Source organism: Nocardiopsis sp. NPDC006139 (assembly GCF_040614155.1).
Lineage (GTDB): Bacteria > Actinomycetota > Actinomycetes > Streptosporangiales > Streptosporangiaceae > Nocardiopsis > Nocardiopsis changdeensis.
Genome location: NZ_JBEXTT010000001.1, coordinates 246949 through 303078 on the forward strand (window position 1 = coordinate 246949; position 56130 = coordinate 303078).

48 protein-coding genes, 1 pseudogene and 1 CRISPR repeat array (2 of these 50 cut by a window edge) are annotated in these 56130 nt (G+C 74.5%); of the genes and pseudogenes, 20 read left to right on the forward strand and 29 right to left on the reverse strand.

Features of this window, described 5'->3' with window-relative positions; all coding sequences use genetic code 11:
- Positions 1-11 carry the 5' portion of a dodecin gene (locus ABZ249_RS00975; RefSeq protein ID WP_355255410.1) on the reverse strand. Its footprint begins 208 nt before the window's first position, so 11 of the gene's 219 nt are visible here — the first part of the coding sequence; it begins with the start codon at positions 9-11; the stop codon falls past the left edge of the window.
- A gap of 539 nt (positions 12-550) precedes the next feature.
- Here ABZ249_RS00975 and ABZ249_RS00980 point away from each other — a divergent pair.
- Positions 551-778 (forward strand): hypothetical protein, encoded by a 228-nt coding sequence (locus ABZ249_RS00980; protein ID WP_355255413.1) that lies wholly within the window; start codon positions 551-553, stop codon positions 776-778.
- Positions 779-818: 40 nt separating this feature from the next.
- On the opposite strand, the gene ABZ249_RS00985 is transcribed toward ABZ249_RS00980, so the two are convergent.
- From ABZ249_RS00985 to ABZ249_RS00995, 3 genes are all read right to left on the reverse strand, one after another.
- Entirely contained in the window at positions 819-4190 is a 3372-nt protein-coding gene (locus tag ABZ249_RS00985; RefSeq protein ID WP_355255416.1) for a HEAT repeat domain-containing protein, read from the reverse strand.
- A 116-nt stretch (positions 4191-4306) separates the two neighbouring features.
- Positions 4307-4855: a molybdenum cofactor guanylyltransferase gene (locus ABZ249_RS00990; protein ID WP_355255419.1), complete on the reverse strand. Its 549-nt coding sequence runs from the start codon at positions 4853-4855 to the stop codon at positions 4307-4309.
- Between the two features lie 190 nt (positions 4856-5045).
- Positions 5046-5399, reverse strand: a complete 354-nt coding sequence (locus tag ABZ249_RS00995) for a nuclear transport factor 2 family protein (protein WP_355255422.1) — start codon at positions 5397-5399, stop codon at positions 5046-5048.
- Positions 5400-5460: 61 nt separating this feature from the next.
- Here ABZ249_RS00995 and ABZ249_RS01000 point away from each other — a divergent pair, with 61 nt between their 5' ends.
- Positions 5461-6438 carry a WYL domain-containing protein gene (locus ABZ249_RS01000; RefSeq protein WP_355255425.1) on the forward strand — a complete coding sequence of 326 codons (978 nt, stop codon included), beginning with the start codon at positions 5461-5463 and terminating at the stop codon, positions 6436-6438.
- Positions 6439-6659: 221 nt separating this feature from the next.
- Here ABZ249_RS01000 and ABZ249_RS01005 read toward each other — a convergent pair whose 3' ends face one another.
- Both ABZ249_RS01005 and moaA read right to left on the reverse strand, forming a co-directional pair.
- The gene (locus tag ABZ249_RS01005; protein ID WP_355255428.1) at positions 6660-7847 is read right to left on the reverse strand and encodes an RtcB family protein; all 1188 of its coding nucleotides are present in this window, start codon (positions 7845-7847) and stop codon (positions 6660-6662) included.
- Positions 7848-7973: 126 nt separating this feature from the next.
- Positions 7974-8981 carry a GTP 3',8-cyclase MoaA gene (gene moaA, locus ABZ249_RS01010; RefSeq protein WP_355256024.1) on the reverse strand — a complete coding sequence of 336 codons (1008 nt, stop codon included), beginning with the start codon at positions 8979-8981 and terminating at the stop codon, positions 7974-7976.
- Between the two features lie 365 nt (positions 8982-9346).
- On the opposite strand from moaA, the gene ABZ249_RS01015 reads away from it, so the two are divergent.
- Entirely contained in the window at positions 9347-10168 is an 822-nt protein-coding gene (locus ABZ249_RS01015) for a lysophospholipase (protein ID WP_355255431.1), read from the forward strand.
- Between the two features lie 64 nt (positions 10169-10232).
- Here ABZ249_RS01015 and ABZ249_RS01020 read toward each other — a convergent pair whose 3' ends face one another.
- Positions 10233-11720, reverse strand: a complete 1488-nt coding sequence (locus tag ABZ249_RS01020) for a PLP-dependent aminotransferase family protein (RefSeq protein ID WP_220562210.1) — start codon at positions 11718-11720, stop codon at positions 10233-10235.
- A 299-nt stretch (positions 11721-12019) separates the two neighbouring features.
- Here ABZ249_RS01020 and ABZ249_RS01025 point away from each other — a divergent pair, with 299 nt between their 5' ends.
- Both ABZ249_RS01025 and ABZ249_RS01030 read left to right on the forward strand, forming a co-directional pair.
- Positions 12020-12655: a hypothetical protein gene (locus tag ABZ249_RS01025; protein ID WP_220565913.1), complete on the forward strand. Its 636-nt coding sequence runs from the start codon at positions 12020-12022 to the stop codon at positions 12653-12655.
- Positions 12656-13095: 440 nt separating this feature from the next.
- Entirely contained in the window at positions 13096-14901 is a 1806-nt protein-coding gene (locus ABZ249_RS01030) for a glycoside hydrolase family 15 protein (RefSeq protein WP_355256027.1), read from the forward strand.
- Positions 14902-14965: 64 nt separating this feature from the next.
- Here ABZ249_RS01030 and ABZ249_RS01035 read toward each other — a convergent pair whose 3' ends face one another.
- Complete coding sequence (locus tag ABZ249_RS01035) at positions 14966-17695, reverse strand: protein kinase (RefSeq protein ID WP_355255434.1); 2730 nt, start codon at positions 17693-17695, stop codon at positions 14966-14968.
- Between the two features lie 175 nt (positions 17696-17870).
- On the opposite strand from ABZ249_RS01035, the gene ABZ249_RS01040 reads away from it, so the two are divergent.
- From ABZ249_RS01040 to ABZ249_RS01055, 4 genes are all read left to right on the forward strand, one after another.
- The gene (locus ABZ249_RS01040) at positions 17871-19538 is read left to right on the forward strand and encodes a serine/threonine-protein kinase (protein ID WP_355255437.1); all 1668 of its coding nucleotides are present in this window, start codon (positions 17871-17873) and stop codon (positions 19536-19538) included.
- Between the two features lie 106 nt (positions 19539-19644).
- Positions 19645-20319, forward strand: a complete 675-nt coding sequence (locus ABZ249_RS01045) for a uracil-DNA glycosylase (protein ID WP_220562214.1) — start codon at positions 19645-19647, stop codon at positions 20317-20319.
- A gap of 110 nt (positions 20320-20429) precedes the next feature.
- Positions 20430-23696, forward strand: a complete 3267-nt coding sequence (locus ABZ249_RS01050) for a hypothetical protein (protein WP_355255440.1) — start codon at positions 20430-20432, stop codon at positions 23694-23696.
- A gap of 59 nt (positions 23697-23755) precedes the next feature.
- The gene (locus tag ABZ249_RS01055) at positions 23756-27007 is read left to right on the forward strand and encodes a hypothetical protein (protein ID WP_355255443.1); all 3252 of its coding nucleotides are present in this window, start codon (positions 23756-23758) and stop codon (positions 27005-27007) included.
- A 68-nt stretch (positions 27008-27075) separates the two neighbouring features.
- Here ABZ249_RS01055 and ABZ249_RS01060 read toward each other — a convergent pair whose 3' ends face one another.
- Complete coding sequence (locus tag ABZ249_RS01060) at positions 27076-27873, reverse strand: Sir2 family NAD-dependent protein deacetylase (protein WP_355255446.1); 798 nt, start codon at positions 27871-27873, stop codon at positions 27076-27078.
- A 176-nt stretch (positions 27874-28049) separates the two neighbouring features.
- Here ABZ249_RS01060 and ABZ249_RS01065 point away from each other — a divergent pair, with 176 nt between their 5' ends.
- Complete coding sequence (locus tag ABZ249_RS01065) at positions 28050-28934, forward strand: sulfotransferase (protein ID WP_355255449.1); 885 nt, start codon at positions 28050-28052, stop codon at positions 28932-28934.
- A 37-nt stretch (positions 28935-28971) separates the two neighbouring features.
- Here ABZ249_RS01065 and ABZ249_RS01070 read toward each other — a convergent pair whose 3' ends face one another.
- Entirely contained in the window at positions 28972-29580 is a 609-nt protein-coding gene (locus ABZ249_RS01070) for a helix-turn-helix domain-containing protein (RefSeq protein ID WP_355255452.1), read from the reverse strand.
- A gap of 128 nt (positions 29581-29708) precedes the next feature.
- Here ABZ249_RS01070 and ABZ249_RS01075 point away from each other — a divergent pair, with 128 nt between their 5' ends.
- Entirely contained in the window at positions 29709-30743 is a 1035-nt protein-coding gene (locus tag ABZ249_RS01075; protein ID WP_355255455.1) for a DMT family transporter, read from the forward strand.
- Here the strand turns inward: ABZ249_RS01075 and ABZ249_RS01080 are convergent.
- On the reverse strand, positions 30685-31233 hold the full coding sequence (locus ABZ249_RS01080; RefSeq protein WP_355255458.1) for a RidA family protein: 549 nt from the start codon (positions 31231-31233) through the stop codon (positions 30685-30687). The two genes, ABZ249_RS01075 and ABZ249_RS01080, sit on opposite strands and share 59 nt — an antisense overlap.
- A 93-nt stretch (positions 31234-31326) precedes the next feature.
- Here ABZ249_RS01080 and ABZ249_RS01085 point away from each other — a divergent pair, with 93 nt between their 5' ends.
- Entirely contained in the window at positions 31327-31491 is a 165-nt protein-coding gene (locus ABZ249_RS01085) for a hypothetical protein (RefSeq protein WP_220562222.1), read from the forward strand.
- 71 nt (positions 31492-31562) lie between these two features.
- Here the strand turns inward: ABZ249_RS01085 and ABZ249_RS01090 are convergent, their stop codons facing one another.
- A complete protein-coding gene (locus ABZ249_RS01090; protein WP_355255462.1) occupies positions 31563-32390 on the reverse strand; it encodes an aldo/keto reductase in 828 nt (275 codons plus the stop codon).
- Positions 32391-32880: 490 nt separating this feature from the next.
- Between ABZ249_RS01090 and ABZ249_RS01095 the strand changes: the two genes are divergently transcribed.
- On the forward strand, positions 32881-34047 hold the full coding sequence (locus tag ABZ249_RS01095; protein ID WP_355255465.1) for a helix-turn-helix domain-containing protein: 1167 nt from the start codon (positions 32881-32883) through the stop codon (positions 34045-34047).
- 16 nt (positions 34048-34063) lie between these two features.
- Here ABZ249_RS01095 and ABZ249_RS01100 read toward each other — a convergent pair whose 3' ends face one another.
- Both ABZ249_RS01100 and ABZ249_RS01105 read right to left on the reverse strand, forming a co-directional pair.
- Positions 34064-34477 (reverse strand): hypothetical protein, encoded by a 414-nt coding sequence (locus tag ABZ249_RS01100; RefSeq protein ID WP_355255468.1) that lies wholly within the window; start codon positions 34475-34477, stop codon positions 34064-34066.
- Between the two features lie 81 nt (positions 34478-34558).
- Positions 34559-35011: a hypothetical protein gene (locus ABZ249_RS01105; RefSeq protein ID WP_355255471.1), complete on the reverse strand. Its 453-nt coding sequence runs from the start codon at positions 35009-35011 to the stop codon at positions 34559-34561.
- A gap of 167 nt (positions 35012-35178) precedes the next feature.
- Here ABZ249_RS01105 and ABZ249_RS01110 point away from each other — a divergent pair, with 167 nt between their 5' ends.
- The 4 genes from ABZ249_RS01110 (at position 35179) to ABZ249_RS01125 (ending at position 38930) form a co-directional block, all read left to right on the forward strand.
- Positions 35179-36393 (forward strand): cytochrome P450, encoded by a 1215-nt coding sequence (locus tag ABZ249_RS01110; protein WP_355255474.1) that lies wholly within the window; start codon positions 35179-35181, stop codon positions 36391-36393.
- Between the two features lie 233 nt (positions 36394-36626).
- The gene (locus ABZ249_RS01115) at positions 36627-37223 is read left to right on the forward strand and encodes a DNA starvation/stationary phase protection protein (protein ID WP_355255477.1); all 597 of its coding nucleotides are present in this window, start codon (positions 36627-36629) and stop codon (positions 37221-37223) included.
- 168 nt (positions 37224-37391) lie between these two features.
- Positions 37392-37877 carry a hypothetical protein gene (locus ABZ249_RS01120; RefSeq protein WP_220562229.1) on the forward strand — a complete coding sequence of 162 codons (486 nt, stop codon included), beginning with the start codon at positions 37392-37394 and terminating at the stop codon, positions 37875-37877.
- A 129-nt stretch (positions 37878-38006) separates the two neighbouring features.
- Positions 38007-38930: an intradiol ring-cleavage dioxygenase gene (locus ABZ249_RS01125; RefSeq protein ID WP_355255481.1), complete on the forward strand. Its 924-nt coding sequence runs from the start codon at positions 38007-38009 to the stop codon at positions 38928-38930.
- A 67-nt stretch (positions 38931-38997) separates the two neighbouring features.
- Here the strand turns inward: ABZ249_RS01125 and ABZ249_RS01130 are convergent.
- Positions 38998-39105 (reverse strand): annotated as a pseudogene (locus ABZ249_RS01130) (hypothetical protein); the annotation flags it as partial.
- A gap of 140 nt (positions 39106-39245) precedes the next feature.
- A CRISPR array of direct repeats spans positions 39246-39823; the repeat unit is 29 nt; unit sequence CGGTCCATCCCCGCGTGCGCGGGGCTGAC.
- Positions 39824-40008: 185 nt separating this feature from the next.
- On the reverse strand, positions 40009-40494 hold the full coding sequence (locus ABZ249_RS01135; RefSeq protein WP_355255484.1) for a MarR family transcriptional regulator: 486 nt from the start codon (positions 40492-40494) through the stop codon (positions 40009-40011).
- A 125-nt stretch (positions 40495-40619) separates the two neighbouring features.
- Between ABZ249_RS01135 and ABZ249_RS01140 the strand changes: the two genes are divergently transcribed.
- Entirely contained in the window at positions 40620-41045 is a 426-nt protein-coding gene (locus ABZ249_RS01140; protein WP_355255487.1) for a Rid family hydrolase, read from the forward strand.
- A gap of 591 nt (positions 41046-41636) precedes the next feature.
- Here the strand turns inward: ABZ249_RS01140 and ABZ249_RS01145 are convergent.
- Positions 41637-42089, reverse strand: coding sequence for a helix-turn-helix domain-containing protein (locus tag ABZ249_RS01145; RefSeq protein WP_355255490.1), 453 nt, complete (start codon positions 42087-42089; stop codon positions 41637-41639).
- 92 nt (positions 42090-42181) lie between these two features.
- Here ABZ249_RS01145 and ABZ249_RS01150 point away from each other — a divergent pair, with 92 nt between their 5' ends.
- Complete coding sequence (locus ABZ249_RS01150) at positions 42182-43384, forward strand: MFS transporter (protein ID WP_355255493.1); 1203 nt, start codon at positions 42182-42184, stop codon at positions 43382-43384.
- 38 nt (positions 43385-43422) lie between these two features.
- On the opposite strand, the gene ABZ249_RS01155 is transcribed toward ABZ249_RS01150, so the two are convergent.
- The 8 genes from ABZ249_RS01155 to ABZ249_RS01190 form a co-directional block, all read right to left on the reverse strand.
- On the reverse strand, positions 43423-44562 hold the full coding sequence (locus tag ABZ249_RS01155) for an LLM class flavin-dependent oxidoreductase (protein ID WP_355255496.1): 1140 nt from the start codon (positions 44560-44562) through the stop codon (positions 43423-43425).
- Positions 44563-44687: 125 nt separating this feature from the next.
- Positions 44688-45647: an LLM class flavin-dependent oxidoreductase gene (locus ABZ249_RS01160; protein ID WP_355255499.1), complete on the reverse strand. Its 960-nt coding sequence runs from the start codon at positions 45645-45647 to the stop codon at positions 44688-44690.
- Positions 45644-46582 (reverse strand): ABC transporter substrate-binding protein, encoded by a 939-nt coding sequence (locus ABZ249_RS01165; RefSeq protein ID WP_355255502.1) that lies wholly within the window; start codon positions 46580-46582, stop codon positions 45644-45646. Before ABZ249_RS01165 ends, ABZ249_RS01160 begins: the two co-directional genes overlap by 4 nt.
- A gap of 29 nt (positions 46583-46611) precedes the next feature.
- Complete coding sequence (locus tag ABZ249_RS01170) at positions 46612-47700, reverse strand: ABC transporter substrate-binding protein (RefSeq protein WP_355255505.1); 1089 nt, start codon at positions 47698-47700, stop codon at positions 46612-46614.
- 136 nt (positions 47701-47836) lie between these two features.
- Complete coding sequence (locus ABZ249_RS01175) at positions 47837-48541, reverse strand: ABC transporter ATP-binding protein (protein ID WP_355255508.1); 705 nt, start codon at positions 48539-48541, stop codon at positions 47837-47839.
- A gap of 19 nt (positions 48542-48560) precedes the next feature.
- The gene (locus ABZ249_RS01180) at positions 48561-49415 is read right to left on the reverse strand and encodes an ABC transporter permease (protein WP_355255511.1); all 855 of its coding nucleotides are present in this window, start codon (positions 49413-49415) and stop codon (positions 48561-48563) included.
- 29 nt (positions 49416-49444) lie between these two features.
- Complete coding sequence (locus ABZ249_RS01185; RefSeq protein WP_355255514.1) at positions 49445-50452, reverse strand: NrtA/SsuA/CpmA family ABC transporter substrate-binding protein; 1008 nt, start codon at positions 50450-50452, stop codon at positions 49445-49447.
- A 148-nt stretch (positions 50453-50600) separates the two neighbouring features.
- Entirely contained in the window at positions 50601-51353 is a 753-nt protein-coding gene (locus ABZ249_RS01190; RefSeq protein WP_355255517.1) for an IclR family transcriptional regulator, read from the reverse strand.
- 131 nt (positions 51354-51484) lie between these two features.
- On the opposite strand from ABZ249_RS01190, the gene ABZ249_RS01195 reads away from it, so the two are divergent.
- Entirely contained in the window at positions 51485-52270 is a 786-nt protein-coding gene (locus ABZ249_RS01195; RefSeq protein ID WP_355255520.1) for a sulfite exporter TauE/SafE family protein, read from the forward strand.
- A gap of 59 nt (positions 52271-52329) precedes the next feature.
- On the opposite strand, the gene ABZ249_RS01200 is transcribed toward ABZ249_RS01195, so the two are convergent.
- The 4 genes from ABZ249_RS01200 to ABZ249_RS01215 all read right to left on the reverse strand — a co-directional run.
- Entirely contained in the window at positions 52330-53208 is an 879-nt protein-coding gene (locus ABZ249_RS01200; protein ID WP_355255523.1) for an ABC transporter permease, read from the reverse strand.
- Positions 53201-53971 (reverse strand): ABC transporter ATP-binding protein, encoded by a 771-nt coding sequence (locus ABZ249_RS01205; RefSeq protein ID WP_355255526.1) that lies wholly within the window; start codon positions 53969-53971, stop codon positions 53201-53203. The genes ABZ249_RS01200 and ABZ249_RS01205 overlap by 8 nt, the downstream gene beginning before the upstream one ends.
- Complete coding sequence (locus ABZ249_RS01210) at positions 53971-55020, reverse strand: ABC transporter substrate-binding protein (RefSeq protein ID WP_355255528.1); 1050 nt, start codon at positions 55018-55020, stop codon at positions 53971-53973. The genes ABZ249_RS01205 and ABZ249_RS01210 overlap by 1 nt, the downstream gene beginning before the upstream one ends.
- A 271-nt stretch (positions 55021-55291) precedes the next feature.
- A protein-coding gene (locus tag ABZ249_RS01215; RefSeq protein ID WP_355255531.1) for an ABC transporter substrate-binding protein crosses the window boundary here: on the reverse strand, positions 55292-56130 show its 3' portion. The gene runs 223 nt beyond the window's last position; only the last 839 of its 1062 coding nucleotides appear in the window; the start codon falls outside the window, past its right edge; it ends in the stop codon at positions 55292-55294.

A 56130-nucleotide genomic window follows, 5' to 3' on the forward strand; every position in this document is an offset into this window, starting at 1 on the left:
TGTCCGGACATGTGTGGACCCCCTGACTGATCGGTTGCGCGCGGCCCCGCGGGCCGGCCCCGACCACCTGCCTGCCCACATTCCCCGCCCGTCACACCGGCCCCGTTCGTGCACGCCGCGCGGGGGAAGGGAACGGACGCGGCGCTTGACCCGGTACGGATAAGGACTTTGGACCCTGTTGGGATTTCTGTTACCAAGAGGGCACGGACGTCTCCTCCGTCACGCTCCCAGAGGCCCCACAGAATAGGCATATAAGCCCTGACCTGGGACTTAAGTCCTTCGAGCGCCGGGACTCTCCCGAGACAACGTCGTAACTGACTCTTGACGTACCCCCGGGGGTGGCGGTGTACATTGGGTCTTGGCGCTCCGGTCCCCCGTCGGAGCGCGGGACGATGTTTCGAGCCCCCGTCGGAACATCGCATGCGACGCCGGGTGGTTTGCCCCCGTAGCCACCCGGCGTCGCCTTTTGTCTTTTCCGGCCCGCTTCCCCTAGCCTGCCGTTGCCGCCCGTGGACCGGGCGTCCGTTTTCTTTCTTCCCCGGGGGTGGCGTTGAGTGATTCCGAGCGGGCCGAGGCCGTGATCTGCTCACGGCGCGGCTGCCGTGAAGCGGCGGTGTGGGCCCTGGTCTGGAACAACCCCAAGCTGCACACCCCGGACCGGCGCAAGGTGTGGACCGCCTGCGACGAGCACCGCGCCTACCTGGAGGACTTCCTCCGGCTGCGCGGCTTCCTCCGTGAGACGCTGCCCCTCGACGAGCTGGACGGCTCCGAGGGCTGAGCCCCGGGCCCGGGGCTCGGCGCCCCGGGCCCTGCCCGGATCAGTCGGCGGCCAGCCGCCAGGCGGCGGCGCGCAGGGCGGGGTCGCCCAGCTCCGCGACACGGGTGAGCAGCGCGGGCCAGGGGTCCGCCCAGCCCCGCTCGCGCACGACCCGGCCGACCATTCCCAGAACGGCCCGCCCCACCCGGTCCCGGGCCCGGGGCTCCTCCCGCTCCCCCGCGTCCAGGAGCCGTGCGCAGACCTCGGCGGCGACCCCGTCCGGGACCTCGGTGCCGGTGCGGCCGTCGCGCAGCATCCCCTCGAACACGTTCACCCCGTCTCCCTCCCCTCGCACGCTCAGGCCGCCCGCCCGGAGGTACCGCAGCATCAGCCCGGCGAGCTCCTCCGCGGAGGCCCCTCCATCGGCCCGGACCAGCTCCCGGATCCACCGTACGATCAGCCGCCCCGCCTCCACCCGGTACTCCTCACGGGATTCCAGGGCCTCCAGGACGCCGTGCGGCGGCCTCGTGGCGGGCCGGCCCGCGAGCACCCCGAGCAGGGCGACGAGCCTGCGGTGCGGGGTGTCCTCCCCCCTCGGGACCGCTACGGGCGGAGCGCCCCGCGGGACGAGGGCGAGCAGGCGGCGGACCACCTCGTCCCCGCGGTCGAGGGCGATCCCCCGCCTCCACAGGGCCGCGATCCGCGCGTGGGACCGCTCGAAGGGCCGGTCCATGTCGCAGAGGGCGTCGACGAGCGCGTCGGTGTCCGCGGCCGGCGCCCAGGGCGTCCAGCGGGCGGCCCAGCCGTTGAGCCGCCAGTGGCGCGTGTCCGGGACGGGCAGCGCGTCCACCAGGGACGCCACGGCCTTCCGGTGTTCCGGCGGGCAGGACCGGGGCCCCGGGGCCAGGAGGGCCAGGTGCAGCTCGGTCTCGGTGAAGGACGGGGCGTGCCGGGCCAGCGCCGGGAGCGCCGCCGGGTCGTCCAGGCAGCGGACCAGGGCGCCCACCACCGCGGCGCGCACGTCGCGGTGCAGCCCTTCGGTGTCCAGCGCGCGGACCAGGTACCCGACCGCGCCCGGGGGACGGTGGTGCCCGAGCAGGCGCGCCGCCGTCTTGCGGACGGTGACCTTGGCGGAGCCCGAGAGGGCGCCGGCCAGGGCCGGGCCGAGTTCCGCGGGCGGGGTGGCCTGCGCCTGGCGCGACAGCGCCGGACCGGCGGCCCGCGACTGCGGGCCGTCCGCGCTCCGCAGGATCAGGCCCAGCGTCCGGTCGCCGCTGCGGCCCAGCGCGGACAGCGCGGCCTCGCGCAGGACGATGTCGTCCCCCTCCAGGAAGGGCCGCAGCCGGTGGACCGTGCGGGGCAGGTCGCCCAGGCTCAGCAGCGCCCGCTCCCGGTCGTCGGTCCCGAAGGCCGGATCGGCCGCGACGGCCGCCAGGCGGTCGGCCAGGGCCGAGGTCAGCCGCACGGGCCACCGCGAAGCCGCCCTCCGGTCGGCGTCCGGGATCCAGGAGGGGGAGGCGGCCAGGGCCGCCAGGACGTCGGCGGTGGGCCGCGTGCGGACGAGGAGGTGCCGGACGCGCGGCAGCCGGACGGTGTCCGGGGCGGCCTCGACGAGGTCCCAGGCCCGGTCCGCCGCGTCCGGCCCGGACAGGTACAGGAATGCCGCCCGCTCCGCCACGGCCGGATCCTCCGCCTCCAGGACCGCCGAGCGCAGGTGCGCGCCCAGCTCCGGCAGGTTCCGGATACGGCCGCCCAGTTCGTAGGCCGCTTGGACGGTGGGGGCGTGGTCGCCGCGGCCGCGGGCGGCGTCCAGCACCGGGGCCGCCCGCCGGTACAGGCCGGTCTCCAGTCCGGCGGGAAGCACCTGGTCCAGGTGGGGTTCGAGTTCGGGCGCGCCCCCCTTCCGGCGCCCCGCCCACCAGGGCGGGTTGGCGCGGGGGCGCCCCCACGGGCCCAGCCCGTCCGCGCCGAACCGCTCGATCAGGCGGACGTACACGTCCAGGGCCCAGGAGGCGGCGTCCGCGCCGCTGTCCGGGTGGCGCAGCAGGCGGGTCGCGATGTCCCGCAGCGCCCGCCGGCTGTCCGCGCTCGCGTCACGGCTCTGAACGGTGTCGGCGAGCAACCGCCCCAGGGCCGGGAGCGCCTCCCCGAGCAGGGGCGCCGGGAGGCCGGCCACCGAGCGCAGCAGGACCCGGCGCACCGGATCGCGTTCGGCGCGCGCCCGCTCCGCCCGGGTGAGCAGGACGCCCGCGACCAGTCCCGGGTCCCCCGTGCGGCCCGCGGCGGCGACCAGGGCGGCCAGGCCGCGGGCCCGGCGCCCGGCGTCGCCGGAGGCCGCGGCCCGGTCGAGCTCGTCCGCGACCTCGGCGTAGGGCAGGAAGGCCAGGGCGTCCAGGTCCTGGTACGGGTCGCTGTACCGGAGCTGCCACCGCTGGGTCCGGCGGATCTGTTCCAGGACGGTCCGGGCCTCGCGTTCGGCCAGGTCCGCGGGGGCGAGATCGAGGTGGGCCAGGACCGCCGCGTGGGAGAGGTGGTCGCGGCGGGCGAGGAAGCGCTCCAGGTAGGGAGTGCGCACGGCGGGTTCCATGGCGCTCAGGACGACCCGGGCCTGGCCGGACCACTGGCGCATGAGGCGCAGCAGGGACCGGACCCTGCGGTCGCCGTAGGGCGTCACCGGGTAGCGGGACGGGTAGGAGTGCTCGTCGCCCCCGCTCCGGAGGCGGGCGGCGTGCGGGTAGAGGTTCGGCCGCCACCGTGCGTCCCCGTCGGCGAGTTCGGCGACCGCGGCGGGGCGGACCGGGTCGAGGGCGCTCAGCGCCCTCCGGTCCGGTTCTTCGTCCAGGGCGCGCAGGTACGCGACCAGGGTGTCGGGGTGGCGGCGGGCGAGCCTGCTCCAGGACCGGACCGCGTGGGCGAGGCCGGGCAGGTGGTCGGCGACGGCCCGGGGGGAGCAGGCCGGGAGGAGGGCGGCGGCCTCGGGGGCGCCGTGGTCGCGGCGGACGACGGGCAGCAGCCGGTCGGCCAGGGCCGTGCGGCGGGCGTGGAACAGGGTGCGGTAGAGGGCGCGCCGCAGCCCGGTGGGCGCGTCGCGCAGGACGGGGAGCACCGCCTCGTCCGGGACCGGGAGCGTGCGCACGGCGCGCAGGGCGGCGCGGCGCAGGTCCGGGTGGGGCGAGGCGAGGTGGCGGGCGACCGCGTTCAGGTCGCGGGACACCAGCGCCAGGTGGGAGGCGAACGCCCGTCGGGCGTGCGGGGCGAACCCCGTCACCGGGCCGTCGGCCTCCAGGTCGCGGACGACCGCGGAGAGTTCCGGGGTTCCCGCGTGCCGGCGGGCGAAGTCCGCCAGGGCGCGCATCCGCGCGGCGCAGGAGAGGGGTTCGACGGTGGACAGAAGCTCGTGGGCCGACGCCTGCGCCGGCTCGGTGGGGCTCAAAGGCCCGGGCGGAGACCGCCCTTCCTGATCGTCATGGCGCTCATGATGGGGGACGGGGACCGCATCGCGCAAGTCGCCCGTGTGCGGGGCGCCGTCGGCGGCGGGGCCGTCCCCGGTCAGCCGTCCAGGCGGCGGGCGGCGCGTTCCAGGTCCTCGGGGGTGTCGCAGTCGGCGACGGCGTCCGGGTCCGGAGCCGGGACGAGCCGGGGGCCCAGCGGGCCGAGCAGGCCGTACAGGGAGCGGCCCCCGTAGGCGGCCAGGGCGGCGCGGACGTCGTCGGTGCGCCACACGCCGGTGAGCCACTGCTCGCGCCCGTCCGCGTCGACGAACACGGCGTTCGGTTCGAGCAGGGCCAGGTGCCGCCCGGCCAGGTGGGGCAGGTCGGCGGCGAGCAGCGCGAACCGGTCCGCCCGCACGTGCGGCAGCCCCGCGCGCAGGGCCGGGACCGGGCCCGACCCGGGCGGGTCCTCACGGACGTACAGCGCCCGCGGCGAGTCCCGTTCGGGGCCCACGACGATGGTCCGCCCCTCGGGCGCGTGGTCGCGGACCGCCGCCGCGACGCGTTCCAGGAGGGTGAGCCCGCCGACGGCCAGGCCGGGCTTGTCGACGCCGCCCATGCGGGTACCCGCCCCGCCGGCGAGGATCACCGCGTCCAGAGTGCTCATCCCCCCAGCATGCCCCGCCGCGGTCCCTTCCGCCTCCCCTGTCGTCGGCCCTCTCCTTCGGGCGGGGCTTTGGAACGCACCATCACACGGACACGACCGGACCGGGAGCCCGCCCCCGGTCCACCGGCCTCGCGGAGCGGGCCCGCCGTCCGGCACGTCACCGGACGGCGGGCCCGCCGCGTCCTTCCTGCTAGAACCGGAGGGCGGGCTGGTCCACGACCCACAGCCACGTCCCGTCCGGCTGGCGCCGGGCGATCTCGACGCTCACGTCGCCGTTGGCCTGCGTGGCCACCGTCAGCGCCAGGTCGCCGCCCACCAGCGCGGGCTGCTGCTTCCCCGGTTCGAGCACCGGCGCCGCGGCGGCGAACTGCTCGAACACCGCGCGGATCTGCTCGTGGCCGGTGGCCAGGCTGCCCGGGGGGAACGCCAGCACGGCGTCCGGCTCGTACAACGCCACCAATCCGTCGACGTCGCCCGCGTTGCCGCGCTCGATGAAGTACCTGCCCAGGTCGTTCGGCTCGGTGGCCGCTCTCTTGTTCGTCATACCGACCAGCCTTCCGGGAAAACACGACATCCTCTGTCAGGTATTTCTGTAGAGTTCTCGGATGCGCGCGGATCGGCTGGTGTCACTGGTACTGCTGCTGCGTCGGCACGAGCGCCTGACGGCGCCCGAGATCGCCCGCGAGCTGGAGGTCTCCACCCGCACCGTGCTGCGCGACATCGAGGCCCTGTCCGCGGCCGGCGTCCCGGTCTACGCCGAACGCGGCCGGCACGGCGGCTTCTCGCTGCTGCCCGGCTTCCGGACCGAGCTCACCGGCCTGAACCACGACGAGGCGCTCGCCCTGCTGGTCGCCGGGTCGCGGCGCGGGGCACAGGCGTTCGGCCTGGGCTCGGCGCTGGCCTCGGCCATGCGCAAGGTGGTCGACGCGCTGCCGGAGGGCGACCGGGCCACGGCGGCCGGGGCGGCCCGGCGGCTGCTGGTCGACCCGGAGACCGACCTGCTGGAGCGCCGGCTCGCCGCCGAGGAGGTACCCGACGCCGTGGTGGCCCAGATCCGGCGCGCGGTGTTCGCCGGGTACCGGCTGCGCATCCGTTACGCGGCCGCGGGCCGGGACGCCCGGTGGCGCACGGTCGACCCGGTCGGCCTGGTCACCGTGCGCGACCAGGGCTACCTGCTGGCCACGAGGTCCGGGGAGGACCGCACCTACCGGCTGTCCCGGGTCCTGGCCGCCGAGGCGCTGGACGAACCGGCGCGGCGGCCGGACCGGGTGGACCTGGACCGGGTCTGGCGGGAGCGCGGTGCGCGGTTCCGCACCGGAGGCGACCGGGTGTCCGTGCTCGCCCGGGTGGCCCCGCAGCGGCGGGAGGAACTGGCGGACACCGCGCTGGAGGTCCGCGAGGTGCGGGAGGAGGACGAGGGCGGCCGGCCGGCGCTGGAGGTGGACTTCCAGGACCGCCGGCACGCCGAGTGGGCGCTGTGGCAGCTGGCCGCGGACGCGGAGGTCCTGTCCCCCGAGTGGCTGCGCACCGCCCTGCACGACCGCGCCGCCGCGATGGCCGAGCGCTACGGGAGCCCGTCCTGAGGGACGGCACCGGACCCGCCGCGGACCGCTGCCGGGCCCCATGCCGGGCGCGGGCCCCCGTCGGGGCACCGGGCCGGCCCGCCGGGGCGGCGATCACCGCGGAGAGCCCGCCGGGGCAGCGGGCGGGCCCACCGGGGCGGCGACCACCGCGGAGAGCCCGCCGGGGGTACCGCAGGCCGTTTGCGTCCGCCCCGGGGCGGGCGCGGACGGCCCGCGGCCGGTCAGCCCTTGACGCAGACCACCTGGCGCAGGTGCGCGACCACGCGCACCAGGTCGGTCTGGGCCGCGATCACCGACTCCAGGTCCTTGTACGCGGCCGGGATCTCGTCCACGACCCCCGCGTCCTTGCGGCACTCCACGCCCTCGGTCTGGGCGGCCAGGTCGGCGGCGGTGAAGGTCTTGCGCGCCTTGGTCCGGCTCATCCGGCGCCCGGCCCCGTGCGAGGCGGAGTTGAACGAGTCCTCGTTCCCCAGCCCCCGGACGATGTACGTCCCCGTCGCCATGCTGCCCGGGATGATCCCGTACTCCCCCGACCCGGCGCGGATCGCGCCCTTGCGGGTGACCAGCACGTCCACCCCGTCGTAGGTCTCCTCCGCGACGTAGTTGTGGTGGCAGGAGATCCACTGCCCGAACCCGGTGCCCGGCACCTGCTCGGCCAGGACCTTGCAGGCCAGCCCCATCATGACGTCGCGGTTGCGGCGGGCGTAGTCCTGGGCCCAGAACAGGTCGCGGCGGTAGGCGTCCATCTCCGGGGTCCCGGTGAGGAAGACCGCCAGGTCCCGGTCGGGCAGGTCCTGGTTGTGCGGCAGGGCGCGGGCCTGCCCGATGTGGTGCTCGGCCAGCTCCTTGCCGATGTTGCGCGAACCCGAGTGCAGCACCAGCCACACGGTGTCCTCGTCGTCCAGGCACACTTCCAGGAAGTGGTTGCCGCCGCCGAGGGTCCCCATCTGGCGCAGCGCCCGCTCGCGGCGCGGGTGGACGGCATCGGCGAGGCCGTCGAACCCCCGCCAGAACGCGTCCCAGTCCTTGCTGCGCAGCCCCGGGACGGCGGCCGGGTCGACGGCCTCGTCGTGGAAGTGGAACCCGACGGGGATCGCGGCCTCCAGGGCCGACCGCAGCTTCCCGAGGTCGTCGGGCAGGCGGGAGGCGGTCAGGTCGGTGCGCACCGCGGTCATGCCGCAGCCGATGTCCACGCCGACGGCGGCCGGGCTGACGGCGTCGCGCATGGCGATCACGGATCCGACGGTGGCGCCCTTGCCGTAGTGCACGTCGGGCATCACGGCCAGGCCGTGCACCCAGGGCATGCCGCTGACGTTGCGCAGCTGTTCCAGGGCGGCGCCCTCGACCTCCTCCGGGCGGGCCCACATGCGGATGGGAACCCGGGTGCCGGGGATCTCGGTATAGGTCATGACAGGCCACCTCCCTTTCGCGAACGGCCTGTTCTCACGGTTCGGGCGCGGTCGCGCCCCGGAACATTGAGCCGCAAAAGGGGCCGCCCGTCCACCGGTTTTCCCGCGGTGTCCGGGCCCGGCCGGTCAGCCGCCGATCGCGGACATGGGCCGGGCGGGCTGGAGGAACCCCGGGTCGTCGATGCCGTGCCCGGGGAACTTGCGGGCGACCGCCGCCGTCCAGCGCTCGGCGATCTCGGCGTCGGTGGCCCCCTCGCGCAACGGGGTGCGCAGGTCGGACTCCTCCCGGGCGAACAGGCAGTTGCGGATCTGGCCGTCGGCGGTGAGCCGCACCCGGTCGCAGGTCCCGCAGAAGGGGCGGGTGACCGAGCCGATCACCCCGACGGTGGCCTCGCGGCCGTCGGGGAAGGTGTGCCCGAGGACCCGGAACAGCTCGGCCGGGGCGCTGCCGCGCGTTCCCGGGTCGGCCTCGGCGAGGTCGAACGCGGTCTCCAGCCGGGCGAGGATCTCGTCGGCGGTGACCATGTCGTCGCGCCGCCAGCCGTGCTGGGCGTCCAGCGGCATCTGCTCGATGAAGCGCAGCTCGTAGCCGTGCTCGATGCAGTAGCGCAGCAGGTCGGCGGCCTCGCCGTCGTTGACGCCGCGCATGAGCACCGCGTTCACCTTGACCGGGGTGAGCCCGGCCTCGGCGGCCGCGGCCATGCCCTCGACGACGTCGTCGAACCGGCGGCGGCGGGCGAGGGTCTCGAAGACGTCCGGGCGCAGGGTGTCCAGGGAGACGTTGACGCGGTCCAGGCCCGCCTCGGCCAGGGCGGGGGCCATCCGGGCCAGGCCGATGCCGTTGGTGGTGAGGGCGGTGTGGGGGCGGGGGCGCAGGGCGGCGGTCCCGGCGACGATGGCGGGCAGGCCGCGGCGGAGCAGGGGTTCCCCGCCGGTGAAGCGGACCTCGGTGATGCCCAGGCGGGTGACGCCGATCTCGATGAGGCGGAGGAGTTCGTCGTCGGTGAGGAGTTCGGGTTTGGGCAGCCACTCCAGGCCTTCGGGGGGCATGCAGTAGGTGCAGCGGAGGTTGCACCGGTCGGTGAGCGAGACCCGCAGGTCCGTCGCCACTCGCCCATAGGAGTCGGCCAGCACGGGCGTCACCCTCTCAGTCGAAGTCGTCGAGCAGAACGCCACCGGCACCACTCGGGGGTCATCCGAAGGGATACCCATCTGTCCAGCGTAGAAGATCGCCTTTCGGGGCGAGTAGTCCCTATCACACGCTTTGAGATATTTCGTCGGCGCGCACGAGACGACACCGCCGTTTCCGGAGCATCCTCCGGACCCGGGCGCGTCGAGGCCGGGGCGCTCCGGCCGGGGCCCGGCCGGAGCCCGCCGCCGCGGCGGACCCGACCGGGTCGCGCGGACGCGCGCGGGCGATGTTCTAGGGTGTCCAACGCCACAGGCGACCATCACCGCGATCGTCGCAGACGCGCAGGCCGATGAGGAGGCAGGACACGGTGATCACCACACGGGAATGGGGACTGGCGGGCGGGCCGAACGGTTCGGGGAGGCTGGCGGCCCGGGCCTGGGCTCCCGCGGAGGGAGAGCCCTCCTGGCTGGCCGTCCTGGTCCACGGGTACGGCGAGCACCTGGGGCGGTACGAGCAGGTCGCCGCCGACCTGGTGGCCGCCGGGGCGGTGGTCTACGGGGCCGACCACCGGGGGCACGGCGGCTCCTCCGGCGAGCGGGTCCTCATCGACGACTACGCGGAGGTGGTCCAGGACGTGCACCGGGTCGTCACCCAGGCCCGGACCGCCTACCGGTCGCTGCCCCTGGTCCTCATCGGCCACTCCATGGGCGGCCTCATCGCCTCACGCTACGCCCAGACCCATTCGGGGGAGCCGACCGCGCTGGTGCTGTCCGGCCCCGTCCTGGGCCGCTGGGAGGTGCTGGAGGCGCTGTCCGCCGCCGAGGAGATCCCCGACGTCCCCATCGACCCCGCCACCCTCTCCCGCGACCCCGCCGTCGGCGAGGCCTACGTGGCCGACGAACTGGTCTGGCACGGGCCGTTCAAGCGGGCCACGGTGGACGCGATGCTCACCGAGATCGACCGGGGGCTGGCGGCGGGATCGCTGGGGGACATGCCCCTGCTGTGGGTGCACGGCTCCGACGACCGCCTGGTGCCGCTCTCCGGCACCCTCACGGGCATCGAGGCGATCCTCGGCTCGGACTTCACCGCCCGGATCTTCCCCGGGGCCCGCCACGAGGTGTTCAACGAGACCAACCGCGACGAGGTGATCGGCGAGGTCGTGCGGTTCGCCCGCCGGTTCGCCGGCTGAGGGCCCGGCCGGGCGGGGCGCGCCCTCCGGCCCGGGCCCGCGGCCGGGCCGCGGGGCGCGGCCGTCAGACGTACAGCCGGCCGTGGGGCTGGACCGGGTGGGCCAGGGTCTCGGCGTAGGCGGCGGCCAGCCGGTCCACGGCGTCGGCGAGCACGTCCGGCGGCCGCGTGTAGGACAGCCGCAGGTAGCGTTCCAGGGTTCCGTCCGACCCGAACACCGGCCCCGCCGCCGGGTGGACCCCGTGCCGGACCGCCGCCGCCGACAGCGCGCTCGCCACCGGCTGGGGCAGCGCCGCCCACAGCACCAGGCCGCCGCCGGGCACGTTGGGCCGCCAGTCGGGCAGCCGGTCGCGCAGCGCCGCCAGCAGGGCGTCGCGGTTGCGGCGCAGCCAGCGGCTGCGCTCGGCGCGGATGCGCATCACGTCGGCGAGCAGGTGGGTGGTGGTGAGCTGGTCCAGCACCGCCCCCGCCAGGTCGAAGCGCTGGCGCACCGCCATCAGCCGCGCCACCATCGGCGGGGTGGTGCGTATCCAGCCCACCCGCAGCCCGCCCCACAGCAGCTTGCCCACGGACCCGACCGTGATGACGCGGCCGTCGGTGTCGTGGGCGGCCACGGGGGCCGGCAGGTCGCCGGAGTCGATGGCCAGCTCGGCCACCGACTCGTCGACCACCAGGTGGGCCCCGGCCCGGCGCGCCTCGCGCACCAGCACCCGCCGCTCGTCGTCGTCCATGAGGGCGCCGGTGGGGTTGTGGAAGTCGGGGATGAGGTAGGCCAGCGAGGGCCGCCACTGGCGGAACGCGTCCACCAGGTACTCCATGTCCCAGCCCTGCGGCGTCACCCCCACCGTGCGCACCCGTGCCCCGCTGCGGCGGACCGCGTCCAGGGCGTGCGGGTAGGTGGGCGACTCCACCAGGACCTCGTCGCCCGGCTGGACCAGCAGGTCCAGGAGCAGGGCCACCCCCTGCTGGGCGCCGTTGGTGACGAAGATCTGCTCGGGGGTGGTGGGCAGGCCGCGTTCGACGTAGCGGCGGGCGATGGCGTGGCGCAGCTCGGGCAGGCCGTGGGGGTAGTAGCCGAGGCCGCCCACGTGCGCGGCCAGCTGCTCGGCGGCCCGGAACGCGGCGTCGCGCAGGCCCTCCACCGCCGGGGGCCCGGCCACGCCCAGGTCGATGTGCTCGGCGGCCCCGGACAGGAACGGGGACGGGGAGGGGTCCCCCGTGCCGGAGTCGGGCAGCACGGTCCAGCTGCCCGCGCCCTGCCGGCTGTCCAGGAACCGGTTGTCGCGCAGCCAGGAGTAGGCGGCGGTGACGGTGTTGCGGCTGACGCCCAGGGCGGTGGCGAGGTCGCGTTCGGCGGGCAGGCGGGTGTTGGTGGGCACCCGGCCGTCCAGCACCAGGCCGCTGACGGCCCGGCCGATGGAGAGGTAGTAGGGGCGCTCCACCGGCGCCTCGCCGATGAGGCGGGCCAGCAGGCGGCCGTTGATCCGGCGGGTGCCGCCGCCGGACGTGGAGCGCTCCGCGGTCCGGACCGCGCCGCCCTGTCGTGACGCCATGGCGCCGCCTCCTCGTACCCGTTCCCGCTGCGTCCGCGCCCTCGTGGGGCCACTTTCTGGAATTGGCACTTTGAGTACGGTGCCATGTGGGCCAGGATACCGAAGTGGCACCACCGTGGCACGGGGGATGACGGTGGCGCCGGGAGGGGTCCGCACCGCCCGATCCGATGATCCCCCCTTTTTCTTGAAAGGACGGGTCCGTGGACGAACGGAGCGAGCCCCGCCCCGACGAGTTCCGCCCCGACGGACCGGAGGCCCGCGGCGCGGCGGCGCCCCGCCCCTCGCTGCTGAGCCGGGTGATGATCACCCCGGTCCTGCCCCGGCCGCGGCTGCGCCGCCTGGTGCGGCTGTACGTCGGCCTGACCCTGTACGGGCTCAGCGTCGCCCTGCTGATCGAGTCCGACCTGGGGGCCATGCCCTGGGCCGTGCTGGACCAGGGGCTGGCCCTGCGCACCGGGCTGTCCATCGGCACCTGGACGATCATCGTCGGCGCGCTGCTGATGCTGCTGTGGATCCCGCTGCGGCAGAAGCCCGGGCTGGGCACCCTGAGCAACGTGGTCATGATCGGCGCGACCGCGGACCTGTTCCTGTGGCTGCTGCCCGAGACCGGCGTGCTGTGGATCCGCGTCGCCGGGCTGCTGCTGGGGATCCTGGCGTGCGCGCTGGCCACCGGCTACTACATCGGCGCGGAGCTGGGCCCGGGCCCGCGCGACGGGCTCATGACCGGCCTGGCCGCCCGGGGGCTGTCGGTGCGCCTGGCCCGCACCGTGATCGAGGTGGCGGTGGTGATCACCGGGTTCCTGCTGGGCGGCACGGTGGGCGTGGGGACGCTGGTGTTCGCGGTGGCGATCGGCCCCCTCACCCAGATCTTCCTCCCCCTGTTCCGGATGTCCGAGAACCTCCCGGAAACACCGATCCGATCGGCGAATCAGTGACCCCGTCGCCATTAGTTGATCACCACGACATAACTTCTGGTCCGGCAAACTCCCCCAATTGACCACATACCGCCCTGCACTCTCCGATGCACGTGCAATTGCGGGTGGCGCGCCCTCCGGAGAGAGGGGAAGATGGGGAACCGCGGTGAACGGAAAGGACCGTTTCGGAGCGGCTCTCCCGAGCCGACCTTTGTGTCGTCCCCCACCTGGGCACATACCCGGGTACAGGGGCGGGCGGCGCGTGGTCGCGAGGGGAGGGGCCGTGACCCGAACGGCGCCCCTGCCCGCGGTGGGCACCGCCCCATCGGAACGGGCCGGGAGAAGCACCCCGACGGGGCGTGCACACGGGCGTGCGCGCAGCGGGCCGACCCGGAGCACCGCACCACCCCCGTCCGGAGGCGAGAGTGCCCGCGCCGACCGCAAGACTCAGGACGAACGTGTTGGGGGTGAGCCGCGTGCCCGGCTGGATTGAAGACTACGCAATGATCGGCGACATGCAGACCGCCGCGCTGGTCGGGCGCGACGGTTCCATCGACTGGGCGTGTCTGCCCGACTTCGACTCCTCCGCATGCTTCGCCGCCCTGCTGGGCGACGAGCAGAACGGCAACTGGACCCTGCGCCCCGCCGACGGCGAGCCCCGGGCCACCCGGCGGCGCTACCGGGGCGACACGCTCATCCTGGAATCGGAGTGGGACACCGAGACCGGGACGGTCCGGGTCATCGACTTCATGCCGCCCCGCGGCGGCGCGCCGCACATCGTGCGCATCGTGGAGGGCATCAGCGGCCGGGTCACCATGTGCACCGAGCTGCGCCTGCGGTTCGACTACGGGCACGTGGTCCCGTGGGTGCACCGGACCGGCAGCGAACTGGTCGCGATCGCCGGACCCGACGCCGTCTGGCTCAGCACCCCCGTCAGCCTCCAGGGCCACAACTTCACCCACGACACGACCTTCACCGTCAGCGCCGGCCAGCGCGTCCCCTTCGTCCTCACCTGGCACCCCTCCCAGGTGGAGGAGTCCGACCACCTCGACGCCGAGAAGGCGCTGTCGCGGACCGAGCGGTTCTGGGAGAAGTGGGTGAGCCAGTGCACCTACGACGGCCCCTACCGCGAGGCCGTCATCCGGTCCCTCATCGTGCTCAAGGCGCTCACCTACCGGCCCACCGGCGGGATCGTCGCCGCCCCCACCACCTCCCTGCCCGAGGAGATCGGCGGCGTCCGCAACTGGGACTACCGGTACTGCTGGCTGCGCGACGCCACCATCACCCTGGAGGCGCTCATCCGCTCGGGGTACACGGACGAGGCGCTGGCCTGGCGCGAATGGCTGGTCCGGGCGGTCGCCGGAGAGCCCCAGCTGATGCAGATCATGTACGGGATCCGGGGCGAGCGGCGGCTCACCGAGTGGGAGGCCGACTGGCTCCCCGGGTACGAGGGGTCGCGGCCGGTGCGCATCGGCAACGCCGCCGTCGGCCAGTACCAGCTGGACGTGTACGGCGAGGTCATGGACGTGCTGCACCTGGCGCGGCGCACCGGCATCCGGGGCGGCGACTACCTGTGGGGGCTGCAGCGGTCCCTGGTCAACTACCTGGAGTGGTGCTGGGACGAACCCGACGAGGGGCTGTGGGAGGTGCGCGGGCCGCGCCAGCACTTCGTGCACTCCAAGGTGATGGCGTGGGTGGCGGCCGACCGGGCGGTGCGCAGCATCGAGGAGTTCGGCAAGGAGGGGCCGATCGAGCGGTGGAAGGCCCTGCGGGACACCATCCACGCGGAGGTGTGCGAGTACGGGTACGACCCGCAGCGCAACACGTTCACGCAGTACTACGGCAGCAAGGAGCTGGACGCGGCGCTGCTGCTGATCCCCGAGGTGGGGTTCCTGCCCTACGACGACCCGCGGGTGATCGGGACGATCGAGGCGGTGCGCAAGGACCTGATGGTGGACGGGTTCGTGCTGCGGTACCGGACGGACCTGGAGAACTCGGCCGACCAGCTGCCGGGTGACGAGGGCGCGTTCCTGGCGTGCAGCTTCTGGATGGCGAACGCGCTGCTGTCGATCGGGCGCCAGGACGAGGCGCGGGACCTGTTCGAGCGGCTGCTGGCGCTGCGCAACGACGTGGGGCTGCTCGCCGAGGAGTGGGACCCCAGGGTCGGGCGGCAGGTGGGGAACTTCCCTCAGGCGTTCAGCCACGTGCCGCTGGTGACGACGGCGCTGAACCTGGCCGACCGGCAGGGCGGCTGGCGCGCCGAGTGAACACGGCGGGTGCCCCGCGGCCGTCCGGGAACGGCCGCGGGGCACCGGCGCGCGCGGGGCCGGGTCAGGCGGTGAGGGCGGGGTCGGCCCAGACCGGGTAGACGCCCCCGGCGTCGCTCTCCACCTCGATGCGCAGGCGCAGGGCGTCGCGCACGTCGACCTCGATGTCCAGCGTCTCGCCCAGCGCGAGCGTCTCGGTGACCTCGGGGCTGCCGTCCACGTGGACGATGAAGGTGGTGGTCGCCGAGGAGCTGGAGGTGTCGGTCACGCCGAGCCGGGCGGTGAAGGTCGTCCAGCCGCGGCCCAGGTTGTACTCGGCCCAGCCGGTGCAGGGGTTGAAGTCGGAGCAGCGGTCGCCGGGGACGAGGGCCCGGCTGTAGGCCTGCCCGTCGATCTCGGCACGGCCCGACCCGGGCTCCCAGCGGCCGTCCTGGTCGACGATCTCCATCTGGGTGAGCAGGGTGGTGTCCCCGGTCGGGTCGGTGCCGGGCGGGGAGGCGTCCTCCTTGGGCGCGCCGGTGGGCTGCGCGGCCAGCGGCGGGGCCTCCTCCTCTGGCTCGGAGGGGGCGGCCGGGTCGCTGGGGGCGTCGGCGGCGACCTGCTGGGAGTCGTCCGCCAGGAAGGGCAGGCCGCGGTCCATCACCACGTAGGTGACGGCGGAGCCGCCGATCATGCAGACCACGGCGAAGACGGCCAGGCCGATGAGGGCGGGCTTGCGCGACCTCTTGCGGGGCTCGGGGTGCTCGGGGGCGGGCCGGTGGCCGTAGGCGGGGAAGGCGCCGGTGGCCGCGGGAGGAGGCGGCGGGCCCCAGGAGGGCTGGGAGTGCGCGGGCGGCGGGCCGCCGTAGGCGGGGCCGGAGGGCATCGGGCCCGAGGGGACGCGCCCCGGCCCGGGCGGCGGCATCGGCGGGCGCGCCGTGCCGCCGGGAGGGGTGGGACGGCCGGGACGGCCGGGACGGCCGGGCGGCGGCCCGGCGGGGGCGGAGGCGGCGGGCGGGGCGCTCGGCTGCGGGGATCCGGCGGCGGGGCGCTGCTGGACGGGGCGTCCGCGCATCCCGCCGACCGGCCGGTGCGGCATGTCCTCGACACCCGGCGCGGTGCCGGGCAGGACCACGGTCGACTCCGTGTCCGCGGACGCCGCGGGCGTCCCGGCCGCGGGGGTCGGCGCACCCGCCGCGGGCGTCCCGAACGCCGGGGTCGGCGACAGCACCGCGGTCACGTCCGTCCCCTGCCCACCGGAGGCGGGAACGCCGCCCGGGACCTGCGGGGCACCGGGCACCGGAGCGCCGCTGGAAGCGGACGGGGACACAGCGCCACCGGGGGCGCCCGGGACCTGCGGGACACCAGAGGCAGGAGCGCCCGGGGCCGATGAGGCCCCAGGGCCCTGGGCGCCGCCAGAGGCGGTCGAGCCCTGCGGAGCACCAGAGGCCTGAGCGGCGCCGGAGGCGGACCGCGGCGAAGCGTCTGCAGAGCCACCCGAGACCTGCGGGATACCGGAGCCCTGAGCAGCGCCGGAAGCAGAAGTCCCCCCTGGGACCGGTGGGGCACCGTGGTCAGATAGGGCGCCCGCGCCCTGCGGGGCCCCGGAGCCCTGAGCAACACCGGGAGCGGACGGGGCACTGGGATCGGAGGGGGCGGCCGTAGCCTGCGGGGCGCCGGGGGCGGACCGTGCCGGAGCGCCGGCAGAGCCCCCTGGGACCTGCGGGGCACCGGAGGGCGGCGGGAGGACGACCGTCTCGTCCGTGCCGCGCTCCTGCTCGGCCGGGGCGGCCTGGGCCTGCGGGAGGACCGAGGGGTCGAGCCTGGCGGTGGAGTCGGTGTCCTCCGCGGCAGCACTGAACAGGGAGGCGGCGAAGACCGCGGAGGTGCCGGGGTCGCCCGCCGGGTCGCTTCCCGGCCCCGTCCAGGGAACGGAGGTGGCCAGGGTCCGCAGCGCGCCCACCCAGGCGGAGGCCTCGGGCCGGTCGGCCGGCTCGGCCGAGAACATCGACGCCACCAGGGCGCGGGTGTGCTCCTCGGCGTCGGCGAGCAGCGGCAGCGACGCGAAGCGCTCGCGCAGCTGCTCCGGCGCCGTCGGCGGGTCCTCGCCCGTCAGGGCGTAGAACGCGACCGCGCCGAACGCGTAGCGGTCGGTGGCCGGGCTGTACTCCCCGCTGAAGATCTCCGGCGCCGCGTACCCCGGCGTGAACCACGGCCGGGCCGTCATGTGCCGGGCCGCGATCCGGCTCAGCCCGAAGTCCACCAGCGTCGCCTGGCCGTCGGTGTCGATCATGATGTTGCCCGGCGACAGGTCGCCGTGCACCACCGGCCGCCGGGACGGCGTGGCCCGCCCCGCGTGCAGCATGTCCAGCACCTGGGCGACCTGCTCCAGGTAGCGCAGCACCTCCCGCTGCCCGCGCACGCCCTCCTGGGCGTGCTCGGCGCGCCAGTCGCGCAGGTCCAGCCCGTCGATGTGGTTCATCACCAGGTACAGGCAGCGGTCCGCCTGCTCCCCCGCGCCGCCCGCGGGGTGCTCCGGCGCGCCCTCGAAGTGCTCGCGGACCCCCACGACGCCGAGCCGGTTGATGAAGCGCAGCAGCTCCGCCTGCTCGGCCCAGCGGGCGCTCAGCTCGGCGAACTCCGCGGAGTCCGCGGTGATGTCGGCGTTCAGCGCCTTGACCACGACCGGCTCCGTCTGCCCCGCCAGGGTGACCTCCGCCAGGTAGAGGGTCGCCTCGCCGCCGCGCCCCACGGAGCGCACCAGGCGGTACTTGTCCGGCTGGGAGTCCGGACCGACGTAGAGACTCAGGCTCACGGCTGTGGTACTCGATTCCACGTGGGGGCTGCGGCATCGCCCTCGGCGGGGGTTCGGCCTGCGGGCACAGGGGACCACATTAACGCGGACAACTGTACTCTTACGCCCTGTACGGCCCATTGGCCGTGAACGGTCGCAGGAGCGGCGGACGGGCTCGGGACGGTGAGGAACGGGAATGGCCGACGAACGGGTGCTGGGCGGCCGCTACCGTCTGCTCTCCCTCCTGGGCCGGGGCGGCATGGGCGAGGTGTGGCGGGGGGTCGACGAGCTCCTGGACCGCCCGGTCGCGGTCAAGCTGGTGCGCGCCGAGCGGGGCGGCTCCGACGAGGCCGCCGCCCGGTTCCGCCGCGAGGCGCGGGTGACCGCGCGCCTGGCCGGCCACCCGAACATCGTCATCCTGCACGACTTCGGCCAGGAGTCCGACGGCTCGGTGTACACGGTCATGGAGCTGGTCGCCGGGCGGCCGCTGGCGGACGTGCTGCGCGAGTCCTCCCCTCTGCCGGTCGAACGCGCCGCCGACCTGATGTCCCAGGCCGCCTCCGGGCTGGGCGCGGCGCACGCGGCCGGGATCGTGCACCGCGACGTCAAGCCCGGCAACCTGATGGTGATCGGTGAGCGGACCGGGCTGTACGGCGGCACCCTGAAGGTCCTGGACTTCGGCATCGCGGGGCTCACCGCGTCGGAGCAGAGCCGCCGCCTCACCCAGACCGGCCGGGTGCTGGGCACCCCCCTGTACATGGCCCCCGAGCAGGTGCGGGGCGAGCGGGTGGGCCAGGCGGGCGACCTGTACTCGCTGGGCGCGATCCTGTACCAGATGCTCACCGGCGAGCCCCCGTTCCCCGGCGACGACCCGCTGACGGTGCTCCGCGGCCACCTGCGCAAGAGGCCGCGGCCGGTGGCGTCCCTGCGGCCCGGGCTGCCCGGGCCGCTGGCGGAGCTGGTGGACGCCCTGCTCGCCAAGCGTGCCGAGGAGCGCCCCGCCTCCGCCGAGGAGGTGCGCGAGCGCCTGGCGCCCTTCGCGGTGCCCCGCCCCTCGCGCCCGACGGTCGGCCCCGACACCGGGGGGTCGCTGCCGGTGCCCAGGACCCTGCCCTACACGGAGGCCGCGCCCCCGCCGCCCGCCGCCCGCGACGGGGACCGGACCGAGCTGCGGCTCCTGGTGGAGCGGGCCCAGGAGACCGCGGGCGAGGGCCGGTTCGCGGAGGCGGCCGCGCAGCTGCGCCCGCTGCTGCCCCGGCTGCGCGCGGCGTTCGGCCCCGACGATCCCGAGACGCTGCGGGCCCGGCGCCGGGAGGCGTACCTGACGGGCAAGGGCGGCGCGCACGCGCGGGCGGCGGAGTCGATGGAGGCGCTGCTGCCGGACATCCTGCGGGTGCACGGCCCCCGGCACCCGGAGACGCTGACGGTGCGCTACTACCTGGCGACCAACGCGGGCCGGGCGGGCGACCACGCCAGGGCGGCGCGGGTGCACGCCGAGCTGCTGCCGGACCTGGCGGCCGTGTACGGGCCGGACTCCGAGCGGGTGCTCACCACCCGGCTGTACCTGGCGTTCGAGACCGGTGAGGCGGGTGAGCCGGAGCGGGCGGTGGAGGTGCTCGACGGGCTGATCCCGGAACTGGAGCGGGTGCTGGGCGCCGACCACCCCACGACGCTGCGGGCCCACCACTACCAGGCGGCCTACCTGGGGCACGCGGGCGACCCGGCGGAGGCCGCCCGCCGGTACCGGAAGCTGGTGGCGCGGCACGTGCGGGTGTTCGGCGAGGAGTCCCCGGAGACCGTGCGCGTGGCGGCCCACCTGCGCCGCTGGCACGGCCTGGCCAAACGGGACCGACCCACGGCCTGAGCGGCGGGCTACCGGGCGGCGGCCTCGGGCGGCCCGGGGTGTCCGTTCGGGGGCCGATCGACCGGAAGGGACGTGGATGTCGCCGCCGGGCGCTAGTGTTCTGGCCATGGCCACCAAGGACCTCAACGAAATCATGGAAGCCGGGTGGGCGAAGGCCCTGGAGCCGGTCGCGCCGCAGATCACCGCGATGGGTGACTTCCTCCGACAGGAGGTCGCCGAGGGGCGCACCTACCTGCCCGCCGGCGAACACGTCCTGCGCGCTTTCCAGCAGCCGTTCAAGGACGTCCGCGTGCTCATCGTGGGCCAGGACCCCTACCCCACGCCCGGCAACCCGGTGGGGCTGAGCTTCTCCGTCGCCCCCGGTGTGCGGCCGCCCGCGAGCCTGAAGAACATCTACAAGGAGATGCAGGACGACCTGGGCCTGCCGATCCCGAACACCGGCGACCTCACCCCGTGGACGAAGCAGGGCGTGCTGCTGCTCAACCGGGTCCTGACCGTGCAGCCCGGTTCGCCCGCCTCCCACAAGGGCAAGGGCTGGGAGGCCATCACCGACCAGGCCATCCGGGCGCTGGCCGAGCGCGGCGGGCCGCTGGTGGCGATCCTGTGGGGCCGCCAGGCGCGCGACCTGCGGCCGCTGATGCCGGGGGTCCCGTGCGTGGAGTCGGCGCACCCGAGCCCGATGTCGGCGCGCAACGGGTTCTTCGGGTCCAAGCCGTTCAGCCGGACGAACGAGATGCTCAAGGAGCAGGGCGCGGAGCCGGTGGACTGGAGCCTGACCTAGCCCGCCCCGTACGCACATCCCCCATACCCCTGTCGACCTGCGGACTCGGCACCGTCCCCCGGTGCCGGGTCCGACCCGTGTCCCGCCCCCCGACGACGGAAGGTCCCCCCGTGGCCAAGCAGCTGTCCTACGCGGACGCCCTGAAGCTCCTGGGAAAGAACGACTCCGAGGTCCTGGCCGTGGCCGAGAAACTGGCCGACGGGGGGCTGGGGGCGCTGGGGGTGCCGGACCTGTTCGGTATCAGGGGCATGGTGGTCGGGAAGGGCCGCAAGGCGCTGGAGGGGATGCGGGACAAGCTCAGGGGCGAGAGCCGGATGTCCCGGACGGAGAAGATCCTGGCGGCGGAGCGGATCCTGGTCGTCGTCTCCTTCTTCGAGGCGGTGGAGGAGGCCTGGGAGCAGGCCGGGATGCCCTTCCCCTTCAGGGACCTGGAGATCACCGCCGAAGAGCAGACCGCCTTCTCCGAACGCGCCCTGAGCGGACCGTCCGCGCCGATCGTGCTGCGGACCTCTCCCGAGCCGGAGGCCGGGGCGGAGGCCGACTACTCCGGGTACAGGTCCCTGAAGGACCTCATCCGCTTCGAGGCGTTGCAGGACGACTTCCTGTCGATGGTCGTCGGCCTGGCCGTGTCCGAGGCCCACGGGATCACCGACGTGCACCACGGCCGGATCCTTCTCCTGAAGCGGCGCCTGGCCGGGGCGGCCGAGCTCCGCTACCGCGAACACCGGCGGGCGCTCATGGCCGACGTCCCCGAATTCGCGATGTGGGCGCAGGAACGGGAGCACACCCGGACCCGGGACAGACTGGACACCGGCCTGGCCGAGATGGGCCGCCTGCTCGGCTCGATCGCCTCGGACCGCCCGGTGGAACGGCGGAGGGCGGAGCTCTCCGCCCTCTACCGGAGTGTCCTGCACCGGCCGGTCCTGCCCGCGGACGACGGCCCCGCCGAAGGCCTGGTCCTGCCCACACTCGGAGACGCGTACATCCCACCGCGCGGGCGGGTCGCCATGAACGGGGCCGACGCGGTCCCCTCCTCGGAGAAGTGGTGGGCGGACATCGAAGCCACGGACGACATCGCGGGGTTCGTCTCCGCCCGTCTCGTGCACCCGCGCGGCGCGGAGGCCCCGACCGTCATCCTCGGGCACCCGGGTTCCGGGAAGTCCAAGTTCACCGAGATGCTCGCCGCGCAGCTGCCGCCGTCGGACTTCCTGCCGATCAGGGTGGAGCTGCGCTCCGTCCCGCCCGACGCCTCGATCCCCCGGCAGATCGAGGAGGGCCTGGCCGCCGCCCTGCACACCCGGGTGTCCTGGCGGGAGCTGGCGGACTCCGCCGACGGGGCGCTGCCGGTGATCATGCTGGACGGGTTCGACGAACTGCTCCAGGCCACCGGCGTCGACCGCTCCGACTACCTCGAACAGGTCCAGGAGTTCCAGCGGCAGCAGGAGGCGATGGGGCTCCCCGTGGCCGTCATCGTCACCAGCCGCACGGTCGTGGCCGACCGCGCCCGGTTCCCCAAGGGGACCGCGATCGTCAAGCTCGAACCCTTCGACGAGGCTCGGATCGACCGGTTCCTCCAGGTGTGGAAGGCGGCGAACGCACGGCCCGGAGCCGATCCGGAGGCGCTGTCCACCGCTGTGGTCCTGCGCTACCGAGACCTGGCCGAGCAGCCGCTGCTCCTGGCGATGCTGCTCCTCTACGACGCCGAGGACGGCGCGCTGCGCCGCGCCGACCGGCACCTCACCCACGGGGAGCTGTACGAGCGGCTGCTCACCGCCTTCGCGCGACGCGAAGTGAGGAAGCACCGGTCCGCGCTCGACCGGGACGGTTTCGACCGGGCGGTCGAGGAGGAGCTGCGCCGTTTGGAGGTCACGGCGCTCGCGATGTTCGCCCGGCGGCGGCAGCACGTGACCGCCGGGGAGCTGAACCGGGACCTGGGCGTCCTGATGCCCGGAACCGGACGGCAGGCGGCCGACGCGGACCCGCACGGCCGGATCGACCCGGCCCACCGGGTGCTGGGCCGGTTCTTCTTCGTGCACGAGGCACGGGCGCGGACCGTGGACGGGACCGCGAGCGTGTTCGAGTTCCTGCACGCCACCTTCGGCGAGTACCTGGTGGCGCGGGCCGTCGTCGCGGCGCTGGACTACCTCGCCGAGACCCGGTCGCTCGCGCGGCGCCGGCGCGGGTCGGTGCAGGGGTCCGATGACGGCGAGCTGTACGCCCTGCTGTCGTTCGCCTGCCTGCCCGGCCGGGAGAAGATCACGGACTTCCTCGACGAGGAGCTGGAGAAGAGGTTCCCCCGGGGGACGGAGGCACGGTCGGATCGTGCCCGGCTGCTCATCGAACTGTTCCAGGAGGCCCCGTTCCCGGCGGCCGACCGGTCCCGTGGTGACTACGAGCCGACACGCCTTCCGATCACCATTCGACAGGCCAACTACACCGCGAACCTCATCGTCCTGCTGGTCCTGGCCCGTGAGGACCCGGTGGGGCTGGAGGAACTGTTCCCCGAAGCCCCCAACCCCCTGGCGGAATGGCGCAACGCGGCGAACCTGTGGCGGACATTGCAGAGCTCGGAATGGTTCTCCCTCCTCCGCACGGTGCGGGTGAAGCACCTGGACGCCTGGGACAGGGACCGGCGGCACACGGTCGTCGTCCGCGAGCACGGCGAACCGGTGAACGTCGGAGAGTGCATCGGCTTCGAGCTGTACACGGACGTGGACGCGACCCCCGATGTCCTCGACCCCTACCAGGTGACCCTGCCGTACGCGTCCACCACGTCGCGGATGCTGCGCGCCACGTCCATGCGCGTCAACGGCACCAACGCACGCACGGTCCTGGGCACCCTCCCCTACCTCCACCGGGTGTCGTACGACCTGGGGGGCTGGTTCCTGGACCCGGGGAGACAGAGAACGTGGACCGAGATGCACGAGGTCCTGCGCCTGCGGCTGGAGCCGCCGGAAACGGATTTCGGCGCCCGCATCTCCAGCTACCGCAGGCTTCTCTCCGGCAACCACCTGGGACGCGTGGAGCTGCTCGCCCTGCGGCAGGCCGCAGAGGATGCGAACTGGGCCTTCGACGACCTCCGGTGGAATCCCGCCGGCGGCCGCCCCTCGTCCCAAGGCCGTGAAGAGCTGCGGAGGACGGTCGCGGACTACCTGACGGGCCTCGAACACTTCGAACAGGAACCCGGATCCTCCCAGGGCCAGGTGACGGACTCGGTCCGTTCGGTCCTCGGCCGGTTCCCGCCGGGCTACCTACCGAATGGGATCATGAACCGCTTCCACGACCTCACCGACATATCACCTGTTCCGGACGGAGGGCACCAGGGCTACAGCCATCCACCCATCGTCATCAGCCCTCCCGGAAGCGGGGAGCACTGACCCCGGCCGGACCGCGCCTCCCATCCCCCGAACCACCCCCGACGACGGAAGGTCCCCCCGTGGCCAAGAAGCTCTCCTACGCGGATGCACTGAAGATCCTCGGCAAGAAGGACTCCGACGCCTGGGACCTCGCCGAGCGGCTCGCCGACGGCGGCCTCGGCCTCCTCGGGGTCCCCGACCTGTTCGGGCTGCGGAGCCTGCTGGTGAGCAAGGGCCGCGAGGCGGTGGAGGGCATCCGGGAGCACCTGCGCGGCGAGAGCCGCCTGACCCGGACCGAGCGCATCCTCGCCGCGGAGCGCATCCTCGCGGCGGTCGCCTTCCTGGAGGCCCTGGACGAGGTCTGGGAGGCCGCCGGCGCGCCGCTGACCCTGGACGAGCTCGGCCTCTCGGAGGAGGACCGGGCCGCCCTGTTCGGCCCCCTGCTGTCCCCCGGCCGACCCGGCCGGGTGGCGCTCCCCCACCGCTGGAACGCCGACGCCGACACCGGCCCGCGGGCCCTGGAGGCCGCCCCGCAGGAGGCCGCCGCCCCGTCCGGAGCCCCCTGGACGCACGCGCCCGGCGTGGAGGAGGCGGCCTGGCGGGAGTACTTCGACGGCCTGGCCGAGGCCTTCCAGAACGCGGTGCCGCAGGTGGCCGCCGCCCGCGGGCACGGCCTCGACTCCCCCGCCCACCCCCTGCTGACCTCCGTGGGCCGGGAGCTGGGCCGCCGGTCGACCGAGCGCTACGAGGAGCTGCACCGCCTCCTGGCCGCCGACGTCCCCGAGTTCGCGCTGTGGGCGCACCAGGTCGAGCACCGGCGTACCCGCTCCGCCGTCGACGACGGCCTGGGCGAGCTGCGCCGCCTGCTGGCGACCGTGGCCTCGGACCGTCCCGTGGACCGGCGCCGCGAGGAGCTGTTCGCCGCCCACCGCGCGGTGCTGGAGCGCCCCGTGCTGCGCGCCTCCGACGTCCCGCCCGGGCTGGTGCTGCCCTCGCTGGCCGACGCCTACATCCCCCCGCGCGGGCGCGTCGCGGTCATCACCCCCAACTCGGTCCCCTCCTCCGAGGAGTGGTGGTCCCTGCACCGGCCGGTGGACGACCTGTCCGCGTTCATCGCCGCCCACCTGACCCACCCCGACGCCACCGACCGCCCCACCGTGGTGCTCGGGCACCCCGGCGCGGGCAAGTCGAAGTTCACGGAGGTGCTGGCCGCCCGGCTGCCGGCCTCGGACTTCCTGCCCGTGCGCGTGGAGCTGCGCGCGGTCAGCCCCAACTCGCCCATCCACGTGCAGATCGAGGAGGGCCTGGCCGCCGCCCTGCACACCCGCGTCTCCTGGCGCGACCTGGCCGACTCGGCCGACGGGGCGCTGCCCGTCGTCATCCTGGACGGCTTCGACGAGCTCCTCCAGGCCACCGGCGTCGACCGCTCCGACTACCTCGAACGCGTCCAGGAGTTCCAACAGCAGCAGGAGGCCATGGGCCTGCCCGTGGTGGTCGTCGTCACCAGCCGCACCGTCGTCGCCGACCGCGCCCGCTTCCCGCGGGGCACGACCGTCATCAAGCTCGACCCCTTCGACGAGCCGCGGATCGGCCGCCTGGTGGGCATCTGGAACCGGGCCAACGCCCGGGCGGCGGACGCGACCGGGGCGCTGACCACCGAGGCGGTGCTGCGCTACCGCGACCTGGCCGAACAGCCGCTGCTGCTGATGATGCTGCTCATCTACGACGCCGAGGACGGCGCGCTGCGCGGCACCGACCAGGGGCTCACCCACGGGGAGCTGTACGAGCGGCTGCTCACCATGTTCGCCCGCCGGGAGGTGGACAAGCACCACTCCGGCCTGGGCCGGGACGACCTCGCCGAGGCCCTGGAGGGCGAGCTGCGCCGCCTCGAGGTGGCGGCGCTGGCCATGTTCACCCGGCGCAAGCAGAACGTCAGCGCCGAGGAGCTGGACCGCGACCTGGCGGTGCTGCTGCCCGAGGCCGCGCTGGACCCGGACGAGACGGGGATGCACGGCCGGATCGACCCGGCCCACCAGGTGCTGGGCCGGTTCTTCTTCGTGCACGAGGCACGGGCCCGGACCGGTGACGGAACGGCGAGCGTGTTCGAGTTCCTGCACGCCACCTTCGGCGAGTACCTGGTGGCGCGGGCTGTGGTCGCGGCGCTGGAGGAGCTGGACGCCTCCCGCTCGCGGACCTCGCGGCGGCGCGGCCGGGCCCGGCGGATCGACGACGGTGAGCTGTACGCGCTGCTGTCGTTCGCCTGCCTGCCGGGCCGGGACAAGGTGCCGGACTTCCTGGCCGAACTGCTGGAGCGGCGGTTCGCCGAGGACCCGGGGCTGCGCGGCGACTACTCCGACCTGCTCATCGAGCTGTTCCGGGAGGCGCCGTTCCCGGCGGCCAACCGCTCCTACGCCGATTTCGAGCCCCAACGCCTGCCGGTCACGGTCCGCCAGGCCAACTACACGGCGAACCTCGTCGTGCTGCTGGTGCTGGTGCGCGAGGACGACGTGGACCTGGACGAGCTGTTCCCGCAGTCGGCCGGGCCGATGACCGAGTGGCGCAACCTGGTGGGGGTCTGGCGCTCCCTGGACAGCCCGGAGTGGTTCGGCCTCCTGAACACCGTGCGGCTGCGCCACATGCAGTCGTGGACCCGCGAGGGCAGCCGCAGGCTGCTCTCGCGCGAGGTGGGCGACCCGGTGAACGTCGGCGAGTGCGTCGGGTTCGAGCTGCACACGGACGTGGAGGTGCGCCCGGACGTCTACGACCCCTACGGCATGACGATCGCCTACAACCGGACGATCTCCCGGCTGCTGCGCTCCATCTCCATGCGCGTCAACGGCAGCGGGGCCCGCGTCCTCCTGGGGATGCTGCCCTACCTCGGCGAGGTCCACGGCGACATGGGGGCCTGGTTCCTGGACCCCGACGGCGACAGCGCGTGGCTGGAGCCGCACGAGGTGCTCAAGCTGCGGCTGTCCCCTCCCCACATCGACCCCGAGGGCCGCCTGAACGCCTACCGCCGCATGCTCACCTCCACCCAGCTGGGCCGGCTGGAGCTGCTGGTGCTGCGGCAGGCGACCGAGGACCTGCGCTGGCCGGGCACCGGGGACGACGCGGAGTACTCGCCCCTGCGGCGCCTGGTCCGGGAGTACCTGTCCGGGGTCGACTCCGTGGTCTCGGGGAACCGGCTGGCGAAGGACGCCGTCGCCCCCGTGCTGGCCCTGTTCCCCCCGGGCTTCCTCCCGGACGGGACGGTGGAGCGGATCATCGCCATCGTCGACCAGGAGAACCCCCAGCGCGGCAGGCGCACCCGCGTGGCCGCCCACCTGCGTTGACCGGCGGGTCCCGGCGGGCCCGTCCGGTCCCGGTTCCGCCCGCCGGGCGGAACCGGGACCGGTACCGCTCAGCGGGCGGCGGCCGCCGTCACCCGCTCCACCAGGGCGGGCAGCACCTTCCCGATGGAGTCGTGCACGGCCGCCGAGGCGAAGTCGTCGTAGGGCGTCTCCTCGCCGTTGACGATGACCAGGGACGCCCCCGCCATCATCGCCATGTCGCACAGCCCCGCCACCGGGTGGACGGTCAGCGACGTGCCGACCGCCAGGAAGACGTCGCAGTCGCGGGTGGCGTGCGTGGCCGCCAGGATGACGTCCGGGTCCAGGTGCTGGCCGAACGAGATCGTGTCCGACTTCTGGATGCCGCCGCAGGCCGTGCAGCGCGGGTCGGACTCCTCGTCCAGCCGGGCCAGCACCTCGGGGGTGGGGGTGCGCAGCCCGCAGGACATGCACCGCACCCACAGCATGGTCCCGTGCACCTCGACCACCCGCTCGTCGGACACGCCGCCCCGCTGGTGCAGGCCGTCGATGTTCTGGGTGATGAGCGCGCGCAGCCGCCCGGTGCGCTCCAGGTCGGCCAGGGCCCGGTGGGCGGCGTTGGGCTCGGCGTCCCACACCTGGTGGGCGCGGCGCTGGGCCCAGACCCGGCGCCGGACGTCCACGTCGCCCATGTAGATGGTGATGTCGGACTGGGCCTGGGCGTCGGGGTCGGTGGTCCACACCCCGTTGGGCCCGCGGAAGTCGGGGATCCCCGAGTCGGTGGACACGCCGGCGCCGGTGAGGACCGTGATGCGGTCCGCGGCCTCCAGCAGTTCGGCGGCCCGCTCGAACGCCTGGGGATCGGCGAACGCTGGGGAGTCTGTCGTCATCGCGGCCCTACCTCGATCTTGCGGCGACTTGGTGTCGGCTTTCCCTCTGCTTGACGGAGGGCGGCCCCGTGCACCCCCTGCACACCCTAGCCTCGGAAAGCACACGAAGGCACGCAGGACCGACGCCCCCTCCGATGCACACGAGAAGGGCAAAGGGTGCGAAAATCAGCACGATCATGAAGCAGCCGTCCTACATCCTCGTGGTCAACGGGACCAAGGTGCAGCGCCCCGTCTTCCTGCTGGGCGCTCCCCACTCCGGTGTCCCCGAGATCGCCCGCGCCCTTTCCCGCACCCCCGGGTTCCACCTGAGCGCGGGCTCCCCGGGCGTGCTCAACGCCGTGTACGCCGTCGCCCGAAGACCCTCGCTGGCCCTGGAGAAGGCGGCGGGCACGGCCTCCCTGCTGCGCGAGGCGTACGCCGAGTCCTGGCAGCTGACGCCGCTGACCTGCCCGCGCTGCGCGGGCCGGTGGGAGCGGGTGCCCGCCAGCGCCGCCGCCGAGCCGTGCGAGCACAGCGCGCAGGCGACCCGGTACGGGGACGCCAGCCCGGACCTGCTGTTCAGCGCCAAGGCCCTGCACGCGGCCTTCCCCGACGCGCTGTTCGTGCAGATCATCCGGGACGGGCGGGACGTCGTCTCGGAGATGCTGGACGACGAGCGCTCGCTGGCCTGGCTCAAGCCGAGCTTCATGAAGCTGGAGCACGAGTTCCCCAACCACTTCTTCGGGCTGGAGGACTCCTCCGACCTGGAGACGTTCGGGGACGGGTCGGTGGAGGCCAAGTGCGCGATGCGCTGGCGGGGCGCGGTGCGCATGTCGGCCGTGCTGAGCCGCGGCCTGGACTCCGGCCGGCTGCTGACACTGCGCTACGAGGACCTGCACGGCGGCGAGGTGCAGGCCGCCAAGAGGCTGCGGGAGTTCACCGGGGTGCGGGTGTCGGCGACGGAACTGCTGATCGAGCGCTCCTGGCGGGTGGGGACCTGGCGGGAGCGGCTGTCCCGGGACCAGCACGCGGACGTGGTGGAGGTGGCGGGGCTGGAGCTGTCCCGCCTCGGCTACGTGTGACCGCGGCGCCGGCGGCCCGGCCGTCCCCCGGCCCGGTTCAGGGTGCCCCGTGGGCGGTGAGCAGCGCGTCGGCGGCGGCCCGGGCGGTGCCGACGGCGTCGGGGACGCCGGTGACGGTCCGGGTGAGGACGGCACCCTCGTGCAGCATGGTCAGGGTGTCGCCGAGGGCCTCGGGACCGCGGGCGCCCGACTCGCGGGCGAGGTCGGTGTACAGGGCGCGCAGCCAGCGCTTCTGCTCCCGGGCCACGGCCCGGCCGGGGTGGTCGGGGTCGGCGAGCTCGGCGTAGGCGTTGACCATGGAGCAGCCGCGCGGGCCGTCCTCGCCTACCCATTCCTCCAGGGCGTCGAAGGTGGCGGCGACGCGCTCGCGCGCCGTGGTGGCGGGGGCCAGGCGGGCTTCCAGGTGGGCGCGCCAGCGGGCGTCGCGGGCGCGCAGGTAGTGGGCGACCAGGGCGGCCTTGGAGCCGAACCGGTCGTAGACGGTCTTCTTGGTGACCCCGGCGTGTTCGGCGACGAGGTCCATGCCGACCGTGTTGATGCCGCGCGAGTAGAACAGCTCGTCGGCGGCGTCGAGGATCCGGCGGGCGGCCGGGGTGAGGGGACGGGCGGCGCGGTCTGCCGGGCCGGCCCCGGTGGCGGCGGTCATGGCTCCCCCTGGAGGCGGACGGGCCGGGGCGGGCGCTCCCGGCCGGAAGGTCACTACATCGCGAGTATACCGACCGGTGTGTTTACCTGGGGGCGGAGGGCACGGACGACGACACCGGAGGTGGAAGGATGCGGCGCTCGCCCGCCCCGGCCCTGCTCGCCGCGGGGCTGGTGGTGATGTGGAGCTCGGGGTTCGTGGGGGCCGAACTCGGCACCCGCCACGCCCCGGCCGAGACCCTGCTGGCCTGGCGGTTCCTGGTGGTCGCCGGGCCGCTGGCCGCGTGGTGCCTGTGGGCCCGCGCGCGCTCGCGGGGCGGACGGACGCGGGCCGCCCGGACCGGCGCGGAAGGGCCCCCGGGGTCCGGGCCCGGAGGCGGGCGTGCCCGGGGCGGACGGATGACCGGGCGGGACGCGGCCGGCCACGCCGCGGTGGGGGCGCTGGCCCAGGCCGGGTACCTGTACGGGGTCTTCGCCGCGGCGGGGACGGGGGTGGCCGCGGGGACGGTCGCGCTGATCGCGGCGCTGCAACCGCTGGTGGCGACGGCGCTGGCGGTGCCGCTGCTCGGGGAGCGGGTCCGGCCCCGGCAGGTCGCGGGGCTGGCGTTGGGACTGGCCGGGGTCGGCCTGGTGGTGGGCGCGGACCTGCGCGCCCCCGGCGCGGCCCCCTGGTGGGGGTACGCGCTGCCGGTCGGGGCGATGCTGTCGCTGGTCGCGGCGACCCTGCTGGAGCGGCGGCTGCGGCCGGGCGGGTCTCCGGCGCAGGCGCTGGCCGTGCAGTGCGGGGTGAGCGCCGTGCTGTTCACGGCCCTGGCGGCGGCGACCGGGACGCTCGCCCCGCCCGCGGACCCCGGGTTCTGGGCGGCCGTGGCCTGGGTGGTGGTGCTGTCGACCGTCGGCGGCTACGGCCTGTACTGGGCCGCCCTGGCGCGGTTCGGGGTCACCCGGGTGTCGGCGCTGCTGTACCTGACACCGCCGACGACCCTGCTCTGGTCCCTGCTGATGTTCGGCGACCCGGTCGGCGCGGCCGCCCTGGCGGGCCTGGCCGTCTGCGCTGCGGCGGTCGTCCTGGTGACGGCCGCCGGCCCCGGCACGGGGCGCGCGGGCCTCAGGCGGGCGAGCGCTCGCGCAGGTCGCCGGGGTCCTCCGTCCCGGGAGCCGCGGTGACACCCGGCCCGGACGACTCCTCGATGCTCTCCAGCATCTCCCGGGTCTCGTCGTCCTCGTCCAGTTCCGCGGCGTCGCGGACGTCCGGGACGACCGCGGTGCACACGATCTCGACCAGCGCCTCCGGCTCCATGAGCTCGGACACCCCGACCACCGTCATCGGCGGGTAGTAGCGGCCCATGTGGCGGCGGTACACCGATCCGATGGTGTTGCTGCTGACCCGGTAGGAGCGCATCGCGGTGGTGTAGATGCGCATGTCGACCACGTGCTCGGGCACGGCCCCGGCGGCGCGCAGCGCCTCCACGACGTTGCCGAGCGCGCGGTCGAACTGCTGGACCACGCCGTCCCCGGCCACCGCCCCGTCGGAGCGGCGGGCGATCTGACCGCCGATGTGGACGACCTTGCCCGGTGTCACCACCAGGGCGTGGGAGAACCCCACCGGGTCGGCGAGGGTCAGCGGATTGACGATCTGGTGCGGTGTGGTGTCCACCGGCGGGCCCTTCCGGTCGCGGGGCGGCCCACCGGCCGCGTCCGGGCGGACACCCCACTGGGAGTCGCCCGGGCGGGCGGCTACGATGAGCCCATGTCGATCACTTTCCTGCTGTCCGCGCTCGCCCTCGTCGCGGTGCTCGCGCTGTTCGCCGCCATCTTCGTCGGCGGCTTCGTCTACGTCATGCGCATGAAGCGCCAGGGCACCGAGGCCACCCTGGCCGGCGCGCGCAGGCGCCGCGAGCTGCGGCAGAGCTAGGCCGGACCCGGCGGAACGCTCCCGGCGGCGCGTCCGCCGGAGGTGTCCCGCGAACGCGGGGCGGCGAACGGTCAGTCGCCGTCGAACGCGTCGGGGTCGGGGCCGGTCCTGGCCCCGCGGTCGAGCGCGCCGATGCGGTCCATCTCCTGGTCGGTGAGCTCGAACCCGAAGATGTCGAAGTTGGCGCGGATGCGCTCGGGCGTCGCCGACTTGGGAATGACGACGTTGCCGAGCTGGATGTGCCAGCGCAGCAGCACCTGGGCGGGCGTGCGCTCGTGCGCCTCGGCGATCCCGATGACCGTGTCGTCGGTGACGAGGCGGCCGTGCGCGAGCGGGCTCCACGCCTCGGTGACGATGGAGTGCCGCCGGTCGAACTCGCGCAGCTCCGCCTGGGCCAGCAGCGGGTGCAGCTCGACCTGGTTGACCATGGGCGTGATGCCGCCCTCCTCCATGACCCTCTCCAGGTGCGCGATCTGGAAGTTGGACACCCCGATGGCGCGCGCCCGGCCCTCCGCGTACAGGTGCTCCAGGGCCTTCCAGGTCGGGACGTAGAGGTCCCGGGCGGGCAGCGGCCAGTGGATCAGGTACAGGTCCAGGGTCTCCAGGCCCAGGCGTTCCAGGGTGGCGTCGAAGGCCCGCAGGGTGGCGTCGAAGCCCTGGTCGGGGTTGGCGACCTTGGACGTGACGAACAGGTCGTCGCGGTCGATGCCCGAACGCCGCAGCGCCTCGCCGACACCGCGCTCGTTGCCGTAGGCGGCGGCCGTGTCGATGCTGCGGTAGCCGGTCTCCAGCGCGGTGGTGACCACGTCGACGACCCGGTCGTCGGGGACCTGCCACACGCCCAGGCCCAGCTGCGGTATGCGCAGCCCGTTGTTGAGTGTGAGCTCGGGAACCGTCATCGTCCTCATCGCCGTCATCCCCCGTCGGCCCGTAACGCCCTCGCCTCCCGCCGAAGGGCCGTCGGCGGGCCCGCGGCCTCCCCCGGGCCGCACACTTGGCATACTGCCACGGCGGACCGGCCGCGCTCCGGTGGCTGCACCGCCGCCGTACGGGCTTTTTACCCGGGAGGCCGCCGATCGCACCGCCGATCCGGTGGCGGGGGCCGCCGAACCGTGGCGGCGCACGGGCGTAGCCGGGGGTGTCCGAGGACGCCGACGTAGACGCCACCGGGCGGCGGCGTACGGGCACGGTGACCGGCAGAAACGCGACGTGGCGCGTGACGCGGCGCGCGGGCACGACGGTCCGGGCACGCCGTCCGGGCGGCGGCGCACGGGCACGATGGTCCGCGGACGCGCGGCATGACGGGTGGCGCCGCGCGCGGGCACGGAGTCCGCGGGTACGACGGTCCGGGGGCACGCCGGCCGGGCGACGACGAGGTGAGGGGCGGGGATGGGACGGGAGCGGCGGGCCGCGGTGGGCGCGGAGCTGATGCGGGACCGCGCCGCGCTGGTGGAGCGGATCGTGGCCGAGGTGCACGCGGAGGTGCCCGCCTACCGGGCGCTGCACGGGTCGCAGCTGGCCGAGGTGCGGGCGATCACGGCGTGGCTGGTGACCCGCTCCCTGGAGCTGTGGGCGGCCGGGGCGACCCGGCTGGCCGCGGAGGACGTGGAACGGCTGCGGGAGATCGGCCGCAGCCGGGCGGCCGACGGCCGGTCGATCGGCGCCGTGGTGCGGGCGCACCGGGTGGGGTCGGTGGCGGCCGTGCGGGCCGTGGCCGAGTGCGCGGGCGACCGGCTCGACACCGCGGACGTGTTCGCTCTGAGCGAACTGTGGATGACCTCCATCGACCAGATCTCCGAGAGCCTGGCCGCCGGGCACGCCGAGACCGCCCGCCGGATGGACGCGGACCTGGAACGGGCGCGGCGCACCTTCCTGGACGACCTGGTCATCGGCCGACAGGCCTCGCGCGGCGCCATCCGCGACCGGGCGCGCACCCTGGGCATCGCCCCGCCGGACCCGGGGGCGCTGGTGGTGGCCGAACCGGTCGGCGACCGGACCCCGGTGACGGTGTCGGGCGCCCTGGAGCTGGCGGCCCGGATGGAACCCGCGGGCGGCGACCCGCTGGTGACCACGCGCTCGGGGCGGGCGGTGCTGCTGCTGGCACCCGACGACGCCGGCCGGGCGGCGCGGGCGCTGGACGGCGGCCGCTGGCGGGGCTGCATCCCGGCGCCGCGGCCGCTGGCGGACGTGTCGGCGGCCTACCGGCTGGCCGACGGGGCCCTGGAGACGGCGCCGCCGCACGCGTTCGGGACCGGCGGGCTGCTCGGCGAGGCCGACGCCTGTGTGCTGGCGCTGCTCAACGGCGGCCCGGTCGCCCCGGACGCGGTGCGCCGGGCCGTGCTGGGGCCGCTGCTGACCGAGTCGGGCGCGCACCTGCTGGAGACGCTGCGCGCGTACTTCCGGGAGGGCGCGGCGACCGCGGCCGCCGACGCCCTGCACGTCCACGCCCAGACCCTGCGCTACCGGCTGCGCCGGGTGCGGGAGCTGACCGGCCACGACCCGCACCGGCCGTGGTCCCGGTTCGTCCTGGAGACGGCCTGCGCCATCGCCCCCTGACCGGGGTGACCGGGGGTCAGTCCCCGCTCCGCCCGATGACCTGGTCCCGGTAGGCCTGGAACTCCTCCCAGGACTCCCCGCCCCCCTCGTCGGAGAAGAACTCCCCGTCCGAGCAGTCGAGGGCGCGGCAGTCCAGCAGGCGGGCCATGCGCCGCAGGGGGGTCACGGGGTCCCCGCCGCCGCGGATGTGCAGCATGATGCTCTGGACCGGGTCCTCGGAGCCGATGCCCAGCTCCATCGACCACCCGTCCTCCCTGTCCTCGAGAATGCCCCACGTGGGGTCGGACAGGTTCGTCTCGGGGAAGGCCGTGCGGATCCGGTGCAGGACCTCGGCCGCCGGGCCGATCGGCGGCGGCGGGTCGTCGTCGGACAGGTCGTCCACGGAAACGGCGTCCTCGGGGAAGCGCATCAGCAGTACGTCCCAGCTCACGGGGTCTCCTCTGCTCGGGGGTGGGGCACGGGGAGAACGGTAGCGGACCCGTACGACGGGTGAGTCTCCGGAACCGGCCGGTCACGCGCCCCCGTCCGGAGCGGCACGGCCCCGATCGCGCCCGAGCGCCCGGGCCAGGTCCTCCTGGAACCGTGCGCGGGAGCCCCCGTCCTGCTCCCAGTCGTCCCAGGTGACGATGTCACCGGAGGACAGGTCCAGGGCCCGGCAGTCGAACAGGTCGGCCAGGTACAGCACGGCGGGCACGCTGCCGCCGCCCCGCATGCGCACCATGAGGCTCTCGACCGGGTCCCGGTCGCCGATGACCAGTTCCAGCAGCCATCCGGCGCCCCGGGCTCCCGGTTCCTCCAGGAAGCCCCAGGCGGGGTCGGACAGGTCCACGCCGGGGAAGGCGGTACGCAGGCGGTCCAGGACCCCGGCCGCCGGACCGATCGGCGGCGGCGCGTCGTCGTCGGTCAGGTCCGCCACCGAGGTGACGTGGTGCGGCAGCCGCATCAGCACGATGTTCCAGCTCATGGAGGGCTCCGGGAGGGGTTCGGGGGCGTGCGGGGCGAGGGTAGCGGACCCGTACGACAGGCGGGTGTCCGGAACCGGCCGCGGGGCGCGGCGTGGGGGCGGGGCGCGGGGTACGCGGGTGGGTAGGAGTCAGGGGTCCCCGCAGACACACCCCGAAAGGCCCCGGTATGTCCGTCTCCCCTCCGCAGCTGCACGGCCCCGCGTTCGAGGCCGACCCGCACCCCGCCTACCGGTGGCTGCGCGAGCACTCCCCCGTCCACCGTGTGGACCTGCCCGGCGGGGCGTGGGCGTGGATCGTCACCCGCTACGACGACGCCAAGGCGGTGCTCGCCGACCCCGACATGCTCAAGAGCCCGCACGCGGGGAACGAGGTCTGGCGCAAGGCCGGGCTCGGGCTGCCCTACGACCACCGGCCTTCACTGATGCTCAGCATGGTCAACGTGGACGCCCCCGACCACACCCGGCTGCGCCGGGCGGCGGGCGCGGCGTTCACCCCGCGGCGGGTGCGGACGCTGGTGGAGCGGGCCGGGCGCGTGACCGCCGGCCTGCTGGACCGGATCACCGCCGACGGCTCGGGCGAGGCCGACCTGGTGCGGGACCTGGCCTATCCGCTGCCCATCACGATCATCTGCGACATCCTCGGCGTGCCCGAGGCGGACCGGGCGGAGTTCCACCGCCGGGCCGCGGTGATCGACTCCTCGTCCTACGAGGAGCTGGAGGCGATCGCCGCCACCACCGACTGGTTCGACTCCTACCTGGGCTCCCTGGTGGACGCCCGGCTGGCCGCGCCCTCCGACGACCTGCTGGGCGACCTCGTGGAGGCGCACCGGCGCGGGGAGATGAGCCGCGACGAGGTCACCTCCGCGGCGTTCCTGCTGCTGGTGGCCGGGCACGAGACCACGGTGGCGCTCATCGGCAACCTCTTCCACCTGCTGCTGCGCCACCCCGACCAGCTGGAGCGGCTGCGCGCCGACCGTTCTCTGGTGGGGCCGGCCATCGAGGAGGCGCTGCGGATGGAGAGCCCCCTGCAGAACGCCACCTGGCGCTTCCCGCGCCGGGCTGCCACCGTGGGCGGGGTGGAGCTGGCGGCGGGCGAGCCGATCCTGGTGTCGCTGCTGGCGGCCGGGCGCGACCCGGCCCGCTACGAGGACCCCGACGCCTTCGTCCCCGAGCGGAACGACTCGCACCTGGCGTTCGGGCACGGCGCGCACTTCTGCATCGGGGCGCAGCTGGCCCGGATGGAGGCGCAGGTGGCGGTGAACGCGGCGCTGGACCGGCTGCCCGGGCTGCGCCTCGCCGAGGACGCCGAGGACCTGCGCTGGTGGCCGAGCATGATCATGCACGGGCTGTTCGCGCTGCCGGTCCGGTTCGACCCGGCCTGACCGGCTCCGGGGCTCCCGCCACCGCCCCCCGGGGCCCTGCTCCGCGGCCCCGGGGGGCGGTGGGCACCGAGCGCGGGCGAGCGGACGGGAGCCGAAGAAGCACCGAAAACTTACCTGTGATTGGTCCGTTATGCGGGCTTCGCGGGGGGTAGGGGGCGGAGACTGGCAGGCGGGGTTCCGACAGGGGCTCCCGTCGCAGGACACGAGTCACATCGACTGGAGGGGGACCAGAGGTGACGACCGCGGAGAACAGGTCAGGGACGGCGTCCAAGCCCAAGGGAAGCCAGCCCTGGCTGCACCAGAAGGGCAAGGAGATCCAGGAGTTCGGCACGGTCCGCCAGCTCCCGGTGGGGCTGTCCTACGACGCGCGCATGTACTCGTGCCAGCGGCTCAACCAGGTGCTGTGCGACACGAGGATCCTGCACGACCTCTACAAGAAGCACCACTGGCTGATGCGCGGCCAGACCTTCTACCAGCTGCACCTGCTCATGGACAAGCACGCGGACGAGCAGCTGGAGCTCATCGACTCCGTCGCCGAGCGGATCCAGACCCTGGGCGGCGTGGCGGTCGGCGACCCCCGGCACGTCGCGGAGATCACCAACATCCCGCGCCCTCCGAACGGCGTCGAGGAGGTCCCGGCGATGCTCTCGCGCCTGCTGGAGGCGCACGAGACCATCCTGGAGGAGGCGCACGACGCGGCGGCCCGGGTGCAGGAGCTGGGCGACGACGGTACCAACGACCTGCTGGTGTCGGACGTCATCCGCAAGAACGAGCTCCAGGCGTGGTTCGTGGCCGAACACCTGGTGGACACCCCGCTGGTGCACTCCTAGAGGACACGGCGCACGGGGCCGGGCGAGCCGCCCGGCCCCTTTTCCGTGCTCCCGGGCGGGGGCGGCGTGGGGCGGGGTCGGGCCGGCGCGTCGGCGGTGCGGCCGTCGCGGGAGCGGCACGGCGCTAGATTGGTGGCCCCGCCACGCCACGACCCCCCGGAGGACGACGTGCCCCGTATCGGCATCACCGGACACAGCGACCTGGGCGAGGAGACCACCGCCCTGGTGCGGCGGGCCCTGGACCGCGAGTTGGCGGCGTTCGGCGGCGGACCCGAGCTGGTCGGGGTGACCTGCCTGGCCAAGGGGGCCGACCAGGTGTTCGCCGAGTCGGTGTGGGAGGCGCGCGGGACCCTGGAGGTGATCCTGCCGTCGGTCGACTACCGGGAGACCAAGGTCGGGGCGGACGACCTGTACCGGTTCGACGGGCTGCTGATGCGCGCCGCGGCGGTGCGCTTCATGCCGTTCCGCACCGCCGACGAGGAGGCGTACGCGGCGGCCAACACCGCGGTGCTGGCCCGCGTGGAGCGGCTGTTCGCGGTGTGGGACGGCAGGCCCGGAACCGGGAGGGGCGGCACCGCCGACGCGGTGGCCACCGCCCGGCGCCACGGGGTGCCGGTGCACGTGGTCTGGCCCGAGGGCGCGGTCCGCGGGTAGGGCCGGGGCCCGGGAGCCCGCGCGGGCTCTCCCGGGTGGCGCTCACCGTGTTCTCGGCCTTCTCTCAGCAGGAGTCCGTACCTTGCCCTCAGGGCCCCGGCGAGCGGGGCCGGCACGGACGGGGGACGCATGGACGGGAACGTGTTCCGGGGGCCGGTGCTGGACCGGCGGCGGGCGATCGTGCTGGGCGGCGGCGCCGTCGCCGCGGGGGTGGCGGGGTGCTCGGCCGAGGCGTCCGGGGGCGGCTCGGGAGCGGCGGCCACACCGCCGCCGAGCGCCTCCGAAGGGGTGTGCGTGCTGTCGCCGGAGGTCACCGAGGGGCCGTACTACCTGGACGGGATGCTGGTCCGGGAGGACATCACCGAAGGCAAGCAGGGGTTCCCGCTGGAGCTGGCGATCACGGTGGTGGACTTCGAGAACGGGTGCGCGCCGCTGACCGGCGAGGGTGTGGCGGTGGAGATCTGGCACTGCGACGCCTGGGGCTACTACTCGGGGTACACGGAGGCGAGCCCGGGCGGGGAGGTGCCGCCGGAGGACGGGGAGGGCGGAGAGCAGTCGTTCCTGCGGGGGATCCGGCCTGTCGACGGGGAGGGGACGGCGCGGTTCACCACGATCGTGCCGGGGTGGTACAGCCCGCGTGTCACGCACATCCACCTCAAGGTGCACACGGAGGGGGAGATCGGCACGACCTACGAGGGCGGAACGACGGTCCACACGGGGCAGCTGCTGTTCTCCGACGCGTTCTGCGCGGAGGTGGCGGAGCGGGAGCCGTACTCCGAGCACGTGCTGGAGCTGACGCCGGTCGAGGAGGACCAGGTGTTCCGGGAGGCGCAGGCGGTGGAGGGTGACCCGGACAGCATGGTGGTCACCCCGGCCCCGGTGACGGAGGGGACGCCGGAGGACGGGTACACGCTGGCGGTGGCGGTGGGCGTGACCATGGACGCGTCGCCGGGCGGTGGCGGTGGCGCCCCGGGCGGCGGAGGCGGCGGGGAACCGCCACAGGGCGACGCCCCGCCCGGGGACGGCACTCCCCCGGCCCCGCCGCAGGAGTGACCGGGGGCGGTGCGGGGTCGTGGTGGACGCCTCGGGTCCGGGCCGGCCACTGGCGGCCGTCGATCAGCTCGCGGCCAGCGTCCAGGTGCCCGGCATGGCAGGCGGTCTCGGCGCTGACGTGCAGCAGCGCGTCCCGCAGGGTGTGTAGGTGCGGGACGCCGAAAAGGTGCCGCAACCGCTAGGCCAGAAGGGCGGAGCACAGTGCGGCCGACGGCACCCCGTGCCGCCAACAGACCACCGTGCCCCGCCCTGCACCGCCTGCGCGCGTGCGGGGCCGACACGGCCACACGCCTCACCCTCACCCTCACCGCCAGGAACAGCCCGCCCGCGTGCGCGGGTCTGACGGGGAACTTGTTTACCACGGTAAACACCTGGGCGGTCCATCCCCGCGTGCGCGGGGCTGACGGGCCGACCGTCGACGTGTACCCCGTCGGCGTCGGTCCATCCCCGCGTGCGCGGGGCTGACATGACGGTGCCGACGTTGAAAAAGTGCAGGTGCGGTCCATCCCCGCGTGCGCGGGGCTGACGGCGGCAGGTCCACGTTCCGGTACGAGTCCTCCGGTCCATCCCCGCGTGCGCGGGGCTGACCGATGCAGCCCGCACCCCCGGAGGGGTGCGGGCGGTCCATCCCCGCGTGCGCGGGGCTGACTGGTGGATGATCCGGCCGGATTCGGTGAGCCGCGGTCCATCCCCGCGTGCGCGGGGCTGACTTCCCCTGGGCGGACGGGGGCAGCCGCGCGAACGGTCCATCCCCGCGTGCGCGGGGCTGACACCTTCGGCCAGTGCGTTTCGGACAGGACAGCCGGTCCATCCCCGCGTGCGCGGGGCTGACGTCGCCAGCGACGAGGTCCCCGACGACACGTTCGGTCCATCCCCGTGTGCGCGGGACTGACAGTTAACGACCTGGGGAAACGCGGGGCGTTATCTCCGCGTTACATGCACTTCGGTGCGGCCGGAGCCATCACCTCCGGACACTGTGGCACGAGAACCGGAGCAGGCTCAAGGCGAGCAGAGGGACAGCACGGTTGTCCGCCGGCGTGTTCCGCATCCCCTCCCGGGCGTCGCCGTGGAGCAACCGTCACCCGAGGCCGTCCGGAACGATACGAAGCTTCTCCGCGATGCGGGCCAGGGCCTTCTGGTCGGTCGGACTCAACGCGTCGAGAACGACGGCGCGCACGGAACGCAGGTGCGTGGGAGCCGCCGCCTCCACAACATCGAATCCGGCGTCGGTGAGTTCGGCGAGGGTGTACCGGCCGTCGGACGGGTCCGGCATCCGCACGACCCAGCCCCGCTGTTCACAGCGCTTGACGACGTTGGACAGGCGGGAAAGCGAGCCACTGGCCAGAAAGGCCAACTCCCCCATCCGCAGCTTGCGCTGCGGCGCCTCGGAGAGGTGGCTGAGCACGAGGTACTCGAACAGGGTGAGGCCGTTCTCCTGCCGCAGCGGCGACTCCAGCTTGCCGGGCAGGAGCAGCACGAGGGAGATCAGCCCCGTCCACGCCGCCTTCTCCTGCTCGTCGAGCCACCGCAGTTCGCCGTCCTCGTGCTCGGCCGTGTCGCCCATGAACCTTCCCGTCCTTCCGGTGCGGTCCGCCATCACTTGACGCTTGAAGTCATCGCTTGCTAGCTTCACTTTACGCGTGAACTCATCGAAGAGGAAACGCACCCCTACGGACAGGAAGATGTGCCATGAGCACCGTCACCTTCGGCATCACTCCGGGCTTCGGGGAGAAGCTGCACGCAGCCCTCGGCTACAGCGGAGCCGTCCGCGTCGGCGACCGGGTGGAAATCTCAGGCCAGGCCGGGGTGGACGACGACCTGGTCGTCCCCGACTCCCTGGAGGACGAGATCGTCCTGGCCTTCGACAATGTGGAGCGCACGCTCGCCACAGTCGGCGCGACCTGGAAGGACGTCATCCACGTGAACTCGTACCACAAGGTCGCGCCGGAGGACCAGGTCATCGGCGAGGACCACAACGCGGTCATGGCCGAGCAGTTCCGCCGCCGACTCGGCGGCCGCGCGCCCATCTGGACCGAGACCGGCGTCACGGCCCTCGGCCTCGCCGCCATGCGCGTGGAAATCCGCGTGACCGCCATCGTCGGCTCCGGGAACTGAACCGTCGTCTTCGGCGACCGAACGGGGGCCGCCGAAGACCGGAACACACCTTTGCGCGGCAGGCGGCCACCCCGGTTTCGGGTGGCCGCCTGCCGCGTGCCGGAACCACTGGCAGCTCCCGCCTCGGCGCTTGAGCGACAGCCCCTACCAAGCGCGCGGAGCTGACACCCTGTTCCGAGAACAGGTCCAGGAGGGCTTCGGCCCATCCCCGCGCGGGCGAGGCTAACCACACCACCATCACCGGGAACACCGGCACCCGGCGTCCAGCCCCGCGTACGCGGGGCTGACGGCGAGTACCGGACCAAGAACGGCGACGGCCTGGGCCCCTCCCCGCGCGGGCGAGCTGACAGCCAACGAACCGGGCGAACGCGGGTCGTCATCCCCGCGCATGCGCGCCTCGATGCGACTTGAGCCATCACCTCCGGACACTGTGGCACGGGACTCGGCGCGGACTCGAAGCAAGCAGCGGAAACCGGCGCGGCCGGAGCGAACGGGCATACGCGAGGCCCACCACCCCCGCCAGAGCACACCGGGCACCGCCCGACCAGGGGCGGACACACCAGCCAGGAGGCTCCCCTTCCCGAGCGGTCCTCACTCCCCCGGGTCGCCCACCTTTCGAACACGGGTGTCCGCCGCGTGCAGCGGGGTGCCGTCGGCGGCGGTGGGAGCGACCGGGGGGACCGGCGCCCCCGTGGCGAGGACGAGCAGCTCCGAGTGCTCCTCCCCCGGCTCGAAGGCGTGGCGCTCCCCCCACTGGCGCAGGGCCACGACCACGGTGAACAGGTCCCGCCCCTTGTCGGTGAGGACGTACTCGTTGCGCGTGCCGCGCTCGTTGGGGCGCTGCTCCATGACCCCGACGGCGATGAGCGCGCGCAGGCGGTCGCTGAGGATGTTCCGGGCGATCCCGAGTCCGCGCCGGAAGTCGTTGAACCTGCGGACCCCGTCGAAGGCGTCGCGGACGATCAGCAGCGACCAGCGGTCCCCGAGGAGGTCGAGGGTCCGGGCGACCGGGCAGTGCGGGTCGGTCCATTCCGGGTCCGTCATGCAGCCCCACCTTTCGGTTGCACTTCGCAACCATTTAGCCATAGCCTCTGATTGGTTTCAAACTACTACCTAAATCCGTCGAGGGTGGGCGAATGACCGAGTGCGCGGCCCCCGGGGCCGGACCGAAGGCCGTGACCGGGGCGGTGCGGGGGCTGCTCGCGGTGCTGTGCGCCGTGGCCGTGGCGAACGTCTACTACGCCCAGCCCCTGGTGGAGCGGATCGGGGCCGACCTGGGGATCCCCGAGGCCGGAACGGGGGCGGTGGTGGCCGCGGCCCAGGCCGGGTACCTGGTGGGGCTGGTGCTGCTGGTGCCGCTGGGCGATCTGGTGGACCGCAGAGCACTCATCGCGGTCCAGCTCGCGGCGGTCGCGGCCGGGTGCGCACTGGTGGCCCTGGCCACCGGGAGCGCCGTACTGCTGGCGGGGATGGCCGTGGTCGGCCTGTTCTCGGTGGTGGTGCAGGTGGCCGTGGCGCATGTGGCGGCGGTGAGCGGGCCCGCCGAGCGCGGCCGCAACATGGGCACGGTGACCGGCGGTGTGGTGGTCGGCGTCATCCTGGCCCGGACGGTGTCCGGGACGGTCGCCGACCTGGCCGACTGGCGGTGGGTGTACGCCGGTTCGGCGGTGCTGGTGACGGTGCTGGCCGCGGCCGTCGTGGCCCTGCCGCCCGCGCGGCGGGCCCGCGGGCGGGGCCTGGCGGGCGGCTACGCGCGGGCGGTGGCCTCGGTGTTCACCCTGACCGCGACCGACCGGGTGTTCCGGGTCCGGGCGCTGGTCTGCCTGTTCCTGTTCGCGTCGTTCGGGGTGCTGTGGAGCGGGATGGCGCTGCCGCTGGGCGCCGGGCCCTGGCACCTGTCGACGACGCAGATCGGCCTGTTCGGGCTGGTGGGGGCGGCGGGCGCGCTGGGCGCCGCCCGGGCCGGGCGGTGGGCCGACCGGGGGCTGGGCGGGGCCGTCACCACGGGCTCGCTGGCGGCCGCGGTGGCGGCGTGGCCGCTCATCGGGCAGGCCGGGAACTCGCTGGTGTGGTTCGCGGCGGGGGTGGTGGTGCTGGACTTCGCGGTGCAGGCCGTGCACGTGACGAGCCAGGACCGCATCGTCGCGGCCGATCCGGGGTCGAGCGGCCGGACCATCGGCGCGTACATGGTGTTCTACTCGTCGGGCAGCGCGCTGGGCGCGGTCACCGCCGCGTGGGTGTACGCGCAGGCGGGGTGGGGCGCCGTCAGCGTGCTGGGCGCGGCGTACGCCGGGGCCGCGCTGGCGGTGTGGCTCGCGGACCGGCGCGCGGGGGCGTGAGCGGCGCGGGGGCCCGGCCGGGCCCCGGCGCCCGCGGCTCAGGCCGGAACGGACCTTCGGGCCCCCGTGACCAGGGGCAGCACCTCCGCGCCCACGCGCTGCGCCTCCTCCAGGTGGGGCACCCCCGCGAGGATGAACGCGTCCACACCCAGCGCGATCAGCTCGTCGATCCGCTCGGCGACCTGGGCATGGCTGCCCACCAGGCCGAACGCCGGTCCGCCCCGCAGCAGGCTGAAGCCGCCCCACACGTTCGGCTCCACCTCCAGGTCCCGGTACCCCGACACCGGCCCGTCGATGAACGACAGGCTCCGCGCCGCACCCACCGAGTCCCCCGTCCGCCACTGGGCGAGCGCCGCCGGGTCGGCCGACTCGAACCCGGTCCGCACCACGTCCCACGCCGCCTTCTCGGTCCGGCGCGCGACCACGTCCACCCGGACCGCGAAGCGGGGTGTGCGCCCCAGCGCGGCGCTGTGCTCGCGCACCGCCGCGAACTTCCGCGCCAGGGCCGCCGTGGGCTCCATCCAGGACAGGTAGTGGTCGGCGTGCCGGCCGGCCGCGTCGATCGCCGCCGCGGAGGAGCCGGAGAAGTAGATCTCCGGCAGGTCCTGCGCCGCCAGCGCGTCCGGCAGCGCCCCGTTCTCGACCCGGTGGAAACGCCCGTCGAAGGTGTACGGCCGCTCCTTCCACACCCCCTTGTGGACGTGCAGGAACTCCGAGGTCCGCGCGTACCGGTCGTCGTGGGCGACCTCGTCGCCCCACCACAGCTGCGCGGGCCCGCCCCCGCCGGTGATGACGTTGTAGACCACGCGCCCGTTCGTCGCCCGCTGGAGGCTCGCCGCCATGCGGGCCGCGTGCACCGGGTTCAGGAACCCCGGCTGGAACGCGATCATGAACCGGAACCCCCGGGTCTCGCGCGCCAGCAGCCCCGCGGCGGCCCACGGGTCGTCGGTGAACGGGAACGACGGCATCAGCCCGCCGTAGAACCCGGCCGCCTCGGCGGCGCGCGCCACGTCGGCCATGTGCTCGATGTAGGCGTGCCCGTCGGGGACGCCGCCGCGCAGGGCGGGGGCGATGCGGCCCGGCCCGTCGGGCTCCCAGTCGCCGCGGGTGGCGGCGCGTTCGGTGAGGGACCTCTGGTCCCCGTGCATGCCGATGCGCCAGTAGAAGTCAACGGACACGGTCGGGCTCCCTTCTGTTCGTGTGTCGGAGGCGGGTCAGGACCCGCGTCGCGCCCGGCGCCCGGGGGACGGCGCGCCGCACGCGCACCACCCGCAGGCGGGGGCCGGAGGCGCGGCGGGCGGCGTCAGCGGGCACCGGCGACCGCTCCCTCCGCGAGGCCGGCGAGGGCCGGCAGCAGGTGTTCGCCCAGGCGGTACGCCTCCGCCAGGGCCGGGCGGGCCTCGACGACGAACGTGGTGACACCGCGGCGGCGCAGGGCGTCCAGCTCGGCGGCCAACTCGGCGGGGGTCCCCACCAGCCCCTCCGGGACCGTGTGCCCCAGGGATGCGAATCCGTCCCAGCGGCCGGCCACGTCCTCGGGCGGCCCGTCGTCCTGCCCCACATGGCGCACGGACACCGACAGCTCCACGCCCAGCCGGACCGCGCGCCCCGGGGCACGGCGGTCCAGTTCGGCCCGGACGGCCCCGACGTCGTCGCCGAGCCGCAGCAGGTGGACATCGGCGTGGGCCGCCGACAGGTCCAGCTCCCCCGGCGTGGTCCCCGACAGGTACACCGTCGGGAAGGGCCGCCCCGCCAGCGGGTGCCCGAACCCGCCTCCCAGCACCCGGTAGAAGTCCCCCTCGAAGGTGTACGGACTCTCGTGCCACACGCCCTTCGCGACGGTGAGGAACTCGTGCGCCCGGCGCAGCGCGTCCTCCCCCGTCACCGGGTCGCCCTGGGCGGCGCGCACGGCGGGGTCGCCGCCCACCGCCACCTTCCACCCCAGGCGCCCGTGGGCGGCCCGCTGCAACGTGGCCGACAGCTTGGCCGCGTACACCGGTGTCGCGAACGAGGGTGGGAACTCCGCGACGGCCCGCAGGTGGCGGCCGGCCCGCAGCGCTCCCGCGGCGACCGTCCAGGGCTCCTCCCCGTCCGGGTCGTCCGGGGCGAGCACGCCGTCCAGCCCGGCGATCTCGGCGGCCCGCCAGGTCTGGAACGCCTCCTCCAGCGGCCCGTACAGGTCGCCGCGCACATCCGTGGCCACCGCACCCAACCCCCGTGCGGGGGCGGGCCCGGTGGGCAGGCGCAGGATCACCTCGGTCATCGCGCGGCCCCGGGGACCGGCGGGACCAGGGCTCCGGCCTTCTCCGAGACCGCGTCGGCCACGGTGGGCCGGGTCGGCAGCAGGCCGCCCGCGTACAGCAGGTCGGCGGCGTGCTGCTGTTCGGCGACGAACTCCTCCGTCACCGGGTGCAGCCCGAACGGCCGGGTGCGCAGCGCGTGCTCCCAGGCGTCGGGGTCGGTGTCCGGATTGCCGCGCTCGCGGGCGTCGGCCACGAAGATCTCCGCCGCCTCGCGCGGGTTCTCCCGGATCCAGGCGTCGGACTCCTGGAGCGCCCCGACGATCGCGGCCAGCTCGCCGGTGCGCTCCTCGGCGAAGTCGCGCCGGGTGAACCACAGCGACCGGTGGCTGAAGAGCCCGTCGGTGGCGACCAGGTCGCGGGTCTCCACCCGCTCCTCGACCGCCTTCAGACCCGGGTAGGCGCCCACCCAGGCGTCGATCCCCCCGTCCAGGAACTGTTCCCCCGCGTTGACGCCGGTGTCGACCGGGACGATGTCCTTCCAGGTCAGCCCCGCGCGTTCGAGGGCGAACAGCAGCAGGGCGGTCTGCCAGGAGCCGTGGGCGATGCCGACCCTGCGCCCCCGGAGGCCGTCCAGGCCCCGGATGTCGGAGTCGGCCCTGACGATGAGCCGCCCGTTCTCCACCCGGGGCTCGGAGATGGCCGCGTAGACGATGTCCAGCCCGTGGCCCTGGGCGGTGATGGGCGGGGTGAAGCCGGTGCCGATGAAGTCGTAGCCGCCGTCGAAGAGGTGGTCGGCGTGGACGGTGGGCAGCCCGTCGGTGGGGGCGGGGCGCGCGCCCTGGGGCAGGTCGCGCAGGTCCACCCACTCCACGTCGGGCAGCGTCCGTTCCAGGATGCCGCGGTGGCGCAGGACGAACAGCGAGTTGTTGTGCGGGAAGTACCCGACCTTGGTCATGGCGGTGCTCCTTGTGGTGGTGTGGCGGCTCAGCCGGTGGGGTTCTCGGGCAGGACGGCGTGTTCGGCGGCCAGGACGCGGTGCGCCTCGGCCAGCGGTTCGTGGGCGGCCCAGGCGTGCACGTCCACAGGCTCGGCCAGGAAGCCGTGGTCGTGCAGGAACCGCTGCTGGCGGTCGAGCAGGTCCAGGCGCTCGGCGGACAGGTCCGGGGCCAGGTCGGTGTGGAACCCGTCGGCGTAGGCGCGGTCCACGCCCGCCGCCCCCGAGTGCGTCTCGGCGGCCAGGACGGCGCGCACCTCGTCGGGCCGGGTGGCGGCCCAGGCGGCCGCGCGCAGGGTCTGGACGAGGAACTCGGTGACCAGCCCGGGGTTCTCGGCCAGGGTGCGCTCGTGCACGGTGATGGGCCGCGGGGTGCCGTTGTTGACGCGCGAGCGCCGGTCCGGGACGGCGTCCAGGTCCACGGCGACGACCGCGCCGATCGCCGCGCCCTCCTCGGCGGCACGGGCGCCCTTGACGTAGACGGCGTCGACCTCGCCCGCCGCGAGGGCGGACAGGCCGGGCCAGTTCCCGACCCGGGAGTCGGCTCCGACGGTGGGCTCGAACGCGGCCGGGACCTCGACCTGTCGGACGTCGTCGAGGGTGAGCCCGGCCAGGGCGAGGGCGCCCGCGAAGCCGTGCAGGGCCATGGCCCGGGGGAAGCCGCGGCCCGGGGTCGCGGCGCGGCCCGGGACGGCGACGCGCCGGCCGGCCAGGTCGGCGGGTCCGGTGATGCCGGTGCCGGGGCGGGTGAGGACGGCCTGTCCCTCGTCGATCCAGGTGAGGCCGATGAGGCGGGTGGGGGCGCCCTCGGACCTGGCGGCCAGGGCCGGGACGCTGCCGCCCTCGCGGAACAGGCCGCGCAGGCGGTGGTCGAAGTGGTGGGCGGCGATCTCGGGCGGGGCGTCCTGGAGGACGCCGACGTCCAGGCCGTGTCCGGCGAAGCCGGAGGCGAGCCAGCCGAGGTTGAGGGCCAGCCCGCTGGCGGTGGGGACGGGGCAGCGGGTGTACCAGACGCGGTCCACACCGGGCGGCGGTGTGACTCCGGCGACCGCGGAGGCGTCGGTGACGGAGGTGGTCATGGATGCTCCTGAGCGGTGATGGGACGGGTGGTGGATGGCGCCGGCTTCGGGGCGGCCGACCCCGCCCGGAGCCGGGGTGGGCGGCCGGGGTCGGCAGGCACAGGCGGCGGGTGTGGGCCGCCGGGTCGGCGGGCGGTCAGTGGGCGGCGGGGACGCCGAGTTCGGCGAGGAGGTCGCGGCGCAGGGCGAGCACGTGGGGGTCGTCGCGGTGCCGGGGGTGGTCCTCCGCCATCTCCCGGTCCAGGGCGATGCGGCCCTCGCGCAGGATCAGCACGCGGTCGGCCAGCCGGACCGCCTCGTCCACGTCGTGGGTGACCAGCAGCACCGCCGGGCGGTGCCGGGCGCACAGTTCGGCCACCAGGTCCTGGGTCCGGAGGCGGGTGAGGGCGTCCAGGGCGGCGAAGGGCTCGTCCAGCAGCAGCAGCTCCGGTTCGCGGACAAGCGCCCGGGCCAGGGCGACCCGCTGGGCCTCCCCGCCCGACAGGGTCGCGGGCCAGGCCCGCGCCCTGTCGGCCAGGCCCACCTCGTCCAGCGCCCGCTCCCCGGCGGCCCGGGTGGCCGGGCCGCGCCGCCGCCCCAGGGTGACGTTGGCCAGCACCCGGCGGGCCGGGATCAGCCGCGGCTCCTGGTAGACGGTGGTGCGTCGGCGGGGCACGAGGACCTCGCCGGCGTCGGGCTCCTCCAGCCCGGCGAGGATGCGCAGCAGGGTGGTCTTGCCGGTGCCGCTGGGCCCCAGCAGCACCGTGAACGCCCCGCGCGGGATGTCCAGGTCGACGCCGTCCAGGACGGTCTTGGCTCTGAATGCCTTGTGCAGTCCGCGCAGCCGCACGGCCGTGGTCATGGCGGTCCCTTCCGGGGTCTCAGCGGGCGGCGACATGTCCGCGCCAGGGCATGAGCAGCCGTTCCGCCAGGCGGATGGCGAGGTCGATGGCGATGCCGATGACGGCGTAGAGCAGGACGCACAGCACCATGTAGTCGGTGCGGTAGTACTGCTGGGCGAGGGTGACCAGGTAGCCGATGCCGGCGGTGGTGCCGATCTGCTCGGCGGCGATGAGGCCGGTCAGGCTCACGCTCAGGCAGATGCGCAGCGCCATGAGGATGCTGGGCAGCGCGGTCGGCACGATCACCTCGGCGACCAGGCGCGCCCGGCCCAGCCCGAGCCCGCGCGCCGCCTCCACGAGCCTGCGGTCCACCCCGCGTACGCCCAGGTAGGTGTAGGCGTACATGGGCGCCACCGCGGACACCGCGATGAGCACGACCTTGAAGGTCTCGTCCACCCCGAACCAGGAGATGAACAGCGGCACCAGGGCCAGGAACGGCACCGCCCGCAGGATCTGCATGGACGGGTCGACCAGTTCCTCGCCCAGGGCGGACAGCCCCGCGGCCACGCCCAGGACCAGCCCCGCCGCCGCCCCCACCGTGGCGCCCAGGGCGGCGCGGGTGAAGGAGGCGGCCAAAAACTCGGTGAGCTGGCCGGTGGCGACCAGTTCGCGCAGGGCCTGGAGCACGTCCGGCGGGGTGGACAGGACGGCCGGGTCCACGGCCCCGGAGCGCACGCCCCACCACCACAGCAGCAGGGCGGCCGCGGGGACGCTCAGCCGCAGCGCCAGTGACAGTGCGGGCGGGCGGCGGCGCGCCCCCAGGTGGGCGGGGCGCTCCAGGTCGTCGCCGGGGTCGGTGTCCGGGACGGCGGGGGCGTTGGACAGCACGCTCATGGTGGGCTCCGCTCGGAGGTGGTGCGGCTTCAGCCGGTGGCGGCGGACAGGTCGAAGACGACCTCGGAGGCGGTGACGGCCTCGGCGAGGATCCCGTGCTCGTGGAAGACCCCGCCGACGGTCTCGATGGCGGCCAGGTCCTCCCCGGTCGGGTACCGGAACTCGTGGGCCAGGCGCGTGGTCTCGATCGCGTCGTCCAGGCGCCGGCCGGTGCGGGCGGTGGGGCCCTCGTCCAGGAACACGTTCTGGAAGGCCTCGGGGTCCTCGTTTCCCTGGCGGACCAGCTCGTTGTAGACCTCGAAGAACACCTCCACGGCCTCGGGGTGCTCCTCCAGCAGTTCGACGCGGGCGGCGAACATGCCCAGGTCGGCGTCGTCCACGTCCTGGCCGGTCAGGATGGTCCGCGCGCCGTTGGCGACGGCCTCGGGGTAGGCGTCGACGATGGCCCACCAGGCGTCGATGTCACCGGAGGCGAACGCGGCGGCGCCCTCCTGCGGGTCGAGGTGGACGCGTTCGACGTCGTCGGGCTCCAGGCCCTCGGCCTCCAGTGCGCGCAGCAGCAGGTACTCGCCCTTGCCCGCCCGGTTGACGGCGATGCGCGCGCCGACGAGGTCGTGGAGCGATTCGGCGTCGCTGTCGGCCGGGACGACCAGGCCGTCGGCCAGGGGCGCCTCGGGGTCGGCGGTGTCGGCGACCATGAACACGCGCAGGTCGTCGCTGGTGGTCAGGGCTCCCACGGCGGGTGAGAGGGCGCCCTGCTGGATGTTGATGTCGCCGGTGCGCAGCGCCTCGCTCGCGGCGGTGAAGGAGGCGTAGGAGCCGCCCCATTCGATGGTGGCGCCGACCTCGGCGAGGCGCTCCTCGAAGATGCCCTCGCGCTTGGCGTAGGCGAGGGGGCCGGCGTTCCCGGGGTCGATGAGGCGCAGGACCGCGCCCTCGCCGCCCTCCTCGGCGGCCCCGCCGGCGGCGGTGCAGGCGGCGGTCGTGACCAGGAGCGCGGCGGCCAGGGTGAGCACCGGGATGCGGCGAAGGGGCATGGCGGTCGCTTTCGGGACGGGGCCCTGGGGTGGGCCGGTGGACGTCCACACCGTATTTGCCACATCGTGGCAAAGTCAACCTTTCCAGTAGGTTTTATGGGTAATAGGGCCGCGCCCCACGCCGACACATGCTCCGACCTGGGATCCCCTACTCGGCGGGGTGCAGCAGCAGCCTCTGGAACGCGGGCGCGAACTCCCGGGCGATCCGGGCCAACTCGGGGAACCGCTCCACCGGCAGGTCCTCGGCGTCGGCGCGCAGCGCCAGCGCCATCCGCACCCGGCCGGCCGCGTCCGTCAGCGGCACGGCCACGGTGCGCTTGCGGTCGGTGATCTCCCGGTCGTTGACCGCGTACCCCCGGGCGCGCACCTCCTCCAGCACGGCCCGGAGCCGGTCGGGGTCGGTGACGGTGTTCGCGGTCAGCCGTTCCAGCTCCAGCCGGGAGGGGTCGACCGAGGTGTCCCAGGCCATCAGGACCTTGCCCATCGCCGAGGCGTGCAGCGGGATGTAGACGCTCAGCCCCGACTCGGGGTCCACCGCCTCCCCGGCGATGACCACCGCACGCGAACCGCTGCGGACGGCCAGGCCCGGCGACGTGCCGGTGGCCTCGGCCAGGCTCTCCATGAGGGGTTCGATCCGGTACAGGCCGCGGTGCCGGTACAGGGCATGGCCCAGTTCGGCGACGGCGGCGCCGAGCCGGTAGCGGGAGGTGGCGGCGTCCTGCTCCAGGAAGCCCTCGGAGACCAGGGTGCGGGCCAGCCGGTGGGCCGTGCTGGTGCGCAGGTCCAGCAGCCGGGCGATGTCGGTGGCGCCCAGTTCGGGTCCGTGGTCGCGGAAGCAGTGCAGCACCCGCAGCGCCCGGACCACCGCCTGCGACCCGGCGGGCCGGGACTCCTCCTCCATCGTTCGCCTCTCCTCGCGCTCCGGGCCCCCACCGCGGGACGCCCCGTCCTACCGGACCACGCCCCACTGAACCACAGGGCGGCCCCGGAACACCCTCCCGAATTCCCCACTCAATCGATAGGCTTTGCCGGGTGGAACTCCTCGTGGCCGCCCTGGCCGGATTCGCCGTCGCCGCGCTGACCGCCCCCGTCGGCGTCTCCGGGGCCGTCCTGCTGCTGCCCGTGCAGCTCAGCGCCCTGGGCATGCACGGCCCCCAGGTCAGCGCCACCAACCTGCTCTACAACGTGGTGGCCACCCCGCTGGGCATCGCCCGGCTCGCCCGGTCCGCGCGCGGGAACGGCGCGGAGATGCTCGTGGTGACGGCGGCCGCCGTGCCCTGCGCGGTCGCGGGGGCGGCGGTGCGGGTCACCTGGCTGTCGGACCCGCTGCTGTTCCGCGGCCTGCTCGGCGTGGTCCTGCTCGGCACGGGCGTGCGGCTGCTGTCCCCCTCCCGGCGGGACGCTCCCCCGCGCCCGGGACGCGAACGCGGTGGCCGCCGGCTGCTCGCGGCCGCGGCGGGCGGCGCCTCACTGGTGGGCGCGGCGGTGGGCATCGGCGGCGGGTCCCTGCTGTCGCCGCTGCTGATCGGGGTGGCGGGCTGGATCACCGCCCGGGCCGCGGTGGTGGCGCTGACGACCACTTTCACGACCTCGGTCGTGGGACTGACCGCCTACGCGGTCTTCGACCGGGTCGGCTTCGGCGCGGCCCCGGCCGCCCCGGACTGGGAGACCGGCCTGGCCCTGGGCACGGGCGGCGCGCTGGGCTCCCTGGCGGGCATCGCCCTGTCGCGCCGGATGGGCGAGCGGCCCCTGCGCCTCCTGCTGGGCGCCCTCGTCTGCCTCACCGGTGCGGTCTACCTCGCCGGACTGCTCACCTGATCCGCCCCGGGACGCAGGGGCGGGCCGCCCCGGGGCCCCGGGGCGGCCCGTGCGTGCGCTCAGGCGGTGATGCCCCAGCGCCGGCGCAGGGCGCGGTCGGCCCAGTTGAAGAACACGTCGATCACGATGCCGATGACCAGGACGATGATGATGTAGCTCAGCAGCCGGTCGGCGTCGTTGAGCTGGCGGGCCTGGCTGAGCGCCCAGCCGATGGAGTTCTGCTGGTTGATGATCACCAGCAGCTCGCCCGCCATCAGGGAACGCCAGGCGAACGCCCAGCCCTGCTTGAGCCCCGTGACGAACATCGGCAGCGCCGCCGGGATGATGAGCACCGTGTACCGTTGCGCCCCGCGCAGCCCCATGACCTGCCCGGCGCGCAGCAGCGTCGGCGGCACGTAGTCGATGCCGGACACGAGCCCGCCCGCGATGGAGGGGGCGGCGCCCAGCACGATGACGAACATGATCGCCGACTCGCTGATGCCGTACAGCAGCATCGCGAAGGGGAACCACACGATCGACGGCATGGTCTGGAGCCCGGTGATGAGCGACCCGATGGCCGCCCGCAGCGGCTTGAACTGCGACACCGCCAGCCCGATGACCACGCCCACGGCCAGCGCCAGGGCGAACCCCGTGAGGGCCCGGCGCATGGTCACCTGCACCGCCGTCCAGAACTCCGGCGTGGTGATCTCGCCGAACAGGGCGGGCAGCACCCTGTCCGGGCCGGGGAACACGAACTCGGTCCGCCACCCCGACCACACCACGGCCTGCCAGGCGGCCAGCACCAGGACCACGGCGACCAGCTTGGGCCAGGTCGCCGACCACAGCACGCGGGCCCTCTCGCCGAGCCCGGTCGCGCCGGTGCCGCGCGCGGGCTGGAGTTCGAGGGCGTCCAGCCCGTGGACCTCGCGGTCCCGGTCCCTCACGTCGGCGTCAGGCATGGCGGGAGACCTCCTCGCGGAGCCGGTCGGTGATGGCGGCGGCCTGGGCCGCGATGGGCGCGGAGTCGATGCGGCGGGGCCGCTCGCCCTCCACGGGGAACTCGGAGATGACCCGGCCCGGGCGGCTGGACAGCAGCACGACCCGGTCGCCCAGGCGCACCGCCTCGCGCACGTTGTGGGTGACGAAGAGGACGGTCAGCCCCTTCTCCTGCCAGATCCGCTCCAGCTCGTCGTGGAGGATGTCGCGCGTCATGGCGTCCAGTGCACCGAAGGGCTCGTCCATGAGCAGCACGTCGGTGTCCTGGGCCAGGGCGCGGGCCAGGGCGACGCGCTGGCGCATGCCGCCGGACAGCTCGTGGGGCTGCTTGCGCTCGAACCCGGTCAGTCGCACCAGGTCCAGAAGCTCGGCGACCCGCCGCCGGCGCTCGGCCCGGGGCACCTTGTTGACCTTCATCGGCACCTCGATGTTGGCCCCGACGCTCAGCCACGGGAACAGCGCGGCCTCCTGGAACATCATGGAGACCCGGTGGTCCCCGACGTCCACGGCGCCGGTGGTGGGGCGGTCGAGTCCGGCGACGAGGGAGAGCAGCGTGCTCTTGCCGCAGCCGGAGGCCCCCACGATGGACAGGAACTCCCCGGTCCCGACGGTGATCGACATCCCGTCGATGGCGGTCACGGCACCGCTGCCGTGGCCGAACACCTTGGAGATGCCGTCGATCTCGACGGCGGCGGTACGCGGGGGCGTGTCGGTGACGGCGGTCATCAGGGCCCCTCCCCTTCCAGCCCGGCGACCGGCTCTCGGCCGTCCTCGGCGAGGAGGGCGTTGAGCGGGTCCAGGGCGTAGATTCCGGTCAGGTCGACGGGGTCGAGCAGGCCGACGGCCTCGGCCCTCTCGGCTCCGGTGAGCAGTGAGTCCGCGGCGGGGTCGACGGTGAAGGCGATGTTGTCGAGCGCCGCGGCGGTGAGGTCGGGATCGGGCGTGCTCCCGGTGATCTCCTCCAGGTGGGCGGAGACGGCCCACAGGGTGGCGTCCGGGTCGTCGTTGACCAGGTCGACCGCCTCGACGTGTCCGCGCAGCAGGTCCTCGACCCGTTCGGGGTGCTCCCGGAGCAGGTCGGCGGAGACGACGAGGTGGGTGGTGACGAACTCACCGCCGGGCCACAGGTCGGCCTCGTCGACGAGCAGGTGCGCACCGTCCTCGGCGAGGACTCGGCCGAGGAAGGGCTCGGGGAGCCAGGCCCCGTCGATCTCGCCGAGCGCGAAGGCGTCGACGGTCTCGGGGTTGCTCTGGGGGACGATGGACAGGTCGCCGCCGCCGGCGGTGTCGGTCTCCCAGCCCTGTTCGCGGGCGAACCAGCGCAGCGCCACGTCCTGGGTCCCGCCGAGCTGGGGTGTGGCCAGGGTGGTGCCGCGCAGGTCCTCGACGTCGTCGATGCCCTCCCGGACCACGAGGCCGGTGCCGCGGGTGGCGGCCCCGGCGACGATGTGCAGGGCCTGCCCCTCGGACTGGTGCCAGCCGTTGACGGCCGGGCTGGGCCCCAGATAGGCGGCGTCGATCTCGCCGGAGAAGAGGGCGTTGACGGCGTCGGGGCCGCTGTTGAAGGTGCGGGTGTCGAAGGCGGTGTCGCCCAGGGCCCGGGCGAAGATCCCGTCCTCCACCCCGACCAGCGCGGGGGCGTGGGTGAGGTTGGGGAAGTAGCCCAGGGTCAGCGTGTCGTCCCGCTCGGGGTCCGCGGCGCATCCGGTGGCGGCCGCGCCCAGGACCAGCAGGACCGCGGCCGCGGTCCGCAGGGGCGGGGAGGGCACACGCATGAGGAGTCCTTTTCGGGTGCGGTCTGGCAACGGACAAAACTCTACTTAATAAGTAGGATTTGTGAAAGTCACCGCGCGCCCCTGTCAGAGCACGGGGTTCCGGAGGCCCGCGACCCGGACGCCCTCCCCGCTCCGACCACTCCAAGCCCCACGGAGAAAGCGCAGCTCAGAGCGTTGCGCCGACACGAATCCCCTCGTGGGGGCCGCGCCACCGCCGACGGCCGCCACAGAAAGTGATCCAGGCCACTTTCCGTGGCGGCGCCCCGCCGGGTCAGAAGCCGGCGACCTCTTCCCGGTCGAGCTCGGTCAGCACCCCGTTGAGCAGGTCGAGCGCGTAGATGCCCTCCAGGTCGACCGGGTCCAGCAGGCCGACCCCCTCCGCGTGCTCGGCGCCGCCGCGCAGCGACTCCGCGACCGGGTCGACGGTGAAGGTCATGTTGCCGAACGCGGAGGCGACCACCTCGGCGTCCAGCTCGCCGCCGGTCAGCGACTCCAGGTGGGCGATGGCCGCGGCCTGGGCCTCCTCGGGGTTGTCGTTGATCCAGTCGACCGTCTCGACGTGCCCGCGCAGCAGGCCCTCGACGACCTCGGGGTTCGCCTCCAGGAAGTCGGCGTTGACGATGAGGTGGGTGGTGACGAACTCGCCGCCGGTCTCGGGCCACAGGTCGGCCTCGTCGACCAGCAGGTGGCCGCCGCCCTCCTCGACCAGGCGGCTCAGGTGGGGCTCGGGGACCCACGCGCCGTCGATCTCGCCGAGCAGGAAGGTGTCGATGATCTCCGCGTTGTCCTGGGGCAGGATCGACAGGTCGCCGCCGCCCTCGGTGTCGACCTCCCAGCCCTGCTCCCGGACGAACCAGCGCAGCGCCACGTCCTGGGTGTTGCCCAGCTGCGGCGTGGAGAGGGTGGTGCCGGGCAGGTCCTCGACGCTGTCGATGCCCTCGCGGACGACCAGCCCGGCGCCGCGCGAGGTGGACCCTGCGATGATGCGCAGGGCCGTGCCGTCCGACTGCGACCAGCCGTTGACGGCCGGGTTGGGGCCGATGAACGTCGCGTCGATCTCCCCGGCGAACAGGGCGTTGATCGCGTCGGGGCCGGCGTTGAAGGTCTGGG

What these genes read in the sequence shown, in the direction of transcription:
- ABZ249_RS01160 (WP_355255499.1), bottom strand. Translation starts at nt 45,647, where the DNA reads ATGACCGAGGTGATCCTGCGCCTGCCCACCGGGCCCGCCCCCGCACGG.
- ABZ249_RS01150 (WP_355255493.1), top strand. Translation starts at nt 42,182, where the DNA reads ATGACCGAGTGCGCGGCCCCCGGGGCCGGACCGAAGGCCGTGACCGGG.
- ABZ249_RS01075 (WP_355255455.1), top strand. Translation starts at nt 29,709, where the DNA reads ATGCGGCGCTCGCCCGCCCCGGCCCTGCTCGCCGCGGGGCTGGTGGTG.
- ABZ249_RS01045 (WP_220562214.1), top strand. Translation starts at nt 19,645, where the DNA reads ATGGCCACCAAGGACCTCAACGAAATCATGGAAGCCGGGTGGGCGAAG.
- ABZ249_RS00990 (WP_355255419.1), bottom strand. Translation starts at nt 4,855, where the DNA reads ATGAGCACTCTGGACGCGGTGATCCTCGCCGGCGGGGCGGGTACCCGC.
- ABZ249_RS01200 (WP_355255523.1), bottom strand. Translation starts at nt 53,208, where the DNA reads ATGCCTGACGCCGACGTGAGGGACCGGGACCGCGAGGTCCACGGGCTG.
- ABZ249_RS01065 (WP_355255449.1), top strand. Translation starts at nt 28,050, where the DNA reads ATGAAGCAGCCGTCCTACATCCTCGTGGTCAACGGGACCAAGGTGCAG.
- ABZ249_RS01105 (WP_355255471.1), bottom strand. Translation starts at nt 35,011, where the DNA reads ATGAGCTGGAACATCGTGCTGATGCGGCTGCCGCACCACGTCACCTCG.
- ABZ249_RS01185 (WP_355255514.1), bottom strand. Translation starts at nt 50,452, where the DNA reads ATGCCCCTTCGCCGCATCCCGGTGCTCACCCTGGCCGCCGCGCTCCTG.
- ABZ249_RS01040 (WP_355255437.1), top strand. Translation starts at nt 17,871, where the DNA reads ATGGCCGACGAACGGGTGCTGGGCGGCCGCTACCGTCTGCTCTCCCTC.
- ABZ249_RS01190 (WP_355255517.1), bottom strand. Translation starts at nt 51,353, where the DNA reads ATGGAGGAGGAGTCCCGGCCCGCCGGGTCGCAGGCGGTGGTCCGGGCG.
- ABZ249_RS01110 (WP_355255474.1), top strand. Translation starts at nt 35,179, where the DNA reads ATGTCCGTCTCCCCTCCGCAGCTGCACGGCCCCGCGTTCGAGGCCGAC.
- ABZ249_RS01060 (WP_355255446.1), bottom strand. Translation starts at nt 27,873, where the DNA reads ATGACGACAGACTCCCCAGCGTTCGCCGATCCCCAGGCGTTCGAGCGG.
- ABZ249_RS01020 (WP_220562210.1), bottom strand. Translation starts at nt 11,720, where the DNA reads ATGGCGTCACGACAGGGCGGCGCGGTCCGGACCGCGGAGCGCTCCACG.
- ABZ249_RS01165 (WP_355255502.1), bottom strand. Translation starts at nt 46,582, where the DNA reads ATGACCAAGGTCGGGTACTTCCCGCACAACAACTCGCTGTTCGTCCTG.
- ABZ249_RS01170 (WP_355255505.1), bottom strand. Translation starts at nt 47,700, where the DNA reads ATGACCACCTCCGTCACCGACGCCTCCGCGGTCGCCGGAGTCACACCG.
- ABZ249_RS01210 (WP_355255528.1), bottom strand. Translation starts at nt 55,020, where the DNA reads ATGCGTGTGCCCTCCCCGCCCCTGCGGACCGCGGCCGCGGTCCTGCTG.
- ABZ249_RS01090 (WP_355255462.1), bottom strand. Translation starts at nt 32,390, where the DNA reads ATGACGGTTCCCGAGCTCACACTCAACAACGGGCTGCGCATACCGCAG.
- ABZ249_RS01180 (WP_355255511.1), bottom strand. Translation starts at nt 49,415, where the DNA reads ATGAGCGTGCTGTCCAACGCCCCCGCCGTCCCGGACACCGACCCCGGC.
- ABZ249_RS01005 (WP_355255428.1), bottom strand. Translation starts at nt 7,847, where the DNA reads ATGACCTATACCGAGATCCCCGGCACCCGGGTTCCCATCCGCATGTGG.
- ABZ249_RS01000 (WP_355255425.1), top strand. Translation starts at nt 5,461, where the DNA reads ATGCGCGCGGATCGGCTGGTGTCACTGGTACTGCTGCTGCGTCGGCAC.
- ABZ249_RS01095 (WP_355255465.1), top strand. Translation starts at nt 32,881, where the DNA reads ATGGGACGGGAGCGGCGGGCCGCGGTGGGCGCGGAGCTGATGCGGGAC.
- ABZ249_RS00995 (WP_355255422.1), bottom strand. Translation starts at nt 5,399, where the DNA reads ATGACGAACAAGAGAGCGGCCACCGAGCCGAACGACCTGGGCAGGTAC.
- ABZ249_RS01145 (WP_355255490.1), bottom strand. Translation starts at nt 42,089, where the DNA reads ATGACGGACCCGGAATGGACCGACCCGCACTGCCCGGTCGCCCGGACC.
- ABZ249_RS01125 (WP_355255481.1), top strand. Translation starts at nt 38,007, where the DNA reads ATGGACGGGAACGTGTTCCGGGGGCCGGTGCTGGACCGGCGGCGGGCG.
- ABZ249_RS01135 (WP_355255484.1), bottom strand. Translation starts at nt 40,494, where the DNA reads ATGGGCGACACGGCCGAGCACGAGGACGGCGAACTGCGGTGGCTCGAC.
- ABZ249_RS01025 (WP_220565913.1), top strand. Translation starts at nt 12,020, where the DNA reads ATGATCACCCCGGTCCTGCCCCGGCCGCGGCTGCGCCGCCTGGTGCGG.
- ABZ249_RS01175 (WP_355255508.1), bottom strand. Translation starts at nt 48,541, where the DNA reads ATGACCACGGCCGTGCGGCTGCGCGGACTGCACAAGGCATTCAGAGCC.
- ABZ249_RS01205 (WP_355255526.1), bottom strand. Translation starts at nt 53,971, where the DNA reads ATGACCGCCGTCACCGACACGCCCCCGCGTACCGCCGCCGTCGAGATC.
- ABZ249_RS01085 (WP_220562222.1), top strand. Translation starts at nt 31,327, where the DNA reads ATGTCGATCACTTTCCTGCTGTCCGCGCTCGCCCTCGTCGCGGTGCTC.
- ABZ249_RS01140 (WP_355255487.1), top strand. Translation starts at nt 40,620, where the DNA reads ATGAGCACCGTCACCTTCGGCATCACTCCGGGCTTCGGGGAGAAGCTG.
- ABZ249_RS01070 (WP_355255452.1), bottom strand. Translation starts at nt 29,580, where the DNA reads ATGACCGCCGCCACCGGGGCCGGCCCGGCAGACCGCGCCGCCCGTCCC.